The 56,131-nt window shown below is 70.2% G+C and carries 53 protein-coding genes, 1 pseudogene and 1 riboswitch; of the genes and pseudogenes, 22 read left to right on the top strand and 32 right to left on the bottom strand.

Going from position 1 to position 56,131, the window contains the following annotated elements; genetic code table 11:
- The first annotated feature begins 32 nt into the window (after positions 1-32).
- Complete coding sequence (locus tag ACFYTQ_RS32870) at positions 33-542, top strand: nitroreductase family deazaflavin-dependent oxidoreductase (protein WP_387369332.1); 510 nt, start codon at positions 33-35, stop codon at positions 540-542.
- A 9-nt stretch (positions 543-551) separates the two neighbouring features.
- Here the strand turns inward: ACFYTQ_RS32870 and fgd are convergent, their stop codons facing one another.
- The gene (gene fgd / locus ACFYTQ_RS32865) at positions 552-1,559 is read right to left on the bottom strand and encodes a glucose-6-phosphate dehydrogenase (coenzyme-F420) (protein WP_387369330.1); all 1,008 of its coding nucleotides are present in this window, start codon (positions 1,557-1,559) and stop codon (positions 552-554) included.
- A gap of 122 nt (positions 1,560-1,681) precedes the next feature.
- On the opposite strand from fgd, the gene ACFYTQ_RS32860 reads away from it, so the two are divergent.
- Positions 1,682-2,440, top strand: coding sequence for an HAD-IIA family hydrolase (locus ACFYTQ_RS32860; protein WP_387369490.1), 759 nt, complete (start codon positions 1,682-1,684; stop codon positions 2,438-2,440).
- 1 nt (position 2,441) lies between these two features.
- On the opposite strand, the gene ACFYTQ_RS32855 is transcribed toward ACFYTQ_RS32860, so the two are convergent.
- The 6 genes from ACFYTQ_RS32855 to ACFYTQ_RS32830 form a co-directional block, all read right to left on the bottom strand.
- Positions 2,442-2,888: a MarR family winged helix-turn-helix transcriptional regulator gene (locus ACFYTQ_RS32855; RefSeq protein WP_387369328.1), complete on the bottom strand. Its 447-nt coding sequence runs from the start codon at positions 2,886-2,888 to the stop codon at positions 2,442-2,444.
- Entirely contained in the window at positions 2,885-3,505 is a 621-nt protein-coding gene (locus ACFYTQ_RS32850) for a type 1 glutamine amidotransferase family protein (protein WP_387369488.1), read from the bottom strand. Before ACFYTQ_RS32850 ends, ACFYTQ_RS32855 begins: the two co-directional genes overlap by 4 nt.
- A gap of 35 nt (positions 3,506-3,540) precedes the next feature.
- Complete coding sequence (locus ACFYTQ_RS32845; protein WP_387369326.1) at positions 3,541-4,065, bottom strand: dihydrofolate reductase family protein; 525 nt, start codon at positions 4,063-4,065, stop codon at positions 3,541-3,543.
- An 80-nt stretch (positions 4,066-4,145) separates the two neighbouring features.
- Positions 4,146-5,372 (bottom strand): O-succinylhomoserine sulfhydrylase, encoded by a 1,227-nt coding sequence (locus ACFYTQ_RS32840; protein WP_387369324.1) that lies wholly within the window; start codon positions 5,370-5,372, stop codon positions 4,146-4,148.
- Positions 5,369-5,785: a rhodanese-like domain-containing protein gene (locus tag ACFYTQ_RS32835; protein ID WP_387369322.1), complete on the bottom strand. Its 417-nt coding sequence runs from the start codon at positions 5,783-5,785 to the stop codon at positions 5,369-5,371. The genes ACFYTQ_RS32840 and ACFYTQ_RS32835 overlap by 4 nt, the downstream gene beginning before the upstream one ends.
- Positions 5,786-5,846: 61 nt before the next feature.
- A riboswitch (SAM riboswitch) is annotated at positions 5,847-5,961 on the bottom strand.
- A 34-nt stretch (positions 5,962-5,995) separates the two neighbouring features.
- Positions 5,996-6,430, bottom strand: a complete 435-nt coding sequence (locus ACFYTQ_RS32830) for a hypothetical protein (RefSeq protein ID WP_387369320.1) — start codon at positions 6,428-6,430, stop codon at positions 5,996-5,998.
- A 227-nt stretch (positions 6,431-6,657) separates the two neighbouring features.
- Between ACFYTQ_RS32830 and ACFYTQ_RS32825 the strand changes: the two genes are divergently transcribed.
- The 5 genes from ACFYTQ_RS32825 to ACFYTQ_RS32805 all read left to right on the top strand — a co-directional run bounded on the left by ACFYTQ_RS32825 (position 6,658) and on the right by ACFYTQ_RS32805 (position 13,316).
- Positions 6,658-8,049, top strand: coding sequence for an FAD-dependent oxidoreductase (locus tag ACFYTQ_RS32825; protein WP_387369318.1), 1,392 nt, complete (start codon positions 6,658-6,660; stop codon positions 8,047-8,049).
- Positions 8,050-8,078: 29 nt separating this feature from the next.
- A complete protein-coding gene (locus ACFYTQ_RS32820; protein WP_387369316.1) occupies positions 8,079-8,912 on the top strand; it encodes an amidohydrolase family protein in 834 nt (277 codons plus the stop codon).
- A gap of 74 nt (positions 8,913-8,986) precedes the next feature.
- Complete coding sequence (locus tag ACFYTQ_RS32815; RefSeq protein WP_387369314.1) at positions 8,987-10,087, top strand: CaiB/BaiF CoA transferase family protein; 1,101 nt, start codon at positions 8,987-8,989, stop codon at positions 10,085-10,087.
- Between the two features lie 66 nt (positions 10,088-10,153).
- On the top strand, positions 10,154-12,769 hold the full coding sequence (locus ACFYTQ_RS32810) for a LuxR C-terminal-related transcriptional regulator (RefSeq protein ID WP_387369312.1): 2,616 nt from the start codon (positions 10,154-10,156) through the stop codon (positions 12,767-12,769).
- 181 nt (positions 12,770-12,950) lie between these two features.
- A complete protein-coding gene (locus tag ACFYTQ_RS32805; RefSeq protein ID WP_387369311.1) occupies positions 12,951-13,316 on the top strand; it encodes a hypothetical protein in 366 nt (121 codons plus the stop codon).
- Positions 13,317-13,342: 26 nt separating this feature from the next.
- On the opposite strand, the gene ACFYTQ_RS32800 is transcribed toward ACFYTQ_RS32805, so the two are convergent.
- Together ACFYTQ_RS32800 and ACFYTQ_RS32795 are read right to left on the bottom strand one after the other, a co-directional pair.
- A complete protein-coding gene (locus ACFYTQ_RS32800) occupies positions 13,343-13,903 on the bottom strand; it encodes a methylated-DNA--[protein]-cysteine S-methyltransferase (protein WP_387369309.1) in 561 nt (186 codons plus the stop codon).
- 37 nt (positions 13,904-13,940) lie between these two features.
- Positions 13,941-14,174, bottom strand: coding sequence for a hypothetical protein (locus ACFYTQ_RS32795; protein WP_387369307.1), 234 nt, complete (start codon positions 14,172-14,174; stop codon positions 13,941-13,943).
- Between the two features lie 62 nt (positions 14,175-14,236).
- Between ACFYTQ_RS32795 and ACFYTQ_RS32790 the strand changes: the two genes are divergently transcribed.
- The gene (locus tag ACFYTQ_RS32790; RefSeq protein WP_387369305.1) at positions 14,237-15,733 is read left to right on the top strand and encodes a PLP-dependent aminotransferase family protein; all 1,497 of its coding nucleotides are present in this window, start codon (positions 14,237-14,239) and stop codon (positions 15,731-15,733) included.
- A gap of 145 nt (positions 15,734-15,878) precedes the next feature.
- On the opposite strand, the gene ACFYTQ_RS32785 is transcribed toward ACFYTQ_RS32790, so the two are convergent.
- Positions 15,879-17,168: an adenylosuccinate synthase gene (locus tag ACFYTQ_RS32785; RefSeq protein ID WP_387369303.1), complete on the bottom strand. Its 1,290-nt coding sequence runs from the start codon at positions 17,166-17,168 to the stop codon at positions 15,879-15,881.
- A gap of 386 nt (positions 17,169-17,554) precedes the next feature.
- Between ACFYTQ_RS32785 and ACFYTQ_RS32780 the strand changes: the two genes are divergently transcribed.
- Positions 17,555-18,178, top strand: coding sequence for a hypothetical protein (locus ACFYTQ_RS32780; protein WP_387369301.1), 624 nt, complete (start codon positions 17,555-17,557; stop codon positions 18,176-18,178).
- A 124-nt stretch (positions 18,179-18,302) separates the two neighbouring features.
- The gene (locus ACFYTQ_RS32775; protein ID WP_387369299.1) at positions 18,303-19,040 is read left to right on the top strand and encodes a site-2 protease family protein; all 738 of its coding nucleotides are present in this window, start codon (positions 18,303-18,305) and stop codon (positions 19,038-19,040) included.
- 145 nt (positions 19,041-19,185) lie between these two features.
- Here the strand turns inward: ACFYTQ_RS32775 and ACFYTQ_RS32770 are convergent, their stop codons facing one another.
- Positions 19,186-20,337, bottom strand: coding sequence for an aromatic acid exporter family protein (locus ACFYTQ_RS32770; protein ID WP_387369297.1), 1,152 nt, complete (start codon positions 20,335-20,337; stop codon positions 19,186-19,188).
- Positions 20,338-20,348: 11 nt separating this feature from the next.
- Positions 20,349-20,804 carry a DUF3151 domain-containing protein gene (locus ACFYTQ_RS32765; RefSeq protein WP_387369295.1) on the bottom strand — a complete coding sequence of 152 codons (456 nt, stop codon included), beginning with the start codon at positions 20,802-20,804 and terminating at the stop codon, positions 20,349-20,351.
- Positions 20,805-22,251: 1,447 nt separating this feature from the next.
- Between ACFYTQ_RS32765 and ACFYTQ_RS32760 the strand changes: the two genes are divergently transcribed.
- Complete coding sequence (locus ACFYTQ_RS32760) at positions 22,252-23,403, top strand: hypothetical protein (RefSeq protein ID WP_387369293.1); 1,152 nt, start codon at positions 22,252-22,254, stop codon at positions 23,401-23,403.
- 96 nt (positions 23,404-23,499) lie between these two features.
- Positions 23,500-24,540: a fused (3R)-hydroxyacyl-ACP dehydratase subunits HadA/HadB gene (locus ACFYTQ_RS32755; RefSeq protein WP_387369291.1), complete on the top strand. Its 1,041-nt coding sequence runs from the start codon at positions 23,500-23,502 to the stop codon at positions 24,538-24,540.
- Here the strand turns inward: ACFYTQ_RS32755 and ACFYTQ_RS32750 are convergent.
- Positions 24,537-26,003, bottom strand: coding sequence for a DUF4185 domain-containing protein (locus ACFYTQ_RS32750; protein ID WP_387369289.1), 1,467 nt, complete (start codon positions 26,001-26,003; stop codon positions 24,537-24,539). The two genes, ACFYTQ_RS32755 and ACFYTQ_RS32750, sit on opposite strands and share 4 nt — an antisense overlap.
- A gap of 185 nt (positions 26,004-26,188) precedes the next feature.
- Between ACFYTQ_RS32750 and ACFYTQ_RS32745 the strand changes: the two genes are divergently transcribed.
- Positions 26,189-26,521, top strand: coding sequence for an excalibur calcium-binding domain-containing protein (locus ACFYTQ_RS32745; protein ID WP_387369287.1), 333 nt, complete (start codon positions 26,189-26,191; stop codon positions 26,519-26,521).
- On the opposite strand, the gene ACFYTQ_RS32740 is transcribed toward ACFYTQ_RS32745, so the two are convergent.
- Together ACFYTQ_RS32740 and fbaA are read right to left on the bottom strand one after the other, a co-directional pair.
- Positions 26,518-27,654, bottom strand: coding sequence for a BTAD domain-containing putative transcriptional regulator (locus ACFYTQ_RS32740; protein ID WP_387369285.1), 1,137 nt, complete (start codon positions 27,652-27,654; stop codon positions 26,518-26,520). The genes ACFYTQ_RS32745 and ACFYTQ_RS32740 overlap by 4 nt on opposite strands.
- 87 nt (positions 27,655-27,741) lie before the next feature.
- Positions 27,742-28,779: a class II fructose-bisphosphate aldolase gene (gene fbaA, locus ACFYTQ_RS32735; protein WP_387369283.1), complete on the bottom strand. Its 1,038-nt coding sequence runs from the start codon at positions 28,777-28,779 to the stop codon at positions 27,742-27,744.
- A gap of 207 nt (positions 28,780-28,986) precedes the next feature.
- Here fbaA and ACFYTQ_RS32730 point away from each other — a divergent pair, with 207 nt between their 5' ends.
- Positions 28,987-29,685 (top strand): DedA family protein, encoded by a 699-nt coding sequence (locus ACFYTQ_RS32730; RefSeq protein ID WP_387369486.1) that lies wholly within the window; start codon positions 28,987-28,989, stop codon positions 29,683-29,685.
- A gap of 13 nt (positions 29,686-29,698) precedes the next feature.
- A complete protein-coding gene (locus ACFYTQ_RS32725) occupies positions 29,699-30,436 on the top strand; it encodes a DedA family protein (RefSeq protein WP_387369281.1) in 738 nt (245 codons plus the stop codon).
- Positions 30,437-30,451: 15 nt separating this feature from the next.
- Here ACFYTQ_RS32725 and ACFYTQ_RS32720 read toward each other — a convergent pair whose 3' ends face one another.
- Both ACFYTQ_RS32720 and ACFYTQ_RS32715 read right to left on the bottom strand, forming a co-directional pair.
- Positions 30,452-31,597, bottom strand: a complete 1,146-nt coding sequence (locus ACFYTQ_RS32720; protein WP_387369279.1) for a glycoside hydrolase family 76 protein — start codon at positions 31,595-31,597, stop codon at positions 30,452-30,454.
- 56 nt (positions 31,598-31,653) lie between these two features.
- Positions 31,654-32,610, bottom strand: coding sequence for a helix-turn-helix transcriptional regulator (locus ACFYTQ_RS32715; RefSeq protein ID WP_387369277.1), 957 nt, complete (start codon positions 32,608-32,610; stop codon positions 31,654-31,656).
- A gap of 62 nt (positions 32,611-32,672) precedes the next feature.
- Here ACFYTQ_RS32715 and ACFYTQ_RS32710 point away from each other — a divergent pair, with 62 nt between their 5' ends.
- The gene (locus tag ACFYTQ_RS32710; protein ID WP_387369275.1) at positions 32,673-34,964 is read left to right on the top strand and encodes an ATP-binding cassette domain-containing protein; all 2,292 of its coding nucleotides are present in this window, start codon (positions 32,673-32,675) and stop codon (positions 34,962-34,964) included.
- Here the strand turns inward: ACFYTQ_RS32710 and ACFYTQ_RS32705 are convergent.
- Positions 34,948-35,664, bottom strand: a complete 717-nt coding sequence (locus tag ACFYTQ_RS32705; RefSeq protein WP_387369273.1) for a TrmH family RNA methyltransferase — start codon at positions 35,662-35,664, stop codon at positions 34,948-34,950. The two genes, ACFYTQ_RS32710 and ACFYTQ_RS32705, sit on opposite strands and share 17 nt — an antisense overlap.
- A 103-nt stretch (positions 35,665-35,767) precedes the next feature.
- On the opposite strand from ACFYTQ_RS32705, the gene ACFYTQ_RS32700 reads away from it, so the two are divergent.
- The 3 genes from ACFYTQ_RS32700 to ACFYTQ_RS32690 are packed head-to-tail and all read left to right on the top strand — an operon-like array spanning position 35,768 to position 38,286.
- Positions 35,768-37,135, top strand: coding sequence for a sensor histidine kinase (locus ACFYTQ_RS32700; protein WP_387369271.1), 1,368 nt, complete (start codon positions 35,768-35,770; stop codon positions 37,133-37,135).
- Entirely contained in the window at positions 37,132-37,785 is a 654-nt protein-coding gene (locus ACFYTQ_RS32695) for a LuxR C-terminal-related transcriptional regulator (RefSeq protein WP_387369269.1), read from the top strand. Before ACFYTQ_RS32700 ends, ACFYTQ_RS32695 begins: the two co-directional genes overlap by 4 nt.
- A 54-nt stretch (positions 37,786-37,839) precedes the next feature.
- Positions 37,840-38,286 (top strand): hypothetical protein, encoded by a 447-nt coding sequence (locus ACFYTQ_RS32690; protein WP_387369267.1) that lies wholly within the window; start codon positions 37,840-37,842, stop codon positions 38,284-38,286.
- On the opposite strand, the gene ACFYTQ_RS32685 is transcribed toward ACFYTQ_RS32690, so the two are convergent.
- The 6 genes from ACFYTQ_RS32685 to clpB all read right to left on the bottom strand — a co-directional run bounded on the left by ACFYTQ_RS32685 (position 38,270) and on the right by clpB (position 45,259).
- A complete protein-coding gene (locus ACFYTQ_RS32685; RefSeq protein ID WP_387369265.1) occupies positions 38,270-38,974 on the bottom strand; it encodes a lysoplasmalogenase in 705 nt (234 codons plus the stop codon). The two genes, ACFYTQ_RS32690 and ACFYTQ_RS32685, sit on opposite strands and share 17 nt — an antisense overlap.
- 4 nt (positions 38,975-38,978) lie before the next feature.
- Positions 38,979-40,037: a beta-ketoacyl-ACP synthase 3 gene (locus ACFYTQ_RS32680; protein WP_387369263.1), complete on the bottom strand. Its 1,059-nt coding sequence runs from the start codon at positions 40,035-40,037 to the stop codon at positions 38,979-38,981.
- Between the two features lie 98 nt (positions 40,038-40,135).
- Positions 40,136-40,681, bottom strand: a complete 546-nt coding sequence (pyrE, locus tag ACFYTQ_RS32675) for an orotate phosphoribosyltransferase (RefSeq protein ID WP_387369261.1) — start codon at positions 40,679-40,681, stop codon at positions 40,136-40,138.
- Between the two features lie 116 nt (positions 40,682-40,797).
- Positions 40,798-41,811, bottom strand: a complete 1,014-nt coding sequence (locus ACFYTQ_RS32670) for a hypothetical protein (RefSeq protein WP_387369259.1) — start codon at positions 41,809-41,811, stop codon at positions 40,798-40,800.
- 65 nt (positions 41,812-41,876) lie between these two features.
- Positions 41,877-42,677 (bottom strand): DUF5666 domain-containing protein, encoded by an 801-nt coding sequence (locus tag ACFYTQ_RS32665; RefSeq protein WP_387369256.1) that lies wholly within the window; start codon positions 42,675-42,677, stop codon positions 41,877-41,879.
- Positions 42,678-42,703: 26 nt separating this feature from the next.
- A complete protein-coding gene (gene clpB / locus ACFYTQ_RS32660; RefSeq protein WP_387369254.1) occupies positions 42,704-45,259 on the bottom strand; it encodes an ATP-dependent chaperone ClpB in 2,556 nt (851 codons plus the stop codon).
- A gap of 103 nt (positions 45,260-45,362) precedes the next feature.
- On the opposite strand from clpB, the gene ACFYTQ_RS32655 reads away from it, so the two are divergent.
- The 3 genes from ACFYTQ_RS32655 (at position 45,363) to ACFYTQ_RS32645 (ending at position 48,517) form a co-directional block, all read left to right on the top strand.
- Complete coding sequence (locus tag ACFYTQ_RS32655) at positions 45,363-46,385, top strand: NADP-dependent oxidoreductase (protein ID WP_387369252.1); 1,023 nt, start codon at positions 45,363-45,365, stop codon at positions 46,383-46,385.
- A 169-nt stretch (positions 46,386-46,554) separates the two neighbouring features.
- Positions 46,555-47,715 (top strand): FAD-binding oxidoreductase, encoded by a 1,161-nt coding sequence (locus ACFYTQ_RS32650; protein ID WP_387369250.1) that lies wholly within the window; start codon positions 46,555-46,557, stop codon positions 47,713-47,715.
- Positions 47,716-47,734: 19 nt separating this feature from the next.
- Positions 47,735-48,517 (top strand): FAD-binding oxidoreductase, encoded by a 783-nt coding sequence (locus tag ACFYTQ_RS32645; protein WP_387369248.1) that lies wholly within the window; start codon positions 47,735-47,737, stop codon positions 48,515-48,517.
- On the opposite strand, the gene ACFYTQ_RS32640 is transcribed toward ACFYTQ_RS32645, so the two are convergent.
- From ACFYTQ_RS32640 to ACFYTQ_RS32605, 8 genes and pseudogenes are all read right to left on the bottom strand, one after another.
- Positions 48,518-49,687 carry a globin domain-containing protein gene (locus ACFYTQ_RS32640; RefSeq protein ID WP_387369246.1) on the bottom strand — a complete coding sequence of 390 codons (1,170 nt, stop codon included), beginning with the start codon at positions 49,685-49,687 and terminating at the stop codon, positions 48,518-48,520.
- Between the two features lie 492 nt (positions 49,688-50,179).
- Positions 50,180-50,569 carry a heat shock protein transcriptional repressor HspR gene (locus ACFYTQ_RS32635; protein WP_387369244.1) on the bottom strand — a complete coding sequence of 130 codons (390 nt, stop codon included), beginning with the start codon at positions 50,567-50,569 and terminating at the stop codon, positions 50,180-50,182.
- Positions 50,569-51,741 carry a molecular chaperone DnaJ gene (gene dnaJ / locus ACFYTQ_RS32630; RefSeq protein WP_387369242.1) on the bottom strand — a complete coding sequence of 391 codons (1,173 nt, stop codon included), beginning with the start codon at positions 51,739-51,741 and terminating at the stop codon, positions 50,569-50,571. Before dnaJ ends, ACFYTQ_RS32635 begins: the two co-directional genes overlap by 1 nt.
- A gap of 21 nt (positions 51,742-51,762) precedes the next feature.
- Positions 51,763-52,428 carry a nucleotide exchange factor GrpE gene (grpE, locus tag ACFYTQ_RS32625; protein WP_387369240.1) on the bottom strand — a complete coding sequence of 222 codons (666 nt, stop codon included), beginning with the start codon at positions 52,426-52,428 and terminating at the stop codon, positions 51,763-51,765.
- A complete protein-coding gene (dnaK, locus tag ACFYTQ_RS32620) occupies positions 52,425-54,269 on the bottom strand; it encodes a molecular chaperone DnaK (protein WP_387369238.1) in 1,845 nt (614 codons plus the stop codon). The genes grpE and dnaK overlap by 4 nt, the downstream gene beginning before the upstream one ends.
- A gap of 198 nt (positions 54,270-54,467) precedes the next feature.
- Positions 54,468-55,118, bottom strand: a complete 651-nt coding sequence (locus ACFYTQ_RS32615; protein WP_387369236.1) for an endonuclease — start codon at positions 55,116-55,118, stop codon at positions 54,468-54,470.
- Between the two features lie 56 nt (positions 55,119-55,174).
- Positions 55,175-55,990 carry an RNA polymerase sigma factor gene (locus tag ACFYTQ_RS32610; protein WP_387369234.1) on the bottom strand — a complete coding sequence of 272 codons (816 nt, stop codon included), beginning with the start codon at positions 55,988-55,990 and terminating at the stop codon, positions 55,175-55,177.
- A gap of 41 nt (positions 55,991-56,031) precedes the next feature.
- Positions 56,032-56,131 (bottom strand): annotated as a pseudogene (locus tag ACFYTQ_RS32605) (IS481 family transposase); the annotation flags it as partial.

The following is a 56,131-nucleotide window of genomic DNA, read 5'->3' as shown; positions in this document are numbered from 1 at the left end:
CAAACACCGGCGCGGCCCGTAGAATACCCGCTATGACAGCACCGTTCCCGCACCGCGAATGGGGTTCGCGCACCACACCGTTCGCGCGGCTGGCGAGCCGGTTCGCGGCGACCCGGCCCGGCTCGTTCGTCGTGCGCGCGCTCACCCCGCTGGATCGGAGGGTGCTCGAGCGCACGGCGGGCCGCTACACCGTGCTCGGCCCGATCGGCGCGCCGGTCGTCCTGCTCACCACGACCGGCCGCAAATCCGGGCAGCCCCGCACCTCACCGTTGCTGTACGTGCGCGACGGGAGCGCGCTCTACGTCCTCGGCAGCAATTTCGGCCGGGCCCACCACCCCGCCTGGACGGCGAACCTGCTGGCCCGCCCCGAGGCGGTGGTGACCCTCGCCGGGGAGCGAATCCCCGTGCGCGCCAGGCTGATCGAGGACCCGGCGCGCAAGGACGAGATCTTCGCCCGCTTCGTCGACACCACCGCCGCCTACGCCGCCTACCGGGAGCGGACCACCCGGAACATGCGCCTGTTCGAACTCACCCGCGCCTGACCGCAGCGCCTACAGCGCCCGCAGCCGGGGCGCGAGATCGCGGGCGAACAGGTCCAGGAAGCGGCGCTGGTCGTGGCCCGGGGCGTGGAAGACCAGGTGGTTGAGGCCCGCGTCGACGTACGGCTTGATCTGGGCGACGGCCTCGTCCGGATCGCTGGCCACGATCCAGCGCTTGGCGATCTGCTCGATCGGCAGCGCGTCGGCGGCGGCCTCCATCTCGATCGGGTCGGTGATGGAGTGCTTCTGCTCCGGGGTCAGCGACAGCGGGGCCCAGAACCGCGTATTCTCCAGCGCCAGTTCGGGATCGGTGTCGTAGGAGATCTTGATCTCGATCATCCGATCGATGTCGGCGAGGGTGCGCCCGACCTTCTCCGCGCCTTCCTTCACCGCGGGCATGAGCTTGTCGGTGTAGAGGTCCATGCCCTTGCCGGAGGTGCAGATGAATCCGTCGCCCGCGCGGCCCGCGTACTTGGCCACCAGCGGGCCGCCCGCGGCGATGTAGATCGGGATGCCGCCCTTGGGCACGTCGTAGATGGACGCGCCGAGGGTGTGGTAGTACTGCCCCTCGTAGTCGGTGCGGTCACCGGTCCACAGCGCCCGCATCAGGTCCACGGCCTCGCGCAGCCGCGCGAACCGCTCCTTGAACTCCGGCCAGTCGCCCTTGTACCCGGTGGCGATCTCGTTGAGCGCCTCCCCCGTGCCGACGCCGAGCATGATGCGGTCGGGGTAGAGGCAGCCCATGGTCGCGAACGCCTGCGCGACCACGGCCGGGTTGTACCGGAAGGTGGGGGTGAGCACCGAGGTGCCCAGCTGGATCCGCTTGGTGCGCTCGCCGACCGCGGTCATCCAGGCCAGCGAGAACGGGGCGTGCCCGCCCTTGTGCCGCCAGGGCTGGAAGTGATCGCTGACGGTGGCGCTGTCGAGCCCGTGTTCCTCGACGGACACGGCCAGCTCCACGAGTTCCCGAGGTCCGAACTGTTCCGCCGACGCCTTGTACCCGAGCTTGAGGTCACTCACTGCGCCACTCCTTAAGGTTCGCCTGTCGCTGTCTTCGACCTTAGGCCGCCGTCCGAATCGTCGCATGTACCGTGGGCTGTGTGACCGCCGAAGACGAGCCGATCCTGTCCTATCTGACCGATATGGACGGTGTGCTGGTGCACGAGGACCACCTGGTCCCGGGCGCGGACAAGTTCCTGGCCGAACTCCAGTCCAACGACATCCCCTTCCTGGTGCTCACCAACAACTCCATCCGCACCCCGCGCGATCTCCAGGCCCGGCTGCGCCACACCGGCCTGGACATCCCGCCGGAGGCGATCTGGACCTCGGCGCTGGCGACGGCGACCTTCCTCGACGAGCAGAAGCCGGGCGGCACGGCCTACGTGGTCGGCGAATCCGGCCTGACCACCGCGCTGCACGAGATCGGCTACGTGCTCACCGACAGCGATCCGGACTACGTGGTGCTCGGCGAGACCCGTACGTACTCGTTCGAGGCCATCACCACGGCCATCCGATTGGTCGATCGGGGCGCGAGTTTCATCGCCACCAACCCGGATCCGACCGGGCCGTCGCGCGAGGGCCTGCTGCCCGCGACCGGTTCGGTGGCCGCGCTGATCACCCGGGCCACCGGTAAGGACCCGTACTACGTGGGCAAACCCAATCCGCTGATGATGCGGTCGGCGCTGCGGCGGATCGGCGCGCACTCGCAGTCGACGGTGATGATCGGCGACCGGATGGACACCGATGTGATCGCCGGACTCGAGGCGGGGATGCGGACCATCCTGGTGACCTCCGGCATCTCCAGCCGAAACTCGTTGGCGGCCTTCCCGTATCGGCCGACCACGGTGATCGAGTCGGTGGCCGATCTGGTGGGCCGCACCACGAATCCGTTCTCCGCCTAGGCTATTCGGCCTCGAGGTCGTCCAGCGCGGCCGAGAGCGTGGTCAACGCGGCGACGACGCGTTCGAATTCGGCCTCGCCCAGCCGGTCCGCGAGCCGCTTCGCGAGTTTCGCGTGGCCGGGGCCGATGCGCGCATTCGCCGCGCGCCCGGCCTCGGTGATCGCGACCAGTTTGGCGCGGCGGTGCGCCGGATTGGGCCGGTACTCGGCCAGACCCTTGTCCACCAGCAGATCCGCGATGCGCTGCACGCTCTGCCGGGTGATGCCCATGGCGCGGGCGATCCCGGCCACCGGCAGCGGTTCGTGCAGGACCGCGCCGAGCACCTGCCACCACGCCGCGGTGATCCCGGCGGGGCGCGCCAATTCCTCGGCGATGGTGAGGAATTGGCCGTTCAGCTTGAACGTGGTGATCGCGGCGGTGCTGAACAGCGCCTGCTGGGCACGGCTCATCGGCGCGACTCGTAGTCGGCGAGCGCGTAGAAGCCCGCCGCGTCGTTGTGGCCGTACAGGTCGTACCAGGCGTCGAGCACCCGCGGCTCGTAGAGATCCAGGCGCGCGGCGATCGCGCGGGCGAACTCCACCGGTTTGGTGCCCGAGGCGGTGATCAGGTCGCCGTCGCACACCGCGGGTTCGGCCACGTATCGGGCCGCGCCCGAATATCCGCTGGCGGCAAGGAATTCCGCGGCGTTGCTGGTGTGGTCGCGGTCGTCGAGCAGGCCCTCGCGGGCCAGCCCGAAGGTGGCGCCGCAGATCGCGGCGACCGGCACCCCGGCGTCGAGGAATTCGCGGGCCTTGCGCCCGAACGCGGCGAGTTCACCGGTCACCCAGGTGTCGGAGCCGGGCAGGAGCAGCAGGGCGCTGTCGGCGGGGGCGAGCTCGTCGAGCGCGAGATCGGGGAGCACGCGCAGCCCGCCCATCGAGGTGACCGGTTCCCGGCTCGGGCCCACGGTCACGACCCGCCAGCTGCCCGGTTCACGCTGCCACAGGCCCCGGTTGATCTGCGCGGTGACGTAACCCGGCTCCCAGTCGGCGAAGGTGTCGTACACGGCCACATGCGCTGTTCTCATCATGACAGTATCCTGTCATATTTGACAGAATGCTGTCAACGGCGGACGCGGTAGACGATCTCCACCGAACCGCCGGGCAGCGGCCGCGAGCTCTCGAACTCCAGCCCGGTCTCCGGATTCAGCGAATCCGTCAGGCGCATACCGCCGCCCACGAAGAACGGCAGGACCACGAGTTCGAACTTGTCCAGCACGCCGAGCGCGCGATAGGTCTCGATGGTGGCGGGGCCGCCGATGAGGTGGACGTCGCCGCCCTGGTTGTCGGCCTTCAGCCGCTCCAGCAGCCGCACCGGATCGCTGTCGAAGGTCACGTCGTCGGGCGTGCCCGCGGGTCGCTCCGAGCCGAGCACGTACACCCGCAGATCGGGCCACGGCCAGCGGTCGGCGGTGAGCGCGGGGACGAAGGTGGTGCTGCCCATCAGCGCCGCCTCACAGGTGCGCAGGAACTCCGCGATGCCGTGACTGCCCGGGCCGTGGGTCGGATCGATCACCTGCGGCGGCCATCCGTCGGGGGTGGTGATGTAGCCGTCGGCCGAGATGCACAGGCGGGCCATGATCTGCATGGGAACGTCCTTTTCCTAGGGGTCACGGAAAAGGACGACGCCGCCCGCCGGAACTCATCGGCGGGCGGCGTCCGGGAAACTCAGGCCAGGGCCTGCTCGAGATCGCGCAGCAGATCCTCGACGTCCTCGAGGCCGACCGAGACGCGCACCACGCCGTCCGTGATGCCCACGGCCGCACGGCCTTCCGGCCCCATCGCCCGATGCGTCGTGGTGGCCGGATGCGTGATGAGGGTCTTGGCGTCGCCCAGATTGTTGGAGATATCGATGACGCGCAGCCGGTTGAGCACCTCGAAGGCGCGCTTCTTGGCCGCGCCCTCGCCCGCGCCGTCGCCGACCGCGAGTTCGAAGGTGACGACGGTGCCGCCGCCCGACATCTGCTCGCGGGCCAGCTCGTACTGCGGATGTGATTGCAGGAACGGGTATTTCACCCAGGCCACGGCCGGATGCCGCTCCAGGAACTCGGCGATCCGCAGCGCGGAGGACACCGAGTGCCGCACCCGCAGGGGCATGGTCTCGAGGCCCTTGAGCAGCGTCCACGCGTTGAACGGGCTGAGCGCCGGACCGGTATGGCGCATCAGCGTTTTCACCGGGCCGTCGATGTAGTCGCGCGGGCCCAGGATCGCGCCGCCGAGCACCCGGCCCTGGCCGTCGATGTGCTTGGTGCCCGAGTACACCACGACGTCCGCGCCCAGGTCGAGACTGCGTTGCAGCAGCGGGGTGGCGAAGACGTTGTCCAGCACCACCTTCGCGCCCGCGGCGTGCGCGAGGTCGGCGACCCGGCGCACGTCGACGAGGGTCTGCATGGGATTGGAGGGCGTCTCGAAGAACACCGCCCGCGTGGGCTTCGACAGCGCCTCCTCCCACTGCGCGATGTCCTCGCCGTCCACGAACACCGTCTCCACGCCCCAGCGCGGCAGGATCTCGTTGCAGACCACGAAGCACGAGCCGAACAGGCTGCGCGCGGCGACGAGGCGATCGCCGTTGCCCAGCAGCGCGCCGAGCGCGACGAAGACCGCGGCCATCCCGCTGGCGGTCGCGAAACACGCCTCGGCGCCCTCGATCTGCCGCATCCGCTCCTCGAACATGGCGACAGTGGGGTTGCCGTAGCGCGAGTAGACGAAGTGCTCGATATCGCCGGTGAACGCGGCCTCGGCCGCCTCGGCGCTCTCGTAGACGAAGCCGGAGGACAGGTACAGCGCCTCGGCGGTCTCCTCGAATCCGGAGCGGCGCAGCCCGCCGCGCACGCTGATCGTCGCCGGGCCGACGCCCTCGGGCAGGGGACGGTCGAACGCCCCGCCGCTGATCACGACTGCCTCCAGGGCAGGCCGCGGGCGCGCCAGCCCGCGCCGCCGCGATGGCCGTTCGCGTCGAGCGGTCCCTCGAAGCCCTCGAGCACGTTGTAGGCAGGGGTGAAGCCCGCAGCGGTGGCCGCCTCGGCCGCGCCGATGGATCGCTGGCCCGAGCGGCACAGGAAGATCACCGGGGCGTCGTCGGGGCGATCGCCGAGCACCTGCTTCAGCTGATCGACGAAACGCGGATTGCGCGAACCGGTTCCGTCGACCCATTCGATCAGGGCCGTCGGCCGGTCGATTCCGCTGGTGTCGGGTACGCCGACGAACCGCCATTCGGCGTCGGTGCGCACATCGACGAGAACCGCGTTCGCGTTGTCGCGCAACAGGTCCCACGCCTGCTGCGGATCGATGTCACCCGCGTAGCTCATGACCGTGCCTCACCGGGACAGCGGCGACTCTGCTCGTTCATCCGAATCGAACCTCCTCGAGAATCCACGCTTGCCGCGCCGGGATTCGACGCGTGCCAGGTCGTCACCCGGAGCACCCCACCGCGGAGGAGGGTTGCCGGCCAGCGAGCCGGGGCTTGGCGCTGGCGCTCATGACCTCCGAAGCAGAGTGCCTGGTCAGCGGGTCGCATGTCAAACGTTGCAGACGAGCCAATGATCGCCCGCGCGGACCAGGTTCCAGGTCGCGGTCCGCTCCCGGCCGTCGACGCGGCTGGTCACCGTGGCCCGCGCGCGGTCGCCGTCGATGACGGTGTCGCGCACGCCCGCGATCTCCACGTGCTTGCCCACCGCGTCCGGTCCGAGCGGCGACTTGGCGGCGTCGAATTCGGCGCAGGCCGTGGTGGCCCGGCGCTTCGCGTCCGAATCCGCTTGCGCGGTCGCGAAATTGCGCGCCGCGATCGCGACCCGGTCGGAATCTGTGACATTGTTCTCAGCCGGGCGCAGCACGGCCAGCAGCACGATGCCGACGATCACCAGCACCGCGAGCACGGCCGCGGCGATGAACGGGACCGGCGAGCGAGTGGTCTCGCGCTGGTCGATCGGAGTCGGCTCGACGGCATCGGTCATGCGCCCATCATCGCCGGTCGCCCCCAGTGTCCGGAATCACACTCGAATTACCCGACGCGGACCGGGAATATCGGCCATAGCTGCCACCGATAGAATCGCTGGAACCCCGAGGCAGCATCGCCGGGGACGCAGGGGCAGGATCCCGGACCGCACGTCAACTTAGCCTAAGCTAAGAAAGACGGCTAAGACATGACGACAGAGTTCTCGACCAGAGGGTGCGCGTAGATATGACCGAACACAGTGCAGCGAACCGCCCACTGCGCATCGCGATCGTGGGCGCCGGACCGGCCGGAATCTACGCCGCCGACGCGTTGATGAAGTCCGACGCCGAGGTGAGCATCGACCTGTTCGAACGGATGCCCGCGCCGTTCGGGCTGATCCGCTACGGCGTGGCGCCGGACCATCCGCGGATCAAGGGGATCATCACCGCCCTGCACAAGGTGCTCGACAAGGAGCAGGTGCGGCTGCTGGGCAACATCGACTACGGCAGCGACATCACCCTCGAGGAGTTGCGCCGGTTCTACGACGCGGTGATCTTCTCCACCGGCGCCAACGCCGACCGCGATCTGCGCGTGCCGGGTATCGAGCTGGACGGCTCCTACGGCGCGGCGGACTTCGTGTCCTGGTACGACGGGCATCCCGACGTGCCGCGCGAGTGGCCGCTGGACGCGGAGAAGGTCGCGGTCCTCGGCGTCGGCAACGTGGCCCTGGACGTGGCGCGCGTGCTGGCCAAGACCGGCGACGAGCTGCTGCCCACCGAGATCCCGCCGAACGTGTACGAGGGCCTGCGCGCCAACAAGGCGATCGAGGTGCACGTGTTCGGCCGCCGCGGTCCGGCGCAGGCCAAGTTCACCCCGCTCGAACTGCGCGAACTCGACCACTCCCCGACCATCGAGGTGATCGTCGACCCCGAGGACATCGACTACGACGAGGGTTCCGAGGCGGCGCGGCGGCACTCCAAGCAGGTCGACATGGTCTGCAACACGTTGGAGCAGTGGGCGATCCGCGATGTCGGCGACCGCCCGCACAAGCTGTTCCTGCACTTCTTCGAGGCGCCCGCCGAGGTGCTCGGCGACGAGTCGGGCAAGGTCGTGGGCCTGCGCACCGAGCGCACCCAGCTCGACGGCACCGGCAACTGCAAGCCCACGGGCAAGTTCACCGAGTGGGACGTGCAGGCGGTGTACCGGGCGGTGGGCTACCTGTCGCAGAACATCCCGCAGCTGCCCTTCGACGGACAGGCCGGGACCGTGCCGAACGAGGCGGGCCGGGTGCTGTCGAACGAGGACGCCGACGGCGACGGCCGCTACCTGCCCGCGACCTACGTGACGGGCTGGATCAAGCGCGGCCCGGTCGGCCTCATCGGCCACACCAAGGGCGACGCCAACGAGACCATCGCCTGCCTGCTCGACGACGCCCCGAACTTCACCCCGGCCCCCGAGCCGGATCCGGACGCGGTCACGAAGTGGCTGGAGGACAAGGGAATTCCGTTCACCACCTGGGCGGGCTGGTACCGCCTGGACGCGCACGAGCGCTCGCTGGGCGAACCGCAGGGCCGCGAACGGGTCAAGGTCGTCGAACGCGAGGACATGCTGCGCGCCAGCGAGCCGCACAAGGTGTGACCCCGTGACCGCCGAGGCATGCTGAGCACGTGTTCGACACCCACCTCCACATCATCGATCCGCGCTTCCCGCTGATCGAGAACGAGGGCTACCTGCCTCGGCCGTACACCATCGCCGACTATCGAAAACGCATGGCGCGCTTCGAGATCGACGGCGGCGCCGTGGTCAGCGCCTCGTTCCAGGGCGCCGACACCGCGTTCATGATCGCGGCGCTGGCCGAACTCGGGCCGAACTGGGTCGGGGTGATCAACCTGCACCCCGACGCCACCGACGAGCAGATCGTGGAGCTCGATCGGGCGGGCGTGCGCGCGCTGCGGTTCAACCTCAAGCGGGCCGCGGGCGATATCGTCGCGCTGACCCGGCAGGCGCTGCGCGCGCACGCGCTGGTGGGCTGGCATGTGGAGCTGTACATCGACGGGTCCATGCTGGGCTCGCTCGAACCGGTCATCTCGAAGTTGCCCGCGCTGTCGATCGATCACCTGGGCATGTCCGACGTCTGCCTGCCCTATTTGCTGGATCTGGTCGATCGCGGGGCGCGGGTCAAGGCGTCGGGGTTCGGCCGGGTCGCGATGGATGTGCCGAACGCGTTGCGGCGCATCCACACCGTGAATCCGGACGCGCTGATGTTCGGCTCCGACCTGCCCGGCAACCGGGCGGGGCGGCCGTTCCGGGACGCCGATGTGGCGATCATCGCCGACGCGGTCGGGACCGATATGTACAAGGTGCTCGACGACAACGCCCGCGCGTTCTATCGGCTGCCGCTGAAAGCCCGCCCGGTCCACGGGGATTCGGCCCCCACCCTGCGGTTGGACCGTTCCCAGCTGCCGCCGGGCGACACCCGACCGCTCCCGGTGATCGAATAGGGCCGGTGCCGAACCGGCCGGGCACCCCTTATTGTCGTACTGACAACAGGATCGACGACGAACCGAGGTAGGGCGTGAGCACTCCATCCACCGCCACCAAGCAGGGCCCGCTCGTGGGCATTCGGGTTGTTGAACTGGCGGGCATCGGCCCGGGGCCGCACGCGGCGCTGCTGCTCGCCGATCTGGGGGCCGACGTGGTGCGGGTGCAGCGGCCCGGCCTGTTGCCCGGCTTCATGGAACGCCCGCAGTGGCGGGGCCGGACCATCGTCGAGGCGAATCTGAAGGATCCGGCCGAGATCGAGCGCGTGCTCGGGCTGGTCGACAAGGCCGATGTGCTCATCGAGGGTTTCCGGCCGGGCGTCACCGAGCGCATGGGCCTGGGCCCGGACGTGGTCCTCGACCGCAATCCGCGCCTGGTGTACGGGCGGATGACGGGTTGGGGTCAGGACGGCCCGCTGGCCGACCGGGCCGGGCACGACATCAACTACATCTCGCTGACCGGTGTGCTCAACGCGATCGGGCACCGCGGCGAGCGGCCGGTGCCGCCGCTGAACATGGTCGGCGACTTCGGCGGCGGCTCGATGTTCCTGGTCTTCGGCATCCTGGCCGCGCTGGTGGAACGGCAGTACTCCGGCAAGGGGCAGGTCATCGATGCCGCGATGATCGATGGCGCGCTGGCGTTGTCGCACATGATCTGGGGCATGAAGGGCATGGGCCTGTGGTCCGACGAGCGCGGCAGCAACCTGCTCGACACCGGCATGGCCTTCTACGACACCTACGAGACCGCCGACGGCAAGTACATGGCCGTCGGCGCGATCGAACCGCAGTTCTACGCCGAACTGCTGAAGGGCCTCGAGATCGAGCCCGAGGGTCTGCCGCACCAGATCGACCCGAACGGTCAGGAGCAGCTGCGCAAACTGTTCGCCGAACGGTTCAAGACCCGTACCCGGGACGAGTGGGCGGCCGTGTTCGAGGGCACCGACGCCTGCTGCACGCCGGTGCTCACCCTGTCCGAGGCCGAGCGGAACGCGCACATCGTCGCGCGCACGGGGCTGATCGAGATCGATGGCGTCGTGCAGCACGCGCCCGCGCCGCGGTTCTCCCGCACCCCGGGCGGCGTGCCGACCCCGCCGCCGTCCGAGGCCACCCCGATCGACCAGGTCTGGGCCTCGTAAGCGCTTGTTACCCATCGGTGTTGGTTCGCGCGGCCGGCGCTCACCGGGGCCACTAGAGTGAGTCGTATGGCTCGCAACTGGCCGATGATCGAGCGCGCGGGGCACCTCGAGTCGATTCGGGCGGCCCTCACCGGTCCCGAATTCGTCGGCGCGGTCCTCACCGGGGACGCCGGGGTGGGCAAGACCACCCTGGCACGGCAGGCCACCGCCGCGCTGGGCGCGAACGTGCGCTGGGTGGCGGGCACCGAATCGGCGCGCAGCATTCCGCTCGGGGTGTTCGCGCACATGGTCGGGGTCTACACCGCGCACGATCCGGTCACGTTCATGGCGGCCGCGCGCGAGGCGCTGCTCGCCGACGGCGAGGTGATCATCGGCGTCGACGACGCGCATCTGCTGGATCAGTTGTCGGCGACGCTGCTGTTGCAGCTGGCGATCGACAAGGCCGCCCGGATCGTGTGCACGGTCCGCAGCGGGGTCTCGGTGCCCGACGCGGTGACCTCACTGTGGAAGGACGGTCATCTGCTGCGCATCGACCTGCGGCCGTTCACCGAACGGCAGAGCGTCGAACTCGTCGAATCCATGCTGGGCGGGCAGTTGGAGGGCTTCACCGCCAATCTGATGTGGGAGTCCTCCGGCGGCAACGCGCTGTTCCTGCGGCATCTGGTCGAGGGCGCGCTGGAGGCGGGCACGCTGCGGCAGGTCAACGGGGTGTGGCAGCTGCGCGGGCGGGCCGCGGTCACCTCGGAACTGGCCGCGCTGCTGGAGGATCGGGTCGAGCAGCTGCCGGAGGCGGTGCTGCGGGTGCTGGAGCTGCTGACCTTCTGCGAGCCGATCGATCTGGACGTGCTGGCCGAGTTGGCCGGTGAGGAGGCGGTCGAGTCGGCCGAATCGCGCGGCGTGGTGCGGATCGTGGAGAACGGGCATCAGCTGCTGGTGCGCTACAACCATCCGCTGTTCGGTGAGGTCATCCGCCGGCGGCTGGGCATCGCGTCGGCGCGGCGGCTGCGCGGGCGGCTGTACTCCTCGCTCAAGGAGCGGCCGGTGCGGTCGGCGTCGGATCGCATCCGGTTGGCCGAATTGGCTTTGGACAGCGACAAATCCGCGGATCTGGAGCTGTTCGTGGCGGCGTCGGAGGACGCGATCGGGCTGGCCAACATTCCGCTGGGCGAGCGGTTCGCGCGCGCGGCGGTCGAGCGGCGCGGCGGGGTGGAGGCGGCGGATCTGCTGGCCCGCGCGCTGCTGTGGCAGGGGCATCGGATCGAGGCCGAGCGCACCCTCGCCAGTTTCGATCCCGATCAGCTCAACGAGGTGCAGCTGGCCCGCTGGGGCAGCACCCGGGTGGCGAATCTGTTGTGGGCCATGGGCGATGCGGACCGGGCCGACGAGGTGCTGGCGCTGGTGCGCGGCCGGGTCACCCATCCGAAGATCGCGCTGACCCTGACCGGACTGGCGTCGGCGTGCGCGGTCAACGAGAACCGGGTCGACGACGCGATCGCCGACGCCGAACAGGTGATGTCGAGCGCGGACGCGCCGCCGTGGGCGGTGTGGTGGGCCTCGTTCGGCGGCGGGCTGGCCCTGGCGCTGACCGGGCGCGCCGAACGGGCGCGGGCCTACGCCGACCGCGGGCACGAGGTCGAGTCGCACATCGACGGGCTCAACCGCTTCATGTCCACCCACGCCGAGGTGCTGGCCCTGACCTTCACCGGCGATCTGGCCGCCGCTCGCCGGTGCGCCAGTGGCTATTTCGGCTACTCCGCGCCGGGACAGTATCTGGCCTGGGGCTTTTCGCGCATTCTCCAGGGCACGGTGGACGTGGCGCAGGGACGGTTCCCCGACGGCATCGAGAATCTGGAGCAGGCGTTGGCCGCGCTGCACGCCGAGGGCGCGGCGGCCTGGATGTTCCCCGCGAGAATCCGCCTGGCCGAGGCGTATTCGGCCCTGGGGCGCGCGGCGGAGGCCGCCGAGTCCATCGCCGAGGCGGTGGCGCGCGGCGGTCGGCACAGCGCGGTGTACGAACCGCAGTTGCAGATCGCGCGGGCCTGGCAGGCCGCCGCCGAGGGCACCGTCAGCCCCGCCGTGCGCACGGCGCTCGAGGCCGCCGACGCGGCGGGCGCGGCGCATCAGCACGCGATCGAGGCGATGGCCCTGCACAGCGCGGCGCGCTTCGGCGAGCACGGCGTGGCGGATCGGCTCCGCGACTTGGCCTCCCGGGTCGACGGGCGGCTGGTGCAGCTCCAGGCCCGGCACGCGGTCGCGCTGGCGGCGGGCGACGGTGGCGAATTGGATTCCGTCGCAAGCGAATTCGAGGAGATCGGGGTCCTGTTGTCGGCCGCGGACGCGGCGGCCCAGGCGGCGTCGGCCCACGACCGTTCGGGAGATCGCCGCCGATTACTCGAGTCGGCCGCCACCGCCAGCCGCCTGGCCGCGGCCTGCGGCGGCGCGAGCACCCCCGCCCTGCGCCAATCCGCCCAGCCGTTGCCGCTCACCGCCCGCGAACGCGAGATCGCGAACCTGGTCGCGGCCGGGCTGAGCAACCGGCAGATCGCCGACCGCCTCACGGTATCGGTGCGGACGGTGGAGGGGCATCTGTATCGCGCCTGCATCAAGCTCGATGTCACTGATCGGGAGGCGTTGGCGGAGCTCATGCGGGGCGGGTCGGCGGGCGGAAAGGCCCGGGGCTGAGGGGCCGACGGAGCGCTGGAAGGCTCCGGTTCTCGGGATCGCTGGATCGAATGCGCCTGCGGGGCATCGCGAGTGGCGGGAGGGGATGGCTGTGGGGAGGATCGCCGACTACGATGCACTCGGGCGGCGGACCGTCGCCGTTGCTGTTCTGCGGATCCCCAGGGAGGGTGGTGGTCTCGACATGAGGCGTCGGAGTCGGAGCACGCGGGGCGGGATTCGCGTCGGCCTGATCGCGGTTCCCTTCGCGATCGCGGTGGGCTGCACGGGGATCGCGCTGGCCGAACCCGGTCCGGTTCAGCCCGGTGTCACGGCACCGGCCACGCCCGACAACGAGGAACACGCCGAACTGCGGGCCGCCACTCCGCCTGCGCCCGCCCAGGCGCCGCGACCGCGGCCGTCCACGCCGGAGAAGACCGAGACGCCGCCCCCGCCGAATCCGCACAGCATCCGCATCGGGGATTCCGAGGTGCCGGTGCCGGAGTTCGTGCCGGACGCGGTGGTCGACGGGTTGCAGAACGCCATTCCGGGGAATCCGCCCAAGCAGTAGGCGAATCCGCGGGCTCGGTGGGCGGGTCAGAACAGCGTCGGCTCGCCGAAGCCCGGGGTGCGCTCGATCTCGAGCAGGCGTTCCTTGGTGGTCAGTCCGCCCGGAGCGGAGAAGCCGTGCAGGGCGTGGTCGGCGGCCAGGACTCGGTGACACGGCACGATCAGCGGAATCGGATTGCGGCCCAAGGTCTGTCCGACCGCCTGGGCGGCGTGCGGATGGCCGATGCGGGCCGCGACCTGACCGTAGCTGAGGGTGCGGCCGGGGTCGATGGCTCGGGTGACGCGGTAGACGGCGCGGTCGAATTCGGGAATTCCGCTGTGGTCCAAGGGAATCGCGCGCAGGTCGTGCAGGGCGCCGGTCAGGTGGGCGCGGGCCTGCGCGACGGCGTCGGCGATGACGCCGGTCGGCTCGGTCTCCCGGACCGCGCGGCCGCGGTGGCGGCGCAGCGCGGCCGCGCGGGTGGCCTCGGGCGTGGACTCGGGCAGCAGGAACCGCACCACACCGGCATCGGTCCAGACCAGGGCGCAGGGGCCGATGGCGGTGTCGAAGAGGGCGGCCGAGAGGTCCGGCCGGTCCGGTTCGGGCATGAGGCCAGTGTGCACCACGGGACCGACAAGTTCGGAATCAACGGTCCAGTTTCGCGAAAGTGGACTCCTCCGCCAGTCGGGCACTGACCGCCGACAGATCCGAATACTGGCGTTGCCGTTCGTAGTACGACATCGACCAGTCGGCCATCGGCGCATGTGGACGATACTTTTCCAGGAGTTCCGCGACCCGCTCACCCCGCTTCGGGGCATAGCGGTGCACGAGCACGGCGAAGGTCACGACGACGATGAGGGCGGCGAGGAAGGACAGCATGGCTCTCGCGATGCGCCGGATTGGACTTGAAATACATATCCAGCACCCCGATACTGGACCGCATGGCTACACGAGTGATCAGCGCCGCCACCCTCACCCGGGATCTGGGCCGCTGGCGGCACGACGACGCGGACGAGTCGAACGCCCGGCGTTCGGCCCGCCCCGCGTATCTGGCGCTGGCCGAGGGCATTCGGCTGCTGATCCACGACGGGCGCGCCCCGCTGGGTGTCGCGCTGCCCAGCGAGCGTGATCTGGCCGGGACGCTGGGCGTCAGCCGGACCACCGTGACCTCGGCCTATGCCCTGCTGCGCGAGCACGGCTATCTGGTGAGCAGGCAGGGTTCGCGCAGTACGGTCGCGCTGCCCGCGACGGTCAGCCACGACGGGACCAAGCCGACCCGCGGCATTCTCGCCATGATGCCGCCGAGCGAGCTGCCCACGATCGATCTCACCTACGCCGCCATGTCCGCGCCGCCGGAGATGACCGAGGCGTATACCGCCGCGCTGCAAGGACTTCCGATCTATCTCGGCACGCACGGCATGGATCCGGTGGGGGTGCTGACGCTGCGGGAGGCCGTCGCGCGGCGCTACACCGAACGCGGGCTGCCGACCGAGCCGGACCAGATCCTGATCACCCTCGGCGCGCAGCACGGTCTACGGCTGCTGCTCAATGTGCTCACCGCCCCGGCCGAACGGGTGCTGATCGATCATCCGACGTATCCCAACGCCATCGAGGCCATTCGCGATGTCGGCGCGCGCCCGGTGCCGGTGCCGCTGCGGCCCGAACATCCCGAGGCCGGCTGGGATCTCGACGGAATCCGCAGTGCCGCACGGCAAACCGCGGCCAGCACCGCCTATCTCGTGCCCGACTTCAACAATCCGACCGGGCTGCTGATGGACGCCGAGTCCCGCGCCGAACTGGCCGCTATCGCCCGGGAGACGCGGATGACGGTGATCGTGGACGAGTCCATGGTCGATCAGCAGCTCGACGGCGAGGCGCCGCCACCGGCCGCCGCGTTCGCGCGCGGGTCGGAGATCGTCACCATCGGTTCGGCGTCCAAGTCGTTCTGGGGCGGCCTGCGGGTGGGTTGGATCCGTACCAATCCCGCACTGATCACGAAGCTGCTCGGCACCCGCTCCAGCATGGACCTCGGCACCCCGGTCATGGACCAGCTGGCCACGGGTCATCTCCTCGCCCACGCCGACACCATCCTGGCCCGCCGCCGCGACCAATTGCGTTCGCGCCGAACGGCTCTGCTCGACGCGCTCGCCGAGGAACTGCCCGACTGGCGCGCCGTCGAGGGCGCGGGCGGCATGTCCCTGTGGGTCCAACTCCCCGCCCCCGTCTCCACCTCCCTCGCCGCCACCGCCCCCAACCACGGCGTCCTGCTCGCCGCGGGCCCCCGCTTCGGCGTCCAGGGCGCCTTCGAACGCTTCCTCCGCCTCCCCTTCACCCACGAGGAATCCGACCTCCGCCTCGCGGTCAAATCCATAGCCACCACCTACGCGGCCCTCTCCCCCCACACCACCGACCCCCTCACCCCCCTCACCTGCTACTGACCCCAGGCACGGCAACCCAGCCGCACCCCTCACCCTGCTACCGCCCCCAGGCACGGCAACCCAGCCGCACCCCTTATCGGGATCCGCACCCCCTGCAAAGGGTGCGACGGCGAATAAAGGGTGCGGCTGGGTTGGTGTAGCTGGGTCAGGTGAGGACGTCGTGGCGGACGATGGTTTCGTCGCGGCCGGGGCCTACGCCGATGCAGGAGATGCGGGCGCCGGAGAGTTCCTCGAGGCGGTGGACGTAGGCGCGGGCGTTGGGGGGGAGGTCTTCGAAGGTGCGGGCGTGGGAGATGTCCTCCCACCAACCGGGCATCTCCTCGTAGATGGGGCGGGCGTGGTGGAATTCGGTTTGGGTGGTGGGCATCTGCTCGACGCGGCGGCCGTCGATCTCGTAGGCGACGCAGATCGGGACGCGGTCGAGGCTGGAGAGCACGTCGAGTTTGGTGAGGAAGTAGTCGGTGATGCCGTTGACGCGAGTGGCGTAGCGGGCGATCACGGCGTCGAACCAGCCGGTGCGGCGGGCGCGGCCGGTGGTGACGCCGACCTCGCCGCCGGTCTTGGCGAGGTATTCGCCGGACTGGTCGAACAATTCGGTCGGGAACGGGCCCGAGCCGACGCGGGTGGTGTACGCCTTGAGGATGCCGAGCACGGTGCCGATCTTGTTGGGGCCGATGCCCGATCCGACGGCCGCGCCGCCCGAGGTCGGATTCGACGACGTCACATAGGGATACGTGCCGTGATCGACGTCGAGCAGGGTGCCCTGCGAACCCTCCAGCAGGAGGATCTCGCCGCGTTCGAGGGCCTGGTTGAGCAGCAGGCGGGTGTCGCTGATGCGATGCGCGAAACCCTCGGCCTTGGTGAGCACCTCGTCGACGACCTGCTGCGGGTCCAGCGCGCGGCGGTTGTAGATCTTGACCAGCACCTGGTTCTTGAATTCCAGTGCGGCCTCGACCTTCTGGGTGAGGATCTTCTCGTCCAGCAGATCGGCCACGCGCACGCCGACGCGGGCGACCTTGTCCTGATAGCAGGGTCCGATGCCGCGGCCGGTGGTGCCGATCTTCTTGTTGCCCAGGAAGCGTTCGGTGACCTTATCGATGGCCACGTGGTACGGCATGATCAGATGCGCGTCGGCGGACAGCAGCAGCCGCGAGGTGTCGACGTCGCGCTGCTCGAGCCCGGCCAATTCCTCCAGCAGGACACCGGGATCCACCACCACGCCGTTGCCGATGACATTGGTCACGCCCGGGGTGAGGATGCCCGAGGGGATCAGATGCAGCGCGAAGTTGTCGCCGTTGGGCAGGACCACGGTATGCCCGGCATTGTTGCCGCCCTGGTAGCGCACCACCCATTGGACTCGCCCGCCCAGCAGATCGGTAGCTTTGCCCTTACCCTCGTCGCCCCATTGGGCGCCGATCAGGACGATTGCCGGCATGTGGAGTCTCCTACGGTTCGACGCGCAACACCCAACGTGCTGCAGCTACCTGCCGTTTCCGAGGCGGTGGCCGGGAGCACAGTCTAATGGATAGCCCAACCAAGGTTGGGAGTGCGGCGCGCGGGCGGGCGAAGCGGGGTGATGGATAGCCCGACCAAGGTCGGGAGTGCGGAGCAGGGGCGGGCGAAGCGGGTCATGGATGGCCCAGCGGACGCGGTGCGGCGGGGAGCGCGGACGAGCGGAGCGGGGTTCGGGGATCGCGGGCTATGGTGGCAGCCGGAGGTGGATCGGTTCGGTTCGCCGGGCAGCGAGGACGATCAGGTGTCAGGTCCGAGGAGGGTGTACCGCAGTTGAGTACTCATGTTCTCCGCTGCAGCGGTGCACCCGTGCCGATCGCGCTCGCGTCGCTGCCCATGACGCAGACCGCCGCGATCCCGGACGCTACGGCAATCGATGAGTTGCTGCCGGTGCTGGCGGCGGACAGCCTGCCCAGGCTGATCGTGCTCGGGGAGGACGCGGGACTCGCGGCGGTGCTCACCCATCTCATGCGAACCGAGCGGCTGCATGTGGAGATCGGCTACGTGCCGGTGGATCGGACCTACGGTTCGCGGGCCTATCAGACCGGAACCGGCTCGGCCGCGGCGAAGCGCGCGCTGGACGGCACGCCGACCAAGACGCCGCTGATCCGCGACGACGCGGGCAAGGTGCTGGTCGGGCGCGCCACGCTCACCGGCCGCGACGGCGGCCGACTGGAGGGGGAGGCGTACGTGGACGACGTGCGACTGTTCACGGGAAGGGTTACGGCCCTGCATGTTTCGCCGACCCTCGACGAACCCGGCCTGCGCGCCTCGGCCCAGCGCGGAATTCGCAAGCGGCGCTGGATCTCCGGTCGCGCCGTGCAACTGGGCACCCCGGGCGCCCTGGTGACCCGCGACGGCGTCGCCACCGACCGGACCGTACCGCGCGCGAGTTTCTATCGCCACCACGAGCCCTGGATACTCGTGCGATGAGCCGTTCGTTCGGGGAGCGCCGCGTCTCCGGGGCGGTTGCGACGGGCGCGACGGGCCCGAAGGAGGCAGCTTGCGTAACCACGTAGGGCCCCGCGCCCGTCGCCATCAGATACTGCCCAGTCCTGTGTTTCTGTTGATCGTCGCCGCGACGGTGGCCGGTGGGGTGTTGGCGTGGCTCGCCGAACCCTGGTCGTCCACGCAGGCTCGGATCGGCGTGTTCGTCATGGTGGTGTTCGGCTGGATCGTGTCGGTGTGCCTGCACGAATTCGGGCACGCGTACACCGCGTTCCGGGCCGGGGACCGCGAGGTGGAACTGCGCGGGTATCTGACGCTGAATCCGTTGAGGTACAGCCACCCGCTGCTGTCGATCGGCCTGCCGATCCTGTTCATCGCGGTGGGCGGATTCGCGCTGCCCGGCGGCGCGGTGTACGTGCACTCGCATCTGTTCTCCCCCCGCACGCAGCGGATCATCAGCGGGTCCGGTCCCGCGGTCAACGCGGTGTGCGCGGTGGTGCTGCTGATCGTCGTGCGGCTGTTCGGGTCGGCCCACGAGCACGCGGCGTTCTGGTTCGGGCTCAGCTTCCTGGCGTTCCTCCAGGTCACCGCGACCGTGTTGAATCTGCTGCCGATTCCGGGCACCGACGGGTACGGGATTCTGGAACCGTCGTTGAGTTATCAGACCCGGCGATCGCTGGATCAGGTCAAGCCGTTCGGCGTGCTGCTGTTGTTCGCGGTGCTGTGGGGGTTGAAGCCCGCGGCGGACGCGTTCTTCGGAGTGGTGAACGCCCTGTTCGACCTGTCGGGTGTGCCGCCGGGCTGGCACGAACTCGGGCTGTATCTGGTGACGTTCTGGAACTTCTGAGAACCTGCCGTCGGCGGCCCCCTTGCTCCGCCGACGGCAGATCCGGCCGCACCACCCCTCGTCGGCGCGGCCATCACCCAAGTTACGAGCGCGCCGGTTCCGGGACACGAGTAGTGAACTACCCGAAGATTTTTCGCGCGCCTACTCAGTCCTGCGGAGTCACATAGGGATTCGCGACCGTGGGCGGTAGCAGGGCGATCGCTGACAGCCGCTTGACCCCGCACACCTGCATCAGATCCACCACGATCGAGCGCAGCTGGGCGAAGACGACGTGCGCCGAGAGTCCCGCGCCGTCGACCAGATCCTTGGTGGCGCCCTTGGCGACCCGGCGCAGCACCCGGGTCGCCTCGGCGGCGTCGGGCTGTTCGTCCGGATCGGCGAGCACGTAGCGGCGCACCACGTCGACGGCCTTGCCGAGTTCCTCGACCTCCTCGACCAGGCGCGGGTCGAGGATCTCGTCGTCGCGGACGAGGGTCAGGGCGCGGCGCAGCAGGACGCGGGTGTTGCGGACGGCGTTGTCGAGCGGGTCGGCGGCGGCGCGGATCGCCTCGAGGCGGCGGCGAGAGTTCCAGTACAGCGGAGAGATTCGGCTGACCTCGCGGCCGCCCTCGAGCGCGCTGCGCAGGCCCTCGATCTGGGATTGGGTGCCGCGCACGGATTCCAGTGCGAGGCGGATCTTTTCGGCGTCCTGTTCGTGCAGGCCGTCGGCGCAGTCGGTGAGCGCGCGACCCGTCACGCCGAGGATGTCCGCAGCCTGCTGCCGGGCGCGCCGGACCGGATGCAGCGGGATGACCGCCACGACCACGATGCCGACCAGTCCGCCCACCAGCGCGTCGACCATCCGATTCGTGCCGCCGCCGGAACTCGGCGGCATGAGCGTGGCCACCAGCACCGCGGAACTCGCGGCCTGCATGGGGATGACCGCGCCGCGATCGAGGAAGACCGCGATGCCCATCGCCACCGCCACCACGAGCGCGATCTGCCAGGGCCCGGTGCCCACCCGCGAGATGAACAGGTCGCCGATGCCGATGCCCACGGCCACCCCGGCGACCAGTTCCACCGAGCGCCGCAGCCGGGCCCCGAACGACACACCGATCGAGATGATGGCGGCCATCGGCGCGAAGAACGGCTGCGGATGGCCGATGAGGCGGTGCGCGACGAACCAGGAGATCGCGGCCCCGACCGCGCACTGCACGATCGGCAGGGCCGATTTGCCCAGCCGTTGCAGGCCGTTGCGCAGGCGCTGTTGCCCGCTGGCGCGAACCGCGTCGACGGTGATCGGGGTGTCGAGTACCAACGGTGGTGCGGTCAGTCGAGGCCGAGTTCGGCGGCGGCGCGGGGGTCGCAGTCCTCGAGCAGATCGAGGCAGCGGGCGTACTCGTCGTTCTCGCCGATGGCCTTGGCCGCGCGGGCCAGGGCGCCGACCGCGCGCAGGAAGCCGCGGTTGGGTTCGTGACTCCAGGGCACCGGGCCGAAACCCTTCCAGCCGTTGCGGCGCAACAGGTCGAGGCCGCGGTGGTAGCCGGTGCGGGCGAAGGCGTAGGCGGCGATGGTGTCCGCGGCGACGGTACCGTCGGGATCGGAACCGGCGGCCTCCGCCCGGGCGAGCGCGTCCTCGGCGAGCTGGGCCCAGGCGATGGATGCCGTCGGATGGGCGGCGGCCACCTGCACCGGGTCCTGGTTGTCGAGCAGCGCCTCCTCCGCGTCGGGAAGTTCGGGTAGCAGTACCGGCTGAGGTCCGAGCAGATCGCCGAAGGAGGTCATTGGCTCATTGTGCACCGCTGCCGGAAATGCTCGTTAGGCTGACCACCCGAGTGCACTGTTGACGTTGAGCGAGGGGTAGCGCGTGTCCGACCCGAACGACCAGAAGCCCGACCGGCAATCGCCTTCCGCCGGTGCGGAGCAGCGTCCCGCGACACCACCGGGCGACCGCCCGGACACGGACAAGACCGAGCGCATCACGCGCGCGGACGACACCGCCACACCCGAACCGCCCAAGCAAGGCACTCGCCCCTCCGTCGCGCCCTCCCCCGCCCCGCCGCGTCCGCGCGCCACACCCCCCGGCGTCCCCACGGGCCGCCCCGGCCCCACCCCGGCCAGCACTCGCCCGGCCCCCGCCACCGGCCGCCCGGGCCCCACGTCCACCCCACCCGGCCGCCCCAATCCGCCGGTCCCGGGCAACCCCACCCCTCCGGCCCGCCCGAATCAGCCCGGCGCACAAGGCGGCCCGCCGCCCGCCCCCGCAGGCCCCGCGAAGGCGGCACAGCCCACGCCCGCGGGACGCCCGAACGGTCCGCGAGTCCCCGGCCGCCCCGGCCCGGCGGGCACCGGAAAGCCGACCCCCGCGCCGACACCGGCGGAACGCTCGAATCAGGCTGGGCCGCAAGCCCCGAACCGCCCCGGCCCGACCGGAGGACCGGCCCCCACGCCAGCGGAACGCTCGAACCGGCCTGGACCCCAAGCGTCCCGCCCCGGTCCGACCGGACCAGGAAACGCCGCGCCCGCCCCGACAGCGGCAGGACGCTCGAACCAACCTGAGCCCCAAGCCCCCAACCGACCCGGCCCGACCGGAGCAGGGAACCCGGCCCCCGCGCCGACACCGGCAGGACGCTCGAATCAGCCTGAGCCCCAAGGACCCAACCACCCCGGCCCGACGGGACCAGGAAACTCCGCTCCCGCACCGGCCGGGCGCTCGAATAAACCTGAACCCCAAGCAACCGACCGCCCCGGCCCGTCCGGAGAAGGAAACTCCGCTCCCGCACCGGCCGAGCGCTCGAATCAGTCTGGCCCAGCGCAGGATTCGGCCCCCGCGCCGACACCGGCCGGGCGCTCGGAGGAGCCCCGTGCGGCGGAGCGGCCGAGTCAGCCCGCGGCACAAACGCCGAACGGCCCGAGTGGGGCAGGGAATTCCGCTCCCGCATCGGCGGACGGCCCTGGTACCCGAGGCGGCGATCAGCCGGGTGCGGCGGGCGAACGGCCGGATCAGGCTGGCGCGGAACGGTCCTCGCAGACGCCGAGCGACAAGAAGGCGACGGAGGGCGGGAAGCCGGGCACCGTGACGCCACCGGCTCGCTCCGATCAGGGTGCGGCGCAGCCATCCGGTGGAACCGACGCCGAACAGCCGAAATCGAGGGATGGCGGCGCACAGGCCGCGAGCGACCAGGGCTCGAAGCAACCCGGTGCGGCTGCCGCGAAAGGCCCTGCGGCGCCGATGAATCTGCCGCGGCGGGGGACGGCGCCCACGCCGGTGCCGATTCAGGGGACTCCGGCCGCCCAGCGGCAGGCGGAATCCGAATCCGATGAGACCGTGCGATTCGAGGCGGCCACGCCGGGCGGGGCCGGGGCCGATGCGGACCGGACTGAGAAGCTCGGGACGGAGAAAGCGCCTGCGCCGCAGGGTAAACCGGACACCGACGATTCCGGCGATCCGGGTGCCGACACCACCGTGCGCTTCGGCGCCGCGAAAGCGCCCGCGCCGCAAGGCGAGCCGGGCGAACCCGCGAAGGACGCTGCGACCGAGGCGATTCCGAAACCCGGGAAGCGGGACGACCGGCCGCAGCCGGGGGACGACGACTCCAAGACCGTCGCGCTGCCGATCGTGTCGAATCCGTCCGACGCGGCGACGACCATTCTGCCGGTGCAGCAGCCGGGGGCGCGGCGACCGGGCGGGCCGGGGCCGGTGGCCAAACCGCCCGTGACGCCGCGGCCGGGCGCGGGGCCGAAGAACGCTGGGCCGCAAGGACCTTCGGGGCCGTCGCAGGGCGCGGGGCCGGGGCGGCAGGGCGCGGCGCCCTCGCCCGCCGATCTGAAGCCGACGGTGCCGTCGCAGCAGCGGCCGGTGACGCCGCGGCCGATCGCGCAGCCGCAGCACATCCCCCCGGCCGCCCCGCCGCCGCAGCCGGAGCAGAGCGCCGCCAAGGGCGGACTCGACAAGCGCTGGCTGATCATCGGCGGCGTGGCGATCGTGGTGGTGATCGCGATCGTCGCCGCGGTGCTCGGATTGAGCGGCGGCACGGACAATTCGCCGCAGGCGCAGGTGCGCGCCGCGATCGGCACCTACACCGACGCGCTCGCCGACGGCAGCCTGGACAAGTTGCGCGACAGCACCTGTGGCACGCTGCACGACTTCTACCAGAACATCGCCCCCGACCAGTACGCCGGAGTGCACAAACTGGCCGTGGACCAGAAGAAGATTCCCAAGATCGCCAGCGTCGACGCCGTGCAGATCACCGACGAGAAGGCCACCGCGCAGGCCAGCGTGTACACCGACGCCGATCCGAACAAGGCGGTGGCGCGCACCTTCGATCTCCAGCACACCCCGCAGGGCTGGAAGGTGTGCGATCCGCCGAACGCCGCAGGATGATTGTGAGAAATACGGCGTGCCCCTGTCACGTCCGCGCGGCTATGCGCGATGGACATGATAAGGATTTACGCAGTACGACTCGAGGGAGCGAGGGATATGCCGGAACTGGCACCCGATCCGACGACCCCCGCGGCAGGCGCCGGGCGGCACTACCGAATTCGCGATCACTACGAGGTCGGCCGGGAGAAGGTCCGCGAATTCGCGCGGGCCGTACAGAACAGCCACCCGGCCCACCGCTACGAGGCCGACGCGGGCAAGCTCGGCTACGACGGGGTCGTCGCGCCCGCGACATTCACCTCGGTGCTCGGCGGAATCACCACCCAGGCCCTGCTCGACCACGTCCTCACCGACTATGACCTGTCACAGATGTTGCAGACCGATCAGGTCTTCGAGATCCACCGCCCGATCCAGGCCGGTGACCGGCTGCGCATCGACGCCGAGATCGACTCGATCCGGCGGGTGCGCGGCAACGACTTCATCGTCGTCAAGACGATCATCGTCGACGAGGCCGATGTGGTCGTCCAGATCGGTACGACCACGATCGTCGCCCGGCTGGGCGCGGACATCGATCCCGATCTCGTGCGGCTGGTCGAGGGTGTGGTCATGCATCGCCGCGACGTCGGCGGCGATCCGGACGTGCTGATCCCGCTCGACGGCGAGCAGGCGACGAAGGCGCCCGCGCTGGCCGAATCCCGCGGCGCGCGACCGGTGAACACGCTGCCCGGCTTCGACGATCTGTCCGTCGGCGACGAACTGCCGACCGCGACCCGGCGCGTCAGCCGCGGCGATCTGGTGAACTACGCGGGCGTCTCCGGCGACACCAACCCGATCCACTTCAGCGACCGCGCGGCCGAACTCGCGGGCCTGCCGTCGGTCGTGGCGCACGGCATGCTCACCATGGGCCTGGGCGCGGACTACCTGTCCGCCTGGCTGGGCGATCCGACCGCCATCGAGAGCTACAGCGTGCGCTTCTCGGGTTTCGTTCCGGTGCCGGCGCTTTCGCCCGCCGAGGTCGAATTCAGCGGCCGGATCAAGTCATTGGATCCCGAGCGCCGCACCGCGACCATCCTGCTGAGCGGAACCTGCCTGGGCAAGAAGCTGTTCGGCCGGGCGATGGCCCAGGTGCGGTTGAGCTAGTTCCCGTCCAGGCGGGCGTGCATCAGGTAGACGTTGTAGTCGCTCCAGGTGCTCAGCGTGAAGTACAGGTCGGTGCCCGTGGACCACGGGTGGATGAAGCCGCCGTACAGCTCCGGGAACTGCACCGCCGACACCAAGGGCGCGGACTCCGACCAGACGCCCTGTGGTGAATCCGCTTCGCGCACAACGATGGCCGCCTTCGCGGTGTCGAGATAGCTCATCTGCCAGCGGTCCCGCGCGGCGTCGTAGCGCACCGAGAGTTCGCCCGCGGGGGCGTCCACGATCGGTTCGGCCGAATCCGCCCCGCCGACCGGGGTCCAGGTGCCGCCCCGCCAGTACTGGTAGGCGGTGGTGTTGAGGACCTGGTCCTTGGGCACGCGGGCCAGGCCGACCGAACCCAGCCGGGTGCTCGGGGTGCCGAACAGGTAGACGTAGTCGCCCTGCGGGACCATCGCGCCGACCTGGAACTGGGAGACGCCGAAGATGTTGTCCCAGTGCGCGTACGGGTCCTTGGTCCAGGTCTGGCCGTGATCGTCGGAGTAGGCGATGCCGCCGTAGTTGGTGAAGAAGGTGCCGGGCACGCTGTTCCAGGTACGGATCGACATATAGCTCAGGTACTGCCGCTCCCCGATCGCGAAGCCGGAGGTCGGGATCGTGGTGATCTCGATGTTGTCCTTCTTGCGGCTGGTCAGTATCTCGGCGGCGTGGCAGCGGGCGTCGGTCACCATGCGGTCGAAGATCACGCCGCGGTCCAGATCGCGATTGCTGCTGAACGCCAACAGGTTACTGCGCCAGTCGCCGCCCATCCCGCCCGGCGGATGGAAGCCGAGGCCGACGGTGTCGCCGAAGGCCATGGCGATCTCGTCGGGCGCGCTCTCCCACATGATGCCGAGATCGGTGCCGTAGACCTGCCAGCGTTTGTCGGTGCGGTTCACCGAATTCGCACCGGTCACCTTGGCCACCTCGGTCACCTCCCGCACCCGGGGCGCGGGCCGGGCGGCCACCCGGGCGGCCGGTTCGGTCGGGGGATGGACCGCGGCCGGGCGCGGGGTGGGCGGTTCGGGCGGCGGACCCGCGGGCACGGCGAGGTAGAACGGCCCGGGGCTGATCTTGACCTCGGGCAGGCCCAGCTGCTGGAGCAGGCTCTGCGGCTCGGGCCGGTCGGTCAGATCCGGGCACGGGTTGACGCACGGGTCGGGCGGGAGATCCACCGGCACCCGCACGGGCGTGGTCGGCGGCGGCGGACCCGGATCGACGGTGACCACCGGATACGGGATCGGGATCTCGGTGTTCCGGCTCACCACCGGCGCGTGCACCGGCACCGGATCGGTCGCGCACGGTCCGATGCCCGGAACGCGCGGGCCCGCACCGTCTTCCGCGGCGGCGACCGACTGCTGCGCGCCCACCAGCGTTCCGGCACCCACGACGACCGCTCCCACGGCGGCCAGCAGCCGCATGGCCATGTTCCAACCCCTCGCCTCGGTCCACCCGGACGCGCTTCTCACCGAGGCAGAACCCTACCGGGGTGAACCCGACATTCGGGGGCAATCCACGCCGACGGATCATATCGGGGGCCGAACTTTCCTGGGAACATCCACAGGTTTCGCGCCTACAGTGGGAGGAAACCTCGCTGAACAGGATTGCCGCCGTGAAGATCTCGAGCCCCGGGCGTTCCGCCCTCCCGATCCTGGCCGCCGGTCTGCTCGCCGCCGGTGTCGTGTCGGCGCCGCTGGCCGCGGCCGGATCCGATTCCAGCGCCGCGCCCAGCGCGGGCGGCTCCGGCTGGTCCACCGGCCACGACGGGACGCTGCACCGCCCCGATCCCGCGCCCCGGGACGACGCGCCCGAGACCCGGTACTTCGTCGACTGCGCCCAGGTCATCGCCGAGGGCCGCGCCCCGCTGCTGGCCGGGCAGCCCGGCTACGACCGGCGGTTGGACTCCGACGGCGACGGCGTGGCCTGCACGGCCGCCGACCACTAGGCCGACGCGGCCCGGTCCGCCTCGAAGCGCAGCACGGTCGCGCCGATGCGCAGCACGTCGCCGTCGGAAAGCATGGTGCCGCTCTCGATCTGGTAGTCGTTGACGTAGATTCCGTTGGCGGAGTGCAGGTCCCGGATCAGCAGGCCCGCGCGGCCGGACTGGATGTGCGCGTGATAGCGGCTGACCTTCGGGTCGTCGAGCACCAGATCGTTGTCGGTCATGCGGCCGATCGTCAAGCCGCCCTTGGGAATCGGGACCGTCCGGCCGTCCGGCAGCCGCAGCAGTCCGCCGCGCGCCTTGCGCGGCACCTCGGTGACGGTCTCGGTCATGGCCTTGGCGAGGCGTTCGGCGGCGGTGATCTCGCCCAGATCGAGCGTCTCCTGGCGCAGCACCCGCTGCTCGAGCTGGATCAGCGCCGGACCCGGATCGATGCCGAGTTCGTCGGCGAGCACCGCGCGCACCCGGCGGCACGCCTCCAGCGCGTCGGCCTGGCGGCCGGAGAGGTACAGCGCCGTGATGAGCTGCGCCCACAGCGGTTCGCGCAGGGGGTGGGCGTTGGTCATGGCCAGCAGTTCGCCGATCACCGAAGCCGGTCGGCCGCAAGCGATCTCGGCGTCGATGCGGGCGGAGGCGGCGAGCAGCCATTCCTCGTCCATGGCGGTGGCGAAGCTGTCGGCGAACTGCAATCCGGCCAGATCGCCGAGGGCCTTGCCGCTCCACTGTTCGAGCGCGGTGCCGTACAGCCGGGCGGCGCGTTCGTGCGCACCGGCCGCGGCGGCCTCCGCGCCCGCGCGCCGGGCCGCCTCGAACCGGCCCAGATCGCACGCCTCGTCGGGAATGTCGAGGCGGTAGCCGGACGCCTCGGTGCGCAGCACCTCCGCCGGATCCACGCCCGAATTGCGCAGCGCCTTGCGGATATTGGAGACGAACACCTGCAGGCTGGCCGAATACGCGTCGGGCGGTTGCTCGTTCCACACCAGATCGGCCAGCGCCTGCGAGGCCACCGCGCGGCGGCGGTTCACGGTGAGCGAGGCCAGCAGGGCCCGCGGTTTGGGTCCGCCGACCGCCACCGGCACGCCGTCGACGAGCAAACGCACCGGGCCGAGCACCCGGATGTCCACGACGCCAGTCATATGTCCACGAAATCAGTCGTTGCGCGCGGCGGCAAGGCGAGGGCGACGCGGCCGGCGCCGAGACCGGCCGCTGCCCGGTTCACGAAACTACTTCGCGCTGACGGATTTGCCCGCCGACCTCAGGTCGTTGCACGCCTCGACCACGCGCGCGGCCATATTGGTCTCGGCCTTCTTCAGGTAGCTGCGCGGGTCGTAGACCTTCTTGTTGCCGACCTCGCCGTCGATCTTCAGCACGCCGTCGTAATTGCTGAACATGTGCGCGGCGATCGGGCGGGTGAACGCGTACTGGGTGTCGGTGTCGACGTTCATCTTCACCACGCCGTAGCGCAGCGAATCCTCGATCTCCGACTTCAGCGAACCCGAACCGCCGTGGAAGACGAAATCGAACGGCTTGGCGCCGTCGCCGAGGCCGAGCTTGGCCGCGGCCACCCGCTGTCCCTCGGCGAGCACCTCCGGGCGCAGCTTCACATTGCCCGGCTTGTACACGCCGTGCACGTTGCCGAAGGTGGCGGCGAGCAGGTACTTGCCGTTCTCGCCCGCGCCCAGCGCGTCGAGGGTCTTCTCGAAGTCCTCGGGCGAGGTGTAGAGCTTGTCGTTGATGGCGTTCTCGACGCCGTCCTCCTCGCCGCCGACCACGCCGATCTCGACCTCGAGGATGATGTTCGCCGCGGCGGTCTGCTTCAGCAGTTCCTTCGCGATCTCGAGGTTCTCGTCGATCGGGATCGCCGAGCCGTCCCACATATGGGACTGGAACAGCGGCTGCTGCCCGGCCTTGACACGTTCCTGCGAGATGGCCAGCAGCGGACGCACGAAACCGTCCAGCTTGTCCTTGGGGCAGTGGTCGGTGTGCAGCGCGATGGTGACGTCGTACTTCGCGGCCACCACGTGCGCGAACTCCGCGAGCGCGACCGCGCCGGTCACCATGTCCTTGACGCCCTGGCCCGAGCCGAATTCCGCTCCGCCCGTGGAGAATTGGATGATCCCGTCGCTGCCCGCCTCGGCGAAGCCGCGGATCGCCGCATTGATCGTCTCCGACGACGTGCAGTTGATCGCCGGGAAGGCGAAGGAGTTCTCTTTGGCCCGACCGAGCATCTCGGCGTAGACCTCCGGAGTCGCGATGGGCACAGCAGTGACCTCCGTATCGGCGATGAACGTTCTGTCAGGTCATACCCTAATTTCCGGGGGGCACCGGGGGAAACCCCGCCCCGGCGAAGGGCGTGCCGGGGACAGGGGGTGGGTGGCGGGGAACCGAACCGAAACCTGTGAGCTTGCCCTGAGGTTCTGTGCGATAGCGGGGTCACCGGTACTGTGGTGCCCGTGACCTTGCTGGCCATATCTGATGCTGTCGCGAGTAGCTCCGGAATCAAAGCGCTGCTCGATCCCATGCACCTGTTGACGGAGACATGGCTGAAAAACGCCGTGCTCCCGGCCATTCTGGTCATCGTCTTCATCGAGACGGGTCTGCTGTTCCCGATCCTGCCGGGCGATTCGCTGCTGTTCACCGGCGGCATGCTGGCCGCGTACACCCATCCGCCGGTATCGATCTGGGTGCTGGTGCCCGCGGTGGCGGTCACCGCGGTGGCGGGTGACCAGTGCGCGTACTGGATCGGGCGGGCCATCGGTCCGGCGCTGTTCCATCGGGAGGACGGGCGTTTCTTCAAACAGCGCTACGTCACCGAGACGCACGCCTTCTTCGAGAAGTACGGGCCCAAGACGATCATCCTGGGCCGGTTCGTGCCGGTCGTGCGCACCTTCATGCCGGTGCTCGCGGGTGTGTCGCGGATGGACTACCGCAAGTTCGTCACCTTCGACATCATCGGCGGCGTGCTGTGGGGCGGCGGGGTGACCGTGCTCGGCTACTTCCTCGGCAACGTGGGCTTCATCCGCGATCACGTCGAGGCGATCTTCCTGCTCATCGTGTTCGTCTCGATCCTGCCGGGCATCATCTCGGTGGTGCGGAAGCTGCGCAACCACGAGCCGGTCCTCGACGCCGAGGCCGAACCGGTCGCGACGAACGAACCCACGCGCTGACGGATTGCCCACCATGCCGCTACCCCTCGCACTGGGCGAACTGGATTCGCTGCAGTCCGCCGGGCCGGTGCTCGTCTGGACCGTCGTCCTCGTCTTCGTGTTCCTCGAGTGCGCCCTGATCATCGGCCTGTTCCTGCCCGGCGATTCGATGTTGCTGACCGCCGGAATCGTGCTGGCCTCGCACGCGACCGGCCACACCCAGGTCTGGGCGCTGGCCGTCGCGACCATGGTCGCGGCGATCGCCGGTAACCAGGTCGGTTACGTGATCGGGCATCGCACCGGTCATCGCCTGGTGGCCCGGAAGAACGGGCGCTACATCAACACCCGCAACCTGGAGAAGGTCAGCGATCTGCTGCACCGGCACGGATTCCTCGCCGTACTGGTCGCGCGCTGGATCCCGTGGGTGCGCACGCTGTGCCCGCTGGTGGCCGGGGCCGCGCGGATGGACCATCGCCGGTACACCGTGGCCAGTTCCATCGGCGCGGTGATCTGGGCGCCGGTGCTGCTGCTGATCGGCTTCTACGCGGGCGGGTTCCTGCGGCGGGTGTCGTGGCTGCTGCCCACGGTCATCGGCACGCTGGTGGTGGCGCTGGTCGCCGGGACGATCATCGGGATTCGGCAGTACCGGGTCGAGATGTCGCGTCCCGCGGAGGATTTCGAGGTCGACGACGTGACCCAGCCGCTGCCGGTCGCCGTCCGGCACGCGCACGAATTCCGGGTGCGCAACCGCTGGATCCAGACCCCGGACTGACGGCGGGCCTGGGCGTCAGAGCCCGGCGGCCGTCACCAGATGCGCGGCCTCCATCAACATCCAGCCCGACAGCTGCACCGACAGATCGCGCTCGGGAACGCGGGACGAGGTGACCGAGCCGCCCACGGTGAAAAGGCCCGCGCCCGCGCTGCCGGTGGGCAGCCGGGCGGGTTCGGCCCAGTTGTGGCCGAACAGCGGTTCGCCCTCGACGTCGAGACGATGCTCCCAGGCCGCGCGGGCGGAGCATTTGACGATCATGGCCGCGGCGCGGCGGGCCGCGGCCTGTTCGGGTTCGTCGCCGGGCAGCATCACCGCGACGAGCGCGAGGTAGCGGATCAGGATGCCGTTGAACAGGCCGCCGTCCCCGCCCCCGCCGCCGGAGACGATGCCGCGCACGGTCATTCGGTCCTCCACCGCGCGCAGCAGCCGGCGGACCCGCTCGACGTGCTGGACATCGCCGGTGTGCACGGCCAATTCGGTCTCGAGCCCGAGCACCACGCCCTGGCAGTAGCTGTACACCGCCCGTTCGAGTTCGCCGCCGGGCAGGTGGACGCCGTCGAGGATCAGGGCGGTCTCCGGATCGCGCAGCGTCTTGTCCAGCCAGTCGGCCAGTTCGGCGGCGCGGTCGTAGTGGCCGAGCCGGGCCAGCACGATCGCGGCCGGGCCGTTGGCGGGGGCGTTGAAGAAGTCCGACGCCTTGCGCCACGGCAGCGCCCCGAATCGCTCATCCCAGCCGGAGACCAGTTCCTTCTCCAGTGCCAGCAGCCCGCCGCGCAGTTCGGTGAGGCCCTGGGTGCGTTCGGCGCGCTCCAAAGCCAGTGCGAGCCAAGCCATATCGTCGTAGTAGTTGTTGGTCCAGCCGTCGAGATTGCGGAGCCGATGGGTGCGCGCGAGCGTGGCGATGCGGTCGCGGCGCTGCGGGGTGGGGGCGCGGTTCGCGGCGTCGATCGCGCAGTCGATCAGATGCGCCTGCCACCAGTAATGCCAGCTCGCGAAGACCCGTTCGGGGCGGGTCGGGGGCCAGCCCACCACGCCGAGTTCGGTGCCGGGCAGCCCCCACAGCCGGCGCAGGTGCCGGGACACGATCGCGGATTCGGCCTTGTCGGCTCGCTCTGCCCACATCTCGGCCGTGGGTTCGGCATGATCGCTCCGCGAAATCATGGCTCAATGGTGCCAGGCCATTTCTCGACTCGCCGCCGATTTGTTATCCGTATGTGTCACACCCGCGATTTTCCCGCTCGATTCAGGCGTGACCCCAGTTCACGGCACCGTTTCCGAAACTCCTCGGGGTGCTCTATCACGAAGTCGGCGTCGAGAAAGGTGAGATTGAGGACGAGCCATTCGAAGGAATCGACCCACGTGGTAATCGAACAGCGATCGGGGCCGAGCGGCGTCACGACGCACTCCTGAAATTTCAGCGCGTCGAGCACGGCGGCCGCGGGCGCGTCGACGGTGACGACCGCCCGATGCCGGGGCGCGGTCTGCTCGGCGTGCAGATAGGCCGCCGCCGATTCCGCGGGCAGCGGTCGCGGCGGGAAAGTCGTTCCGCCGCTGGACAATTCGGCGATGCGGTCGATGCGGAACGAGCGCCAATCCGCGCGATCGCGATCCCAGGCCAGCAGATACCACCGCAGATGCCGATACACCTGCCGATACGGCTCGACCCGGCGACGGCCGGTCGCGCCGGAACGCGCGGTGTAGGTGAAGCTCACGTGCTCGTGCCGCGCCGCCGCCGACGCCAGCCGGGCCAGCAGGTCCGGATCGATGGGCGGGGCGGTGGTCGCGGCCGCCTCGAGGGTGGTGCGCAGCGCGGTCGCCTCGGCGCGCAGGCGTTTCGGCAACAGCTGGTCGATCTTGCCGTAGGCGCGTTCGGCCGCGCCGCCGAGGCCCGCGTCCTGCGCGGCGGCCAGCATTCCGAGTCCGACGACCGTGGCGACCGCCTCGTCGTCGTCGAAGACCATGGGCGGCAACGTGGTTCCGGCGGCGAGCCGGTAGTACCCGCCGGGGCCCGGCTGGGTGGTCACCGGATAGCCGTAGGCGCGCAGCCGCTCGACATCGCGGCGCACGGTGCGCGGGCTGGTGCCCAGGCGGTCGGCCAGCTCGGCGCCGGTGAAGCGGCGGCCGGTCTGGAGCGAGGCCAGCAGTTCGAGCATGCGACGGGTGACATCGGGCACGTCTGCCATTGTCGTCGAATCGCGGTCAAAATCCGGCCACATCTGCTCGTAGCGTCGAGATCATGACTGCGATCGACGAGACGACCTCCCGGAACGCCGCGGTGCGGGCCGCCGCGAGCGGGGCGACGATCCGAATCCGGGGCGCACGCACCAACAATCTGCGCGGGGTGGACATCGACATCCCGCGCGGACGGCTGGTGGTCTTCGCCGGGGTGTCCGGGTCGGGGAAGTCCTCCCTGGTGTTCGACACCATCGCGGCGGAGGCGGGGTATCAGGTCAACGAGACGTTCCCCCCGTTCGTGCGCAACCGCCTGCCGCGCTGGGAGCGGCCGGAGGTGGAGCTGATCGAGGGGTTGTCGCCGGTGGTCGTGATCGATCAGCGACGGCTGGGCGGCAACGCGCGCTCGACGGTGGGCACGATCACCGACGCGTACACCTATCTGCGCCTGCTGTTCTCGCGGATCGGCGAACCGTACGTCGGCGAATCGAACCACTTCTCGTTCAACGATCCGGCCGGAATGTGCCCGACGTGCAGTGGGCTCGGCGAGACGCTCACCACCGACGACGACAGCCTGGTCGATCTCGATCGGACGCTGCCCGACGGCGCGATCCGGCTGCCGGGCTTCGCGCCGGGCAAGTACTGGCTGGAACGCTACCTCGGCCACGACCGGTTCGACACCCGGAAACCGTTGCGCGAGTGGCCCGCCCACGAACGCGAGGCCCTGTTGCGCGGGGGCGCGGCGGCCCGGCGGCTGGGCCTGCCCGCGGACTACGAGAGCGTGGTCGAGCTGTTCGAACGGGTCTACCTGCACACCTCCGACACCCTCTCGGACCGCAAACAGGCCGTGCTGGAACGGTTCACCCGTTCGGGGACGTGCCCGGACTGTCACGGCGAACGCCTCGAACCGGCGGCGCGGTCGGCGCGGGTGCTCGACCGCACGATCGGCGAGATGAGCCGACTCGAGGTGAGCGAACTCGCGGAAGTCGTCGCGGGCGTGCGGGATTCACGCGTCGAGCCCGTCGTCTCCGCGCTGCACGACAAGTTGACCGCCCTGACCGCGATCGGGCTCGGCTACCTGTCGCTGGCGCGGCCGACGACCACGCTGTCGGGCGGCGAATCGCAGCGCATCAAGACCGTGCGGCATCTGGGCAGCAGTCTGATCGAGATGCTCTACATCTTCGACGAGCCGACGGTGGGGCTGCATCCGCACGATGTCGCCGCCACCGTCGAACTGCTGAAGTCGTTGCGCGACAAGGGCAATACGGTGCTGGTCGTGGAGCACGACCCGGACGTGCTGCGGGCGGCGGATCACATCGTGGAGGTCGGCCCGGCGGCCGGGGCGGCGGGTGGCCGGATCGTCTACGAGGGCGCGTTCGACGGCCTGACCACCGCCGACACGCCGACCGGGCGAGCGCTGCGCTCCCGCCGCGCCGAACGCTCGCCGCGGCGGCCGACCGGACGGCTGCGGGTATCCGATGCCACCCGCAACAATCTGCGCGGGGTGAGCGTGGACGTCCCGACCGGGGTGCTGACCGTACTGACCGGCGTGGCGGGATCGGGGAAGTCGAGCCTGGCGGCCGAACTGGTGGCGCAGCATCCGGCCACCATCGTGGATCAGCGGCCGGTGTCGACCAATCGACGGTCCACGCCGCTCACCTACTCCGGCGTGGCCCCGGCCATCCGGAAGCTGTTCGCGCGCACCAACTCCGTGAGCGAGCGGCTGTTCAGCGCCAACTCCGCGGGCGCGTGCCCGGTGTGCAAGGGCGTCGGGGTGATCTACACCGATCTGGCGTTCATGGACGGTCAGGAGACGATCTGCGAGGCGTGCGGCGGGCGGCGCTTCACCCCCGAGGTGCTCGGCTACACCGTCGACGGCCTGAGCATCGCCGACGTCGACGACCTGACCGTCGCCGAGGCGGTGTCGCGGCTGCCCGATCCGGCCGTCGCGCGGGCGCTGCGCCGGCTCGACGAGGTGGGCCTGGGATATCTGCGGCTGGGGCAGTCGCTGACCAGCCTGTCCGGCGGCGAATGTCAGCGGTTGAAGATCGCGAAGGAGCTGGCCCGCTCCGACGGTCATCGGCTCTACGTCCTGGACGAACCCACCACCGGCCTGCACCTGTCCGATATCGACACGCTGCTCGGCGTGCTGGACGCGCTTGTGGCACAGGGCAATACGCTCGTGGTCATCGAACACAACCTGGACGTCATCCGCGCCGCCGACCGGGTGATCGACCTCGGCCCCGGGCCGGGGCGGCGCGGCGGGCGGATCATGTTCGAGGGCACCCCGGCCCAGCTCGCGCGGCGGGACTCGCCGACCGGCCGGGCGCTGCGAGCGGCTACCAGGACGTCGTGAGATCCGCGTGCTGCCGGATCCAGGCGTGCATCGCGATCCCCGCGGCCACCCCGGCGTTGATGCTGCGGGTGGAACCGAACTGGGCGATCGAAACGGTCATCACCGCCGCCTGTTTCGCGTCGTCGGTGACGCCCGGCCCCTCCTGGCCGAACAGCAGCAGGCAGTTGCGGGGCAGGCGGGCGCTCTCCAGCGGGACCGAGCCGGGCACGTTGTCGACCGCGACCACCATGAGTTCCTCGCGCTCGGCGAACGCCGACAGCTCGGCCATGTCGGCGTGATGCTCGATGCGCTGATAGCGGTCGGTGACCATGGCGCCCCGGCGATTCCAGCGACGCCGCCCGACGATGTGCACCGCGGCCGCCGCGAACGCGTTCGCGGTCCGCACGACCGTGCCGATATTGGCGTCGTGCCCGAAGTTCTCGATGGCCACGTGGAACGGGTGCCGACGACGATCGATGTCCGCGACGATCGCCTCTCGCCGCCAGTAGCGGTAGGCGTCGACGACATTGCGGCGGTCGCCGTGCGCGAGCAGATCGGGATCCAGCCGGGGATCGTCCGGCGGCGGGGTGCCGAACTCGTCGCGCCACGGGCCCACGCCGTGCGGATGTTCACCCCATTCGGTCGGCCCGGCTTCCCGGTCCTCCGGCTCGGGCACGCCGGGTCGCGACGGCAGGGGCTGGGCATAACTCACGGGCGTCATCGTAGCGGCGGGCTAGGCTCGGGCCCGGGGTGTGGCTGGCCCCACCACCGATCCGGTGGGCGGCTCCCTCGTGCGCGGGCCGTCCCGCGACCAGCATGGAACCATGACCGAGACCTACGCCGAACCCACCGCCGCGCTCGCCGCCGCCGAACCCGCGCCCGTCCGGCGCGCGGTCCGGGCCTTCCTGCGCGCGCCCATCGAGGTGCGGACCTGGAAGGAACTGGCGTACCTGCTCGTGGCCGCGGTGCTCGGCGGGGTCGCCATGCTCTTTCTGCTGGTGGGGTATCCGCTGGCCGCCGTGGCCTCGATCTTCCTGCTGGGCACGCCGCTGGCCGTGCTGCTCCTGAGCGGGCGGGTGTGGGGCCGGGTGTATCGCGCCGTCGGGGCGACGCTGCTGGACACGCCGATGCCCGCCCCGCCGCCGTTCGCCCCGAAACCTGGTCTGCTGGGCTGGTTCCGCGCGGTCGTCACCGATCTGACCTCGTGGCGGGCGTTGGCGTTCCTGGTCGCGGAGGTCGCGCTCGGTTTCTTCGGCGGCTACTTCGTGCTGGTGGCCATCGCCATGACGGTGTTCACCGCGATCTCGCCGATCCCGTGGGCGCTGTTCCGCCCGATCAACGTCGACGATCAAGGGCGCGAACACCATTCGCTGGCGCAGTTCGGCGACTACTACATCGACACCTGGCCGCGCGTGCTCGGCCTGGCCGCCGTCGGGGTGATCGGCTGCTTCCTGCTGCCGTGGCTGATCCGGGGCGTGTGCGCGCTGCACCGGCTGCTCGCGCTGGCGCTGCTGACCCCGACCGGCCGCGACCGCCGCCTGACCGAACTCCAGGAGAGTCGCCGCGCCGCCGTCGACGACTCCGCGGCCACCCTGCGGCGGCTCGAGCGGGATCTGCACGACGGCACCCAGGCGCGACTGGTCACCATCGCCATGACGCTGGGCCGGGCCGAGGAGCGGCTCGCCGCGGGCGGCGACGCCACCGATCTGATCGTCGACGCCCGCACCAGCTCCAAGGAGGCGCTCACCGAACTGCGCGAACTCGTGCGCGGAATCCATCCGCCCGCACTGGAACTCGGCCTGGAACCCGCGCTGGAGACCCTCGCCGCGCGCTGCGCGGTGCCGGTCGAACTGCGGGTGCACCTGCCGGTCCGGCCCACGCCCGCGATCGAGGCGATCGCCTACTTGTCGGTGGCCGAACTGCTCACCAATGTCGTCAAACACGCCGGGGCCGATCGGGCCTGGGTCACGGTGCTGCCCGCGGGCGCCGACGAGCTGGCGGTCACCGTGCGCGACAACGGCCGCGGCGGCGTCCTCCAGCCCACCGCGCCGACCGGGGAAACCGTTGTGGCGGGCGGACTCTCGGGCCTCGCCGCGCGCGCCCGCGCGGTCGACGGCGCGCTGACCGTGGACAGTCCGGTGGGCGGCCCGACCGTGGTCACCCTCGTGCTGCCGCTGGCCGGACCGCGATGACGGCCCCGCTGCGGATCGTGATCGCCGAGGACAGCGCGATCCTGCGGGACGGGCTCGCGAGCCTGCTCGTCGAGCGCGGGCACGAGGTGGTGGCGATGGTCGGCGACGCCACCCGGCTGAGCGAGGTCGTCGCCGCGCACGGGCCGGACGTGGCCGTGGTCGACGTGCGGATGCCGCCCTCGTTCACCGACGAGGGCCTGCTCGCGGCCATCGAGCTGCGGCGCAAGTTCCCCGGCACCGGGGTGCTGGTGTTCTCGCAGTGGGTCGAGACCCGGTACGCCACCGAACTGCTCGCGGGCGGGGCGAGCGGCGTCGGCTATCTGCTCAAGGACCGGGTCGCCGATGTCCGCGACTTCGTCGACGCGTTGCACCGGGTCGCCACCGGCGGCACGGCCCTCGATCCGGAGGTGGTGAGTCAATTGATGGGCGCCGCACGGCAGCAGGATTCGCTGACCCGGCTGACCCCGCGCGAACGCGAGGTGCTCGAACTCATGGCGCAGGGCCTGTCCAACGCTGCGATCGCGCGGGCGCTGACCGTCACCGAGCGGGCGGTCGAGAAGCACATCGGCAATATCTTCCTGAAGCTGCAGCTGCCGCCCTCGGATATGCATCACCGCAGGGTGCTGGCGGTGCTGCGGCTCAAGTCCTGAACACCGTCCGTCCGGCGGCCTATCCTGGAATACCGGGCTCGAGGGGCGGCGGACATGGACCACGCGCGCATACTTCGCACCGTGCTCGGCGTGACCGCCGGGTACCTGATCCTCCTCGGCCTCTGGCTGGGCTGGATCGTGCGGCACACGCCGCCGGGCACGCTGCCGTTCCAGCTGATCGCGCTGGTCGGCATGTTCGGCTCCTGCGCCGGGCTGGGAATGCTGCTGGCGCAACGACCTTCGCGCGCCGACCGCCGCCTGCTGCGGCACGGGCTGGAGGGCTGGGCGACCATCGAGGCCGTGCATCCGCTGGCGCCCACCGATCATCACACCGAACTGGCCGAACTCGACCTGAGCCTGACCGTGCCCGGATCCGAACCCTACCGCGGCACCATCGTCTTCGACGTGGCCCCGATCGACCGGCCCAGAATCGTTGTGGGCGAGACGATCTCGATCCGCGTCGACCCGGCCGACCGCGACCGCATCATGCTCTGCCTGTAGTCCCGGCGTGCGCGCGCGGATCGGTGAGCAGGTACTGGGCCGCGGCGTAGGTCGCCAGCACGGCGCCCTCGCTCACCCGGCGCGCCCGCTCGCCGCGGGCGAACAGGCGGCGCAGCACGATCGTCCCGTCCGAGACGGTGAACAGCAGTGCGCCCAGACCGAGCCGACTGCGGGGATCGCGACCCGGAACAGCCGTTCCCGCAACGACTTTCGCCCCGGGAGCCAGCGCCGGATCCGAGGCCAGCACCGCCGCCGCGCCCAGCGTGAGGCCGTAGGCCGACAGCGGCACAACCAGATTCGGGGCCTTCGCCCGCAACAGCGCCGCCGCGCCCAGCCACGCCGCCAGCCGCGGCCCGAGCACCGCACCGCGCGGGCGCGCCCCGCGCCGCCACCACAGCGCCGCGTACCCGGTCTGCGCGACCGCGAAAGACGATGCGCCCGCGATCAATCGGCGATCGTCGTCGGGATCGATGAGCAGGACGTCGCCGATCGTGGCGGCGGCCAGCGAACCGAGCAGCAGCCCGCGGTCGGCCGGGGCGAGCCCGCGGCCGCCGTGCAGCGCGTCGGCGGCCAGCAGCGGCATCAGCAGCGGCTTGGCCGCCCACTGCCACCGGTCCCGGCCGGCGACCGCACCGGCGACGGTGACCGCCGCGGCGGCGACGTAGGCGGCGCGGAAGGGACGCGGCATCGGCTCAGAAGCTCGGCTCGATCGGCTTGGGCGGCAACGTGACCACCTGCCCCGCGTAGCTGAGGCCCGCGCCGAAACCGAGCAGCAGCGCCAGCTGACCGCCCTTGGCCTTGCCCGACACCAGCATCTCCTCGATGGCCAGCGGGATCGAGGCGGCGGAGGTGTTGCCGGTGTTCTCGATGTCGTTGGCCATGGGGATGTCGTCGGCGAGGCCGAGGTTCTTCTTCATCAGCTCGTTGATGCGGGAGTTCGCCTGATGCGGGACGAACACCTCGATGTCTTCCTTGGCGACGCCCGACACCGCGAGCGCGGTCGACAGCGCGCGCGGGAGAGTGACCGCCGCCCAACGGAATACGCGCTGCCCCTCCATCCGCAGCGACATCCGCCCGACGGGTTCGACCGCCGGATCGGTGCCCTGCAACGCCTGCGCCTTGTTCATGAACTCGAGGAAGTCGACATCCTGAGCGATGGCCTCGGCGTTCTCGCCGTCGCTGCCCCACACCGTCGGGGAGATGCCGTTCTCCTCGCTCGGGCCGACCACGACCGCGCCCGCGCCGTCGCCGAAGATCATGGCGGTGCCGCGGTCGGTCGGGTCGAGGCCGACCGTCATCGTCTCCGCGCCGATCACCAGCACGTACTCCGCCGAACCCGCGCGGATCAGATCGGCCGCCACCCCGAGGCCGTAGCCGAAACCGCCGCAGCCGGAGGTCAGATCGAAGGCGGGGATGCCGTTCATGCCCAGGTCGTAGGCGACCGAGGGGGCACCGTGCGGGGTCAGCTTGAGCCAGCTCGAGGTGGCCAGGATCAGCGTGCCGATCCGGGACCGGTCGATGCCGCTGTTGGCGATCGCGCGCTCGCCCGCGGCCGCCGCGATCGAGCGCAGCGTCTCGTCACCGCTGATCCAGCGGCGGTTGCGCACGCCGGTGCGTTCGAAGATCCACTCCGGCGTGGAGTCCAGCACCTCGCACACCTCGGCGTTGCTGACGATGCGCTTGGGACGGTAGGCGCCGATGCCGAGCATCGCTACATTCTCGCGACCCCTGTTGACTGCAATGCTCACCACGGTGCCTCACACGACCCTTCACCACTGACCGGACCAACGAATCCAGGCTAGCCCAGGCGAGCAGGCAGGCCCAGATTCAGCCCAGGAGAGGGGGACCTTCAGCCCAGCGCGAGGTCCTTCAGGCTCAAAATGGACCGGTACTGGAGGCCCTCGGCGGCGATGACCTCGGCCGCACCGGTCTCGCGGTCGACCACGGTGGCCACCCCGACCACGGTTGCTCCGGCGTTGCGGAGCGCGCGGACGGCGGTCAGGGGGGAGTTGCCGGTGGTCGTGGTGTCCTCCACCACGAGCACCCGCTCACCGGCCACGTCCGGGCCCTCGATCTGGCGTTGCATGCCGTGCGTCTTGGCGGCCTTGCGCACCACGAACGCGTCGAGCGGTCGGCCGGGCGCGTGCAGCATGGCCAGCGCCACCGGGTCCGCGCCCATCGTGAGCCCGCCCACGGCGTCGAACTCCCAGTCCGACACCAGCTCTCGCAGCAGTTTGCCGATGAGCGGGGCGGCCTGATGCTGGAGGGTGGCTCGGCGCAGGTCCACGTAGTAGTCGGCCTCCTTGCCCGACGACAGGATGACCTTGCCGTGCACGACGGCGAGCTCCCGCACGAGCTCGGCCAATCTGTCCCGGTCCGTGGTCGACTCGATCATTTCCGTGTGTCCTTCCGCCTGCGTTGAACATGCCTGGTGAGCGCGACCCGAACGGGCCGCGGAGGTGCGATCGACGACGAGTCAGGATATGCCGGGCGGCGGCGCGGCGCGCAGGATCACCGGGGTGCGGGACCCTGGTACGGACGGAAACCCGGGTGGAAGGGCCCACCGGGACGTTCGGGCAGCTCGTCCTCGGCGAAGGTGTCCGCGGGCTCGGCCGCGGGCGGCTTGTCGTCCGCGGGCTCGTCGGGGACCTCCTCGGCGGGCGGCCAGTTGCGCCGGACGCGGTTGCGCGGATCGGGCACGACGGCCAGCGCCGGGCGGCGCGGGGGTTCGGCGGGTTCGGAATCCGATTCGCCCGCAATGTCTTTCACGAGGGGCGCGTAGTCCTCGGCGTCCTCGTCGCGGTACTCGTAGCGGTAGGTCCGGTCGTCGTCGTCCGGTTCGTCGTCCTCGGACGGGCGCGGCCGATCCGGTTTCGGCGCGGCGTCGGGCCGGGCGGGCTGCTCGCCCCCGGCGACCGGCGGCAGCACGTGCAGCAGGCCGGACAGCCGCAGCACGGCGTCGATCGCGGCCTCCCAGTCCTTGGCGGAGGTGCCGACGGGCAGCATGCCCAGGGTCCAGTTGCCCTCGCTCCACAGCTGCTGCACGGTCTCGGGCAGCGTCTCGATGAAGGCGACCATGCGCTGGTCGACGGCGTGCCGGGCGATATCGGGGTTGGTGGCGAAGACGACCCGGTCGCCGATCGCGCCGAGCAGTTCCAGATCGGCGTCCTTGGGCGGCGAGGCGGTCTTGAGGCGTAGGTCGATGTCGATGTCGGAACCGATCTGGCGACGGACCGCGACCAGGGTCGCCGCGTCCTCCAGATCGAACAGCACGAACTTCTCGCCGCGCCGGTTACCGGAGACCACGTCGACCGCGGACAGGTACCCGAGTTTCGCCATCGCGCCCCGACGCCAGGTCGAGGCGAGCGACGGCTCGACCGAGACGTAGGTGTAGCCCTGCGATTTCGCCCACACCTGACGCACGTGACCGGTCCGCTGCCGCTGGAGCCGATCGAAATACAGCAGCACGATCGCACCCACCAGTGCGACCGCCGCCAGCCCGAACCACATCGCCGTCATCGCCATCGATGTCGAGTCTAAGGCCCGCGTCCACGCCGGGGGCGCGGCGGCACGTCGTGTTCGGGCGCGAGCTAGCGCGGGCCCGACAGCGCGGTGCTGATGATGATCTTGGCGAGGATGGAACCGTCGGGACCCTTGTCGCCCTGGACCACCACCATATCGCCGGGGTGCAGGTCGGCCACCTTGCCCGAACCCGACGAGATCACTTGGGTTTTCGCGTCGGTGCGCACGGTGACGTTCGCGCCGAGCAGCGATTCGATGGTGAGCGTGGCACCGTCGTTGGCGCTGATCGTGCCCATGGTCGCGCCGAGGTTGTCGATGTCGCCCAGACCCGGCAGCGCCGGAATGCTCGGATTGGGTCCGCGGGAGGCGCCCGGCGGCGCCACCGGCACGCGGCTGGTCGGCGCCGAGCGGGTGGTGGTGCCCGCGGCCGCGCTCGAATCGGAGTCGTTACCGCCCGCCAGGAGCATGCCCACCGCCACGCCGCCGAGCACGACGAGCACGAAGATGCCCAGGGTCAGCCCGATCCACAGCCCGGTGCGATTGCGCCGCGGCGGCTCGACGGGCAGCCCGGTCGGGCCGTAGGGCTGATCCGGCCCGCCCGGCGAATTCCACAGCGGCGCTTGGGTTCCCGAGCCGCTCTCGTAGCCGCCCCACTGCGCGTCGTAGGACGGCATCTCGCGGGTGGGCTGCGGGCCGGGCGGGCCGCCGTACTGGTACGGCTCGGTCGGATTCGTGCCGTACCCGTACGCCTCCGTGTACTCGGAGGTGTGCAACGGCGGCTCGCCCGCGGGGCCCGGACCGCCGACCCGCCGCGTCGGCGGCTCGGACGACTCCGGTCGCTGCGCCCACGGGTCGCTCGGATTCGTCATGCGAACCAGGGTAGGTGCAGATCCGCTCAGCGGCCGACAATCAACCCGTCGCCGTCGGGGGAGACGTTGACCTTCACCAGGTCACCGTCGCCCACCTCACCGGCCAGCAATTCCTTGGCCAGCGAGTCGCCGATCGCCTGCTGGATGAGCCGGCGCAGCGGCCGGGCCCCGTACACGGGGTCGTAACCGCGCACGGCCAGCCAGAACCGGGCCGAATCGCTGACGTCCAGCTTCAGCCGCCGCTGCGACAGGCGCTTCTGCAACTGGGCCAGCTGGATGTCGACGATGTCCTCGAGCTGCTCCTCGTTGAGCGGGTGGAACATCACCACGTCGTCGAGGCGGTTGAGGAACTCCGGCTTGAAGGCCGAGCGGACCGCGTTCATGACGTGTTCCTTGTCCGCGCCCGCACCCAGATTGGAGGTCAGGATGAGGATGGTGTTGCGGAAGTCGACCGTGCGGCCCTGGCCGTCGGTCAACCGGCCCTCGTCGAGCACCTGCAACAGGATGTCGAACACGTCCGGGTGGGCCTTCTCGATCTCGTCGAACAGCACCACCGTGTACGGCCGCCGCCGCACCGCCTCGGTCAGCTGACCGCCCTGGTCGTAGCCGACGTAGCCGGGCGGGGCGCCGACCAGGCGGGCCACCGAGTGCTTCTCGGAGTACTCGCTCATGTCGATGCGGATCATGGCCCGCTCGTCGTCGAACAGGAAGTCCGCCAACGCCTTCGCGAGTTCGGTCTTGCCGACGCCGGTCGGGCCGACGAACATGAACGAGCCGGTCGGCCGGTTGGGGTCGGCGACCCCGGCCCGCGCGCGGCGCACGGCGTCGGACACCGCCTCGACGGCCTCTTTCTGCCCGACCACGCGCTTGCCCAGTTCGTCCTCCATGCGCAGCAGCTTCTGGGTCTCGCCCTCGAGCATGCGGCCCACGGGAATCCCGGTCCACGACGAGACCACCTCGGCGATATCGTCCGGGCCGACCTCCTCCTTGAGCATGACCTGCCCGTCGGGCGCGGCGCCCGCCTTCTTCTCCGCCTCGGCGAGTTCCTTCTCCAGCTGGGGAATTCGGCCGTAGCGCAGTTCGGCGGCCTTGCCCAGATCGCCGTCGCGTTCGGCGCGCTCGGATTCGCCCTTGAGCGATTCGAGCTGCTCCTTGATGACGCGCACCGAGTCGATGGCCTGCTTCTCGTTCTGCCAGCGGGTCATCAGCTGGTTGAGCTTCTCGCGGTCGTCGGCGAGTTCGGAGCGCAGCTTCTCCAGCCGCTGCTTGCTGGCCTCGTCGGTCTCCTTGGCGAGGGCCATCTCCTCGATCTCCAGACGCCGTACCGCGCGCTCGATCTCGTCGATCTCGACCGGGCGGGAGTCGATCTCCATGCGCAGCCGCGAGGCCGACTCGTCGACCAGGTCGATCGCCTTGTCCGGCAGGAACCGGGAGGTGATGTAGCGGTCCGACAGCGTGGCCGCGGCCACCAGGGCGGAGTCGGTGATGCGCACGCCGTGGTGCACCTCGTAGCGCTCCTTGAGCCCGCGCAGGATGCCGATGGAGTCCTCCACCGACGGCTCGCCGACCAGCACCTGCTGGAAGCGGCGTTCCAGGGCCGGATCCTTCTCGATGTGCTGGCGGTACTCGTCGAGCGTGGTCGCGCCGACCAGCCGCAGTTCGCCGCGGGCCAGCATGGGCTTGATCATGTTGCCCGCGTCCATGGCCGACTCGCCGGTCGCGCCCGCGCCGACGATGGTGTGCAGCTCGTCGATGAACGTGATGATCTGTCCCGCACTGGATTTGATCTCCTCGAGTACGGCCTTGAGCCGCTCCTCGAATTCGCCGCGGTACTTCGCGCCCGCGACCATCGCGCCCAGATCGAGCGAGATCAGCTTCTTGCCGCGCAACGACTCCGGCACGTCCCCGGCGACGATGCGCTGGGCCAGGCCCTCCACGATCGCGGTCTTGCCGACGCCGGGCTCGCCGATCAGCACCGGGTTGTTCTTGGTGCGGCGGCTCAGCACCTGCACGACGCGGCGGATCTCGGTGTCGCGCCCGATGACCGGGTCGAGCTTGCCCTCGCGGGCGGCGGCGGTGAGGTCGGTCGAGTACTTCTCGAGCGCCTGATAGGTGCCCTCGGGATCGGCGGTGGTGACGCGCGCGTTGCCGCGCACGGTCGTGAACGCCTCGCGCAGCGCGTCTTTCGTCGCGCCGTACTTCAGCAGCAACTGGGAGATGTCGGAATCGCCGTCGGCCAGCCCGACCATCAGATGTTCGGTGGAGACGTACTCGTCGCCGAGTTCGGTGGCGAGCCGCTGGGCGGCGGTGATGGCGGCCAGCGCCTCCCGGCCGAGTTGCGGGGAGGTGGTCGCCCCGGTCGCGCGGGGCAGTCGCTCCACGATGTCCTGGGCCTCGCGCCGGACCGTTGCCGGGTCGACGCCGACGGCCTTCAGCAGCGGGGCGGCGATGCCGTCGGTTTGATCCAGCAACGCCACCAGCAAGTGCCCGGGACGGATCTCCGGGTTACCGGCGGCCGAGGCCGCCTGGAGGGCGGCGGTCAGGGCCGCCTGGGTCTTGGTGGTGGGATTGAACGAGTCCACATTCACCTTCCTACGGGTCGGGACAGAGGGCTTTCGACAGATCCAACGCGCCAGAGGTTGAGTCTGTTCCGCTCAAGTTTGGAAAATTCGGTCCGGGAACGCAATGCCCGCTCGCCTCCCCGATGATCCGCCCGGGCCGTCCTACGATGGGCCGGACGTCCGAATTGTCCCCGAGTCCTCCGACCTGGTCACCCCGCCGGAAAGGATCACCGCGGCGATGCGCGCGATGGTGGTACGCGAATCGGGCGCGATCCCCGAACCGGTCGAACTCCCCACCCCCGCCGTGGGCGCGGGCGAGATCCTCGTGCGCCTGGCCGCGGCCGGGCTCACCGGCTACGACCGGATGCTGCTGACGGGCCCGCCCGCCGGATTCCCGCTCGTCCCGGGCGTCGACGGGGCGGGCACGGTCGCGGCGGTCGGGCCGGGGGTGCGCGGTTTCGCGGTGGGCGATCGGGTCGTGGGCGCCTTCCGCACCCGGCCCGGCACCTGTGCCGAATTCGGCGCGAGTCCGGTCACCGGCACGATCGCCCGCCTCCCCGAGGGCATCGGCCTCGTCCAGGCCGCGGCCCTGCCCACCGCCGGGCTGATCGCCCAGCGCCTGGTCGACGCCGCCGAGCCGGGTCCGGGGCAACGGGTGCTGATCAACGGGTCGGTGAGCGAAATCGGTTCGCTGGCAACGCAATTGGCGAAGGCTTCGGGGGCGCACGTGCTCGCCGTCGCCCGCGCCGCGGACGCCGACCGCATGATCCGCCTGGGCGCGGACGAGGTGATCGATCCCCTGCGCGCGCCCGTGGCCGAACAGCTCCGCCACGACCACCCGCGCGGCGTCGACGTGCTGTTCGATCCGGTGTCGCCGCCCGCGGTCCTGACCCACCTGTGCCGCCTCGTACGTCCCGGCGGTCTGGTCCTGAGCACGCTCGGGGCCGCCGACGCGGACCGGCTGCGGGCGGCCGGGCTGCGCGGCGGCAATATCGGACCGTCCGGCGACGCGGACGACCTGCGCCGACTCCTGCGCCGAGTGACCGCGGGCGACCTCGTAATCCCGGTCGACGTGGCCCGGCCGCTGACCGACCTGGGCGCGGTGCTCGCGGCCGCGGACGGCGGCAAGGCGGTTCTGGTCATCTGAGCGCGCCCCGAGGCACCGGCACGTCGGCGTTTCGCCTCGGCGGGTGTGGGTCAGTCAATACCTCTATAACCGAGCGATCCCGCCGCGTTCGGGGATACTTGACTCCGAAGGACCGCCGATCCGGTGTGCGGTCCCCGGGCAGATACATGCAGAAAGGAAGCTCGTCGTCGTGGATGCGCGTTCGGCAGCGCTGGTCCGCGCCAACTTCCGGTCGATTCTCGAGGCGCCCAACGGGCCCGAACGGTTGATCAGCGCGTTCTTCGGTCATATGTTCGCCGAGAATCCCGCCCTGCGTGAACTCTTCCCGCCCGCGATGGACATGATGCCGAAGAAGGTGGCCACGGCCATCCAATTCGTGCTCGATCATCTCGAGGACTGGGACCGGGCGCAGCGGTTCCTGGAACAACTGGCCCGCGATCACCGCAAGTACGGTGTCGAGGCGGCGCACTACGACATCGCGGGCCGCGCGCTGGTCGCGGCGTTCCGGACCTATCACGGCGCGACCGGCTGGAGCCGCGAGCTCGAGGAGGGCTGGCGCGATATCGGCATCCTCATCTCGGCATCGATGGCGATCGGCGCGAATTCGGACAAATCCCAACCGTTTTGGGAGGCGACCGTGGTCGGGCACCGGCGGGTGCTCGACGATCTGGCCATCGTGCGGTTGCAGTCCGACAGCCCGATCCCCTATCAGGCCGGGCAGTACGTGCCGGTCTCGATCCCGCAGCGCCCCAAGATGTGGCGCTACCTGTCCCCCGCGATCCCCACGAATCCGTACGGCGAGATCGAGTTCCACGTCCGCAAGGTGCGCACCGGCTGGGTGAGCCCGGCGATCGTGAACGAGACCCAGGTGGGCGACCGCTGGGCGATCGCGGGTCCGCTGGGCGGGCTGCACGTTCGGCGCGACACCCGCCGCGACGTGCTGATGATCGGCGCGGGCACCGGCGTGGCCCCGCTGCGCGCCCAGCTGATCGAGATGGGCCGGCGCGGCCAGAACCCGCGGGTGCACTTCTTCATCGGCGGCCGCTACCCGTGCGATCTCTACGATGTGGAGAACATGTGGCAGCTGTCGCTGAGCAATCCGTGGCTCACGGTGGTTCCGGTGTGCGAGAACGAGTCCAATCCGTGGTGGCATCCCTATCCCCCGGCCGATCCGCCGTTCGGCATGCACCGCCGATTGATCGGTAACCTGGGCGCGGTGGTGGCGAGTTTCGGCGCCTGGGCCGACCGGCAGATCCAGATCGCGGGCTCGGCGCGCATGATCGCCGACACCAAGCGGGCGCTGCTGGCGGTCGGCACGCCCGAGTCGATCATCATGACAGATCCCGTCTGATCGAAAGGCGATACCCCAGGTGACCATCGGCCCCGACGAGACCGGGGAGATCCGGCTCGACGCCCAGGAGTGGACCTCGACCGTGGTCGGCCATCACCGGCTGCGGCACGACCTCGCGGTGATCCGGCTCATCGGGGAGTTCGTGCCGTTCGCGGCGGGCCAGTCGGTCCAGGTGCAGGTGCCGCGGCATCCCGGGCTGCGGCGGCGGTTCTCCCCCGCGCTGCCTCCGTCGCTGGACGGCAAACTGGAATTCCACGTGCGCACGGTGCCGGGCGGCTGGTGCAGCGGTTCGATCGTGGCCGACACCCGGCCCGGCGATCAGTGGCGGATCAGCGATCCGGCGGGGTGGCTGTCGGTCGACGATTGGGCCACCGACGTCGTATTGATCGCGGGCGGAACGGGTTTGGCGCCGCTGCGCGCGCTGCTGCTGGATCTGAGCCGCCGTCCCGAACCGCCGCGCACGCATCTGTTCGTCGGCGGCCGGTCCCCGCGCGACCTGTACGCCTCGGACATGCTCTACCTGCTGGCCGGTGAATTGCCCTGGCTCACCGTGGTTCCCGTGGTCGAGTCGGCCGACGATCCGGGCTGGGTCGACGAATGGTACGAGCGCTGCCGGGTGGACGTCGGCTTCGATGTGGACGAGATGCTCGAGGGCACCCTGGCCGACGTGGTCGGCGATATGGGCCCGCTGCTGCATCACCAGGTCCTGGTGTGCGGCTCCCCCGCCATGACCCGGGCAACCGTGGACCGGCTCATTCTCACCGGCACCCCCGCGGAAGCCATTCGCTACGAAGGGGTTTGATCAGAACAGCGGGTCGTGGCGGATGTGCTCGGCGGGTGTGCCCGCGGCCATGAGCCGGAATTTGGTGGTCTGCACCATCGAGGGCGAACCCACGATCTGGACGTCGTGCTCGGGCCACGGCCCGGCGGCGGCCACCACCTTGCCGATCTGCCCCACCCGCCGCTCCGCCAGGCCCGGGTAGGCGGGCTCGGGTTCCCCGGATTCGCAATGCCACCAGGGGTTCTCGTCGCTCTCGACGACCGGGACGACGGTCAGCCACTTGTGCGCGAGCGCCAGATCGTTCAGCGCGGGCAGATCGTAGAGATCGCAGGGGTGGTGGCCGCCGACGAACAGGTGCACCTTGGGATTCGAGCGCCGCTGGGTCATGGCCATGAGTTGCGCTCGCAGCGGGGCGATTCCGGTGCCGCAGGCGACCATGAGCAGTTTGCGCCGGGTGTTGCGCGGCACGCCGAGTCCGCCCATCGGCGCGCCCAGCAGCCACTTGTCCCCGACCCGGGTGTGTCCGACGACGGCCGGGCTGACCCAGCCGCCGCTGACCGCGCGGATGTGGAACTCCACCTCGTGGTCGGCGGTGGGCGGGGTCGCCGGGGACAGATAGCGCCACATCCGCGGCCGGGCCGGGATCTGCACGCTCACATACTGTCCGGGCGCGAACCGCATGGCCTGGTCGAGGCGCACCCGGACCACCGACAGATTGCTCAGCACCGCGCGATGCTCGACGACCGTGCCGGTCCAGTACGGCGGCGTGTCCTCCTGCTCGGCGGCGCTCATCATGGTCTCGGCGATCAGGCCGATGCCCGCGCGCCAGGCTCGTTCCACCTCGTCGGTCCACAGTTCGGTGCCCGCGTAGCCGCGCAGCGCGGCCTGCAACGACTCCCCCACGGCCGCATAGTGTTCGGCGGTCACGCCGTACTTGCGGTGGTCGCGCCCGAGCTGGGCCAGGAACGGCAGCAGCGCGCCGGGCTCCTCGAGCCGGTCGATGACGAAGCCGATGGCCTTGACCAGCCGGTCGCGCTGGGCGTCGAGGGCGGCGGGGAACAGGTCGCGGATGTGTGGATGGTCGGTGAACAGGATCGCGTAGAACGAGCGGGCGAGCCGCTCCGGTCCGCCCTCCTCCGCAGCAACCGCCTTGAACGTCGTTCTCATCAATGCGACGGTCCGCGAATCCATATGTCTCACAACCCCATTTCGCATGCGAACACGGGCCGCGCCGACGGGTGTAGGGTACCGCGCACTCGACGGCAGCCGATGTCGAACGAGTCTAAGCGAGGTTTGCCAGGTGCGGACCGAGTCGTCTGAAGAACACGTGTGTAATTCCCCCGAAACCAGGCCGAGGCGGGTGAAAACTCGACGAAACCGACCGTTTGCCTATGACACACCGGCGTTTTCGATATATGAATCACCCGTCTGGCACGGTTCTATCTGAAATACTCGGATTTACAGCGATCTTGGAGCAACCATCAGTGGGTCGGCGAGCCCTCGTGCGCGGGTAATGAAACCGACCTTCCGGCAATGAATTTCCGGGTGCCATTCACATTTCGAGACGAAATGCGGACCGGTGCCGCCCGAGCACGCCGACGGAATTCCAGCACACCGCGCGCAAACGAAAACAGCGCCCCCGTCGCCGGAGGCGCTGTGCCACAGATGTTTCCGTGCGCCGGATCAGTGGCGCTTGTTGCGCGGCTGCCAGACCACCAGGGCCGTGCTGCGCTGGGACAGCTCCGGCAGGTAGCGCGAGCGCAGCCGCTCGACCTCGGCCGACAGCTCGCGGACCCGCTCCTGGAGCGCCTCGACCTGGTTGGTGAGTTCGATGATCCGCTTGATGCCCGCGAGATTGACGCCCTCGTCCTGCGACAGCCGCTGCACCTCGCGCAGCAGCTCCACGTCGCGGGCCGAGTAGCGCCGCCCGCCGCCCGAGGTGCGTTGCGGCGTCACCAGTCCCAGCCGGTCGTAGGTGCGCAGGGTCTGCGCGTGCATACCGGCCAACTGCGCCGCCACCGAGATCATGAAGTACTCGGTGCCGGACGTCCTCTTCTCGCGATCACCGTCCATCACGAACCTGCCCATCCCGCCCGGGGGTCGAACCCACCGGCCTTCTCCGCCTCCGCGTAGGCGCGCAACGCCTCGGAGGCATCGTCGTCCAGCTTCTGCGGAACCGCGACCTTCACCGTCACGAGCAGATCACCGGCGCCGCCACCGCGCTTGGGCACGCCGCGCCCGCGCACTCGCAGGGTACGCCCGTCGGCGGTGCCCGCGGGCACCTTCACCCCGACGCGGCCGTCCAGCGTGGGCACGGAAACCGTTGTGCCCAGCACCAATTCGGCGTAGCTGACCGGCAGCACCAGGGTCAGGTCGTCGCCGTTGCGGCCGAAGACCTTGTCCTGCCCGACGTGCACGGTGACGAACAGATCGCCCGCGGGCGCGCCGCGCAGGCCGGCCTCGCCCTGACCCGCCAACCGGATCCGCTGACCGTCGCGCACCCCCGGCGGGATCCGCACGGTGATCGTGCGGGTCCGGTTCTGGATGCCGGTGCCGCGGCAGTCGGGGCACGGGTCGTCGATGATCGACCCGGTCCCACGGCAGTCGTCGCACGGCTCGCTGAACCCGAACGCGCCCTGGTTGCGGCTGATCACGCCGGTTCCGTTGCAGTGCGGGCAGACTCGCGGGCTGGTGCCGGGCTTGGCGCCGCTGCCGTGACACGTGGTGCACGGCGACGGACTGGTCATCCGCAGCGGCACGGTCACGCCCTGGGCCGCCTCGCGGAAACCGAGCGTGGTCTCGGTCTCCACATCGCTGCCCCGCCGCGGCCGGGACGACGCGGTGCGCGCGCCCCCGCCGCGATTGAACAGGCCGCCCAGCAGGTCGCCCAGGCCACCGTCGCCCGCGGCCGCGCCGCCGCCGAAGATGTCACCAAGGTTGAACTCGCTGAAACCGCCCTGTCCGGCGTAGCCACCACCCGGCGAGAAGCCGCCGCGGCCGAAACCGCCGCTGGCGAACAGCCGCCGCGCCTCGTCGTACTCCTTGCGCTTCTCCGGATCCGACAGCACGGCGTGCGCCTCGCTGACGGCCTTGAACCGCTCCTCGGCCTTGACGTCCCCCGGATTCTTGTCCGGGTGCAGGTCACGCGCGAGTTTGCGGTAGGCCTTCTTGATCTCGTCCTGGGTGGCGCCGGAGGAAACACCCAGTTCTTTGTAGAAGTCCTTTTCCAGCCACTCCCGATTCACCGGGCATCTCCCCCTTTCGTGTTACTCGTCGCCTGTGCCGGCATCCGTGCCAGCGTTCGTCGTATCCGGCGTCGCCGGATCCGCTACCGCGTCGGTGACACCGACCAGGGCGTGCCGCAGCACGCGGTCACCGAAGCGATAACCCTTGCGCATCACCACACCGATCACCGGATCGTGGCCCTCGCCCTCGTGCTGCACGGCCTCGTGCAGGGTCGGATCGAAGGACTCGCCCTCGACGCCGAACTCCTCGAGACCCTGCTTGCGCAGCGCGTCGGAGAGCTTGTCCGCCACCGACTTCAGCGGTCCGGCCTCGAGATCGCCGTGCGCGCGGGCGCGATCGAGATCGTCGAGGACGCCGAGCAGTTCGGTGACCACCGCGGCCTTGGCGGCGTCGACGGCGGCCTTGCGGTCGCGCTCGACGCGGCGGCGATAGTTCGCGTACTCGGCGGTGAGCCGCTGCAGATCCGCGGTGCGCTCGGCGAGCTCACCGCTGATGATCTCGGCGAGGGAATCCGCGCCGTTCTCCGAGGCGGCCCGGGGCGAATCCTGCTGCGCCCCAGCGGAATCGGCCGACCCCGCGGCGGCGCCGTCGGCCGCCGCGGGCTCGCGAACCTCGGACCCAGCCGGATCTACCTTGCGGTTGTCCACGATGGTGATTGGCTCCTGTTCCGGGTCCTTGTCGGTCACTTCTTCTCCGGCTCTTCCACGACCTCGGCGTCCACCACGGTGTCATCGGCGTCGGAGTTCGGGGCGGTGCCGTTGCCGGACGCCGCGCCCTCGGCCGCGCTGGACTCGTAGATCGCCTGGCCCAGGGCCTGCGACTCGGTGGCCAGCTTCTCCACCGCGGACTTGATGGCCGCGATGTCGGTGCCCTTGAGCGCCTCGTTGGCGTCGGAAATGGCCGCCTCGACCTTGCCCTTGATGTCCGCCGGGACCTTGTCCTCGTTCTCGGAGATGAACTTCTCGGTCTGGTGGACCAGCGTCTCGGCCTGGTTGCGGGTCTCGGCCTCCTCGCGACGCTTGCGGTCCTCCTCCGCGTGCGCCTCGGCGTCCTTGACCATGCGGTCGATCTCCTCCTTGGACAGGCCGGAGCCGTCCTGGATCTTGATCGTGTTCTCCTTGCCGGTGCCCTTGTCCTTGGCGGTGACATGGACGATGCCGTTGGCGTCGATGTCGAAGGTGACCTCGATCTGCGGCACGCCGCGCGGGGCCGGCGGGATACCGGTCAGCTCGAACGAGCCGAGCAGCTTGTTGTGCGAGGCGATCTCGCGCTCACCCTGGAAGACCTGGATCTGCACCGAGGGCTGGTTGTCGTCGGCGGTGGTGAAGGTCTCCGACCGCTTGGTGGGGATGGTGGTGTTGCGCTCGATGAGCTTGGTCATCACCCCGCCCTTGGTCTCGATGCCCAGCGACAGCGGGGTCACGTCGAGCAGCAGGACGTCCTTGACCTCACCCTTGAGCACACCGGCCTGCAGGGCGGCGCCGACGGCGACGACCTCGTCCGGGTTCACGCCCTTGTTGGGCTCCTTGCCGCCGGTCAGCTCCTTGACCAGATCCGAGACGGCGGGCATACGGGTCGAACCACCCACCAGCACAACGTGATCGATGTCCTTGATGGAGATGCCCGCGTCCTTGATCACCTGCTGGAACGGCTGCCGGGTGCGGTCGAGCAGATCCGAGGTGATCTTCTGGAACTCCGAGCGGGTCAGCTGCTCGTCGAGGAACAGCGGGTTCTTCTCCGCGTCGACGGTGATGTAGGGCAGGTTGATCGAGGTGCTCTGCGAGGAGCTCAGCTCGATCTTGGCCTTCTCCGCGGCCTCGCGCAGGCGCTGCAGGGCCATCTTGTCCTTGGTCAGATCGATGCCCGAGCTGGCCTTGAACTTGTCGACCAGCCAGGTGACGATCCGGTTGTCCCAGTCGTCGCCGCCGAGGTGGTTGTCACCGGCGGTGGCGCGGACCTCGACCACACCCTCACCGATCTCGAGCAGCGAGACGTCGAAGGTGCCGCCGCCGAGGTCGAAGACCAGGATGGTCTGTTCCTTCTCGCCCTTGTCCAGGCCGTACGCCAGCGCGGCCGCGGTGGGCTCGTTGACGATGCGCAGCACGTTGAGGCCCGCGATCTGCCCGGCCTCCTTGGTGGCCTGCCGCTGGGCGTCCTCGAAGTAGGCGGGAACGGTGATGACCGCGTCGGTGATCTCCTCACCGAGGTAGGACTCGGCGTCGCGCTTGAGCTTCATCAGCACGCGCGCGCTGATCTCCTGCGGGGTGTACTTCTTGCCATCGATGTCGATGTTCCAGTCGTTCTCACCCATGTGCCGCTTGACCGACTTCACGGTCCGGTCCACATTGGTGACGGCCTGGTTCTTGGCGGGCTGGCCGACCAGCACCTCACCGTTCTTGGCGAAGGCGACGATCGACGGTGTCGTCCGCGCGCCTTCCGAGTTGGCGACGACGACCGGCTCACCGCCCTCGAGGACGGCGATAACCGAGTTCGTGGTCCCGAGGTCGATACCGACCGCACGAGCCATGGTGGATTCCTCCTAGTTGACGTACATTCTCAGCAACACTGAGCGTGGTCGGCTCAATCCTGCCCCTCGACTCCGGCGGAGTCAACCACAGACTTGAGTGTTACTCGCTCAACCTTGCTTCGATCTGCTCAACGACCACCCCGGACGGATGATTCCCGTCGGGGCGAGATTTTTTCGGAGCGGATCAGCGGGAGCGGATCAGCGGGCCGCCGCGAGCACCTCGTCTGCGAGGTCGTCGTCGCGGGCCACCCGGGTGAGGGCGGCGGCCAGGTCGGCCTCGTGACCGGCGGGGCCGAGGCGGGCCAGTTCGTCGGCGTCGGTGGGCAGCCGCAGTTTGCGCGCGCCCGCGCGGGCCCGATCGTCGAATTGCGGCCGCGCCCAGGTCCAGACGTCCTGGATCTCGCGCAGGAAGATGTGCGCCCCGACCGGGCCGATGCCCTTGAAGCGCTGGAGCAGTTCGGCCGCGCGGCCGGGATCCCGCCCGGCCTGCTCGGCCAGGCGGCGCAGATCGCCGTCGTAACGGTCGAGCAGTTCCGCGGCGTTGGCCAGCAACTGATCGGCGGTGGATTCGTCGTAGCGCTTGTAGTGGCCCCGGCCCAGCGCGTCGACGAGGTCCTGCCACTCGGCCTCGGCGACGTGCCGCGGCGTGGTGTACCCGGACCGGATCAGCTCCCGCACCGCCTCCGCGGCGATCTTCGCCGAGATGGGCGCGCTCGACAGCTGCGCCAGTACGAGCAGCTGGAACAGTGGAGCGGGCTTGTCCCGCAGGGTGATTCCGGCCTCGGCGGCGTAGCTGGTCCCCGCCCGCTCCAGCAGTGCGCGCACGACCCGTTCGGGTGCTGGACTCATCGCGCCTCCCTTCGTCGAGCTGGGCATACCCGGGTGGGTGGGAGTCACACGGGCGCTCACCGGTCCAGCAGGGGGAAGCGGTTCGAGTGCAGGATTCGGGCGATGGCGGCGCGGCGGGCCTCGGGGAGGGTGTAGTCGGGGTGGGCGCGCAGGACGGCGGCGGCGTCGTGGAGGTGGGCCATCTGTCGTTCGGCCGCGCTCGCGGGATGGGCGGCCAGGACCGGGCGGCGGGGGTCGATCCGCCCGGCGGCGATCGCGGCGTCCACCCGGCGGGAGCAGCGGCACCACGCGGCCGGATTCGCCACGCCGCACGTCGCGTTCAGGAATCTGCCGAGCCGGGACTTGGCCCGCTCCAAGCGCTTTCGATACGCGGCCGGGGAGATGTCGAGAATCCAGGCGGCGTCGGCGGAGCCGAGTTCGAACACGTCGCCCAGCACGAAGGCCACCCGCTCCTCCCGCGAAAGGCATTGCAGCATGGCCTGACTGCACGTGAGCCGCACCTCGCGGGTGAGCACCGCGGCCTCGGGACCGCGGTACTCCTCCTCGGCCAACCCGTCGCGCAGTCCCCCGGCGAAGTCATCGAGGGACAGGCCCACGGCCTCCTGCGGGCTCGCGCGACGCAGATTCAGCAGATAGTTGACGCCGATGCGGTAGGCCCAGGTGGACAGCTTCGCCTCGCCCCGCCAGGTGTCGAGATGCCCGAGCACCCGCAGCAGGATCTCCTGAGCGGCGTCCTCGGCGTCGGCGACGTTTCCGGTCATTCGCAACGCGAGCCGATACATCGGATCCCGCAGCAGCCGAACGACCTCCGCGAGCGCATCGGCATCCCCCGCCGCCGCCCGCCCGACCAACTCCGCCTCCGCGTGCTCCACGGTTTCATCGTCGGCGTGGCGGGGCGGATGGGCAAGGGCCGCTAGGTGTATGAGGTCGTGACGTTGGTTACGCCGGTGCACAGGCGGCTGGCCGGAGGTTGGTTTCCGGCGGCTGAATGGGGTCGATGGTAGTTGTAGTGG

Source organism: Nocardia sp. NPDC004068 (genome assembly GCF_042874315.1).
GTDB lineage: Bacteria > Actinomycetota > Actinomycetes > Mycobacteriales > Mycobacteriaceae > Nocardia.
The sequence above is the reverse complement of the archived record's forward strand: the minus strand, read 5'-3'. Positions and strand labels throughout refer to the sequence as shown.

Excerpts from the sequence above, each read along its gene's own strand:
- ACFYTQ_RS32870 (WP_387369332.1), top strand. The coding sequence starts at position 33 with ATGACAGCACCGTTCCCGCACCGCGAATGGGGTTCGCGCACCACACCG.
- ACFYTQ_RS32860 (WP_387369490.1), top strand. The coding sequence starts at position 1,682 with ATGGACGGTGTGCTGGTGCACGAGGACCACCTGGTCCCGGGCGCGGAC.
- ACFYTQ_RS32855 (WP_387369328.1), bottom strand. The coding sequence starts at position 2,888 with ATGAGCCGTGCCCAGCAGGCGCTGTTCAGCACCGCCGCGATCACCACG.
- ACFYTQ_RS32850 (WP_387369488.1), bottom strand. The coding sequence starts at position 3,505 with ATGAGAACAGCGCATGTGGCCGTGTACGACACCTTCGCCGACTGGGAG.
- ACFYTQ_RS32845 (WP_387369326.1), bottom strand. The coding sequence starts at position 4,065 with ATGCAGATCATGGCCCGCCTGTGCATCTCGGCCGACGGCTACATCACC.
- ACFYTQ_RS32835 (WP_387369322.1), bottom strand. The coding sequence starts at position 5,785 with ATGAGCTACGCGGGTGACATCGATCCGCAGCAGGCGTGGGACCTGTTG.
- ACFYTQ_RS32830 (WP_387369320.1), bottom strand. The coding sequence starts at position 6,430 with ATGACCGATGCCGTCGAGCCGACTCCGATCGACCAGCGCGAGACCACT.
- ACFYTQ_RS32825 (WP_387369318.1), top strand. The coding sequence starts at position 6,658 with ATGACCGAACACAGTGCAGCGAACCGCCCACTGCGCATCGCGATCGTG.
- ACFYTQ_RS32810 (WP_387369312.1), top strand. The coding sequence starts at position 10,154 with ATGGCTCGCAACTGGCCGATGATCGAGCGCGCGGGGCACCTCGAGTCG.
- ACFYTQ_RS32805 (WP_387369311.1), top strand. The coding sequence starts at position 12,951 with ATGAGGCGTCGGAGTCGGAGCACGCGGGGCGGGATTCGCGTCGGCCTG.
- ACFYTQ_RS32800 (WP_387369309.1), bottom strand. The coding sequence starts at position 13,903 with ATGCCCGAACCGGACCGGCCGGACCTCTCGGCCGCCCTCTTCGACACC.
- ACFYTQ_RS32795 (WP_387369307.1), bottom strand. The coding sequence starts at position 14,174 with ATGCTGTCCTTCCTCGCCGCCCTCATCGTCGTCGTGACCTTCGCCGTG.
- ACFYTQ_RS32790 (WP_387369305.1), top strand. The coding sequence starts at position 14,237 with ATGGCTACACGAGTGATCAGCGCCGCCACCCTCACCCGGGATCTGGGC.
- ACFYTQ_RS32785 (WP_387369303.1), bottom strand. The coding sequence starts at position 17,168 with ATGCCGGCAATCGTCCTGATCGGCGCCCAATGGGGCGACGAGGGTAAG.
- ACFYTQ_RS32765 (WP_387369295.1), bottom strand. The coding sequence starts at position 20,804 with ATGACCTCCTTCGGCGATCTGCTCGGACCTCAGCCGGTACTGCTACCC.
- ACFYTQ_RS32760 (WP_387369293.1), top strand. The coding sequence starts at position 22,252 with ATGAATCTGCCGCGGCGGGGGACGGCGCCCACGCCGGTGCCGATTCAG.
- ACFYTQ_RS32755 (WP_387369291.1), top strand. The coding sequence starts at position 23,500 with ATGCCGGAACTGGCACCCGATCCGACGACCCCCGCGGCAGGCGCCGGG.
- ACFYTQ_RS32750 (WP_387369289.1), bottom strand. The coding sequence starts at position 26,003 with ATGGCCATGCGGCTGCTGGCCGCCGTGGGAGCGGTCGTCGTGGGTGCC.
- ACFYTQ_RS32740 (WP_387369285.1), bottom strand. The coding sequence starts at position 27,654 with ATGACTGGCGTCGTGGACATCCGGGTGCTCGGCCCGGTGCGTTTGCTC.
- ACFYTQ_RS32725 (WP_387369281.1), top strand. The coding sequence starts at position 29,699 with ATGCCGCTACCCCTCGCACTGGGCGAACTGGATTCGCTGCAGTCCGCC.
- ACFYTQ_RS32720 (WP_387369279.1), bottom strand. The coding sequence starts at position 31,597 with ATGATTTCGCGGAGCGATCATGCCGAACCCACGGCCGAGATGTGGGCA.
- ACFYTQ_RS32710 (WP_387369275.1), top strand. The coding sequence starts at position 32,673 with ATGACTGCGATCGACGAGACGACCTCCCGGAACGCCGCGGTGCGGGCC.
- ACFYTQ_RS32705 (WP_387369273.1), bottom strand. The coding sequence starts at position 35,664 with ATGACGCCCGTGAGTTATGCCCAGCCCCTGCCGTCGCGACCCGGCGTG.
- ACFYTQ_RS32700 (WP_387369271.1), top strand. The coding sequence starts at position 35,768 with ATGACCGAGACCTACGCCGAACCCACCGCCGCGCTCGCCGCCGCCGAA.
- ACFYTQ_RS32695 (WP_387369269.1), top strand. The coding sequence starts at position 37,132 with ATGACGGCCCCGCTGCGGATCGTGATCGCCGAGGACAGCGCGATCCTG.
- ACFYTQ_RS32690 (WP_387369267.1), top strand. The coding sequence starts at position 37,840 with ATGGACCACGCGCGCATACTTCGCACCGTGCTCGGCGTGACCGCCGGG.
- ACFYTQ_RS32685 (WP_387369265.1), bottom strand. The coding sequence starts at position 38,974 with ATGCCGCGTCCCTTCCGCGCCGCCTACGTCGCCGCCGCGGCGGTCACC.
- pyrE (WP_387369261.1), bottom strand. The coding sequence starts at position 40,681 with ATGATCGAGTCGACCACGGACCGGGACAGATTGGCCGAGCTCGTGCGG.
- ACFYTQ_RS32670 (WP_387369259.1), bottom strand. The coding sequence starts at position 41,811 with ATGGCGATGACGGCGATGTGGTTCGGGCTGGCGGCGGTCGCACTGGTG.
- ACFYTQ_RS32665 (WP_387369256.1), bottom strand. The coding sequence starts at position 42,677 with ATGACGAATCCGAGCGACCCGTGGGCGCAGCGACCGGAGTCGTCCGAG.
- ACFYTQ_RS32655 (WP_387369252.1), top strand. The coding sequence starts at position 45,363 with ATGCCCGCTCGCCTCCCCGATGATCCGCCCGGGCCGTCCTACGATGGG.
- ACFYTQ_RS32640 (WP_387369246.1), bottom strand. The coding sequence starts at position 49,687 with ATGGATTCGCGGACCGTCGCATTGATGAGAACGACGTTCAAGGCGGTT.
- ACFYTQ_RS32635 (WP_387369244.1), bottom strand. The coding sequence starts at position 50,569 with ATGGACGGTGATCGCGAGAAGAGGACGTCCGGCACCGAGTACTTCATG.
- dnaK (WP_387369238.1), bottom strand. The coding sequence starts at position 54,269 with ATGGCTCGTGCGGTCGGTATCGACCTCGGGACCACGAACTCGGTTATC.
- ACFYTQ_RS32615 (WP_387369236.1), bottom strand. The coding sequence starts at position 55,118 with ATGAGTCCAGCACCCGAACGGGTCGTGCGCGCACTGCTGGAGCGGGCG.